This window comes from Rhizobium rosettiformans W3, from assembly GCF_004912135.1.
GTDB classification, from domain to species: domain Bacteria; phylum Pseudomonadota; class Alphaproteobacteria; order Rhizobiales; family Rhizobiaceae; genus Allorhizobium; species Allorhizobium rosettiformans.
On record NZ_STGU01000001.1, the window covers coordinates 56,965 to 113,867 of the forward strand.

General features: G+C 62.5%; 54 protein-coding genes and 1 pseudogene (2 of these 55 only partly in view). 22 read left to right on the plus strand and 33 right to left on the minus strand.

The window, feature by feature from the left end; translation table 11 throughout:
* Positions 1–376, plus strand: the 3' end of a protein-coding gene (locus tag FAA86_RS00250) for an ABC transporter ATP-binding protein (RefSeq protein ID WP_136537849.1). 701 nt of this gene lie to the left of the window's left edge; 376 of the gene's 1,077 nt are visible here — the last part of the coding sequence; the start codon falls outside the window, past its left edge; the stop codon is at positions 374–376.
* Positions 377–389: 13 nt separating this feature from the next.
* Here the strand turns inward: FAA86_RS00250 and glnT are convergent, their stop codons facing one another.
* From glnT to FAA86_RS00310, 12 genes are all read right to left on the minus strand, one after another.
* Positions 390–1,697: a type III glutamate--ammonia ligase gene (gene glnT / locus FAA86_RS00255; RefSeq protein WP_136537850.1), complete on the minus strand. Its 1,308-nt coding sequence runs from the start codon at positions 1,695–1,697 to the stop codon at positions 390–392.
* Positions 1,698–1,785: 88 nt separating this feature from the next.
* Complete coding sequence (locus tag FAA86_RS00260) at positions 1,786–3,114, minus strand: FMN-binding glutamate synthase family protein (RefSeq protein WP_136537851.1); 1,329 nt, start codon at positions 3,112–3,114, stop codon at positions 1,786–1,788.
* 14 nt (positions 3,115–3,128) lie between these two features.
* Positions 3,129–3,815, minus strand: coding sequence for a GltB/FmdC/FwdC-like GXGXG domain-containing protein (locus FAA86_RS00265; RefSeq protein WP_136537852.1), 687 nt, complete (start codon positions 3,813–3,815; stop codon positions 3,129–3,131).
* A 26-nt stretch (positions 3,816–3,841) separates the two neighbouring features.
* Complete coding sequence (locus tag FAA86_RS00270) at positions 3,842–4,747, minus strand: class II glutamine amidotransferase (RefSeq protein WP_136537853.1); 906 nt, start codon at positions 4,745–4,747, stop codon at positions 3,842–3,844.
* Positions 4,748–4,836: 89 nt separating this feature from the next.
* Positions 4,837–5,496 (minus strand): helix-turn-helix domain-containing protein, encoded by a 660-nt coding sequence (locus FAA86_RS00275; protein WP_136537854.1) that lies wholly within the window; start codon positions 5,494–5,496, stop codon positions 4,837–4,839.
* A gap of 81 nt (positions 5,497–5,577) precedes the next feature.
* Complete coding sequence (locus tag FAA86_RS00280) at positions 5,578–6,567, minus strand: YeiH family protein (RefSeq protein WP_377344432.1); 990 nt, start codon at positions 6,565–6,567, stop codon at positions 5,578–5,580.
* Positions 6,568–6,722: 155 nt separating this feature from the next.
* Positions 6,723–7,778 carry a TRAP transporter substrate-binding protein gene (locus FAA86_RS00285; RefSeq protein WP_136537856.1) on the minus strand — a complete coding sequence of 352 codons (1,056 nt, stop codon included), beginning with the start codon at positions 7,776–7,778 and terminating at the stop codon, positions 6,723–6,725.
* Positions 7,779–7,801: 23 nt separating this feature from the next.
* The gene (locus FAA86_RS00290) at positions 7,802–9,091 is read right to left on the minus strand and encodes a TRAP transporter large permease (RefSeq protein ID WP_113458859.1); all 1,290 of its coding nucleotides are present in this window, start codon (positions 9,089–9,091) and stop codon (positions 7,802–7,804) included.
* Positions 9,091–9,681 carry a TRAP transporter small permease gene (locus tag FAA86_RS00295; protein WP_136537857.1) on the minus strand — a complete coding sequence of 197 codons (591 nt, stop codon included), beginning with the start codon at positions 9,679–9,681 and terminating at the stop codon, positions 9,091–9,093. Before FAA86_RS00295 ends, FAA86_RS00290 begins: the two co-directional genes overlap by 1 nt.
* Positions 9,682–9,874: 193 nt before the next feature.
* Complete coding sequence (gene smoA, locus FAA86_RS00300; RefSeq protein WP_113458861.1) at positions 9,875–10,393, minus strand: NADH-dependent FMN reductase SmoA; 519 nt, start codon at positions 10,391–10,393, stop codon at positions 9,875–9,877.
* Positions 10,393–11,286 (minus strand): aldo/keto reductase, encoded by an 894-nt coding sequence (locus FAA86_RS00305; RefSeq protein ID WP_136537858.1) that lies wholly within the window; start codon positions 11,284–11,286, stop codon positions 10,393–10,395. Before FAA86_RS00305 ends, smoA begins: the two co-directional genes overlap by 1 nt.
* Positions 11,286–12,443: an LLM class flavin-dependent oxidoreductase gene (locus FAA86_RS00310; RefSeq protein ID WP_136537859.1), complete on the minus strand. Its 1,158-nt coding sequence runs from the start codon at positions 12,441–12,443 to the stop codon at positions 11,286–11,288. Before FAA86_RS00310 ends, FAA86_RS00305 begins: the two co-directional genes overlap by 1 nt.
* A 111-nt stretch (positions 12,444–12,554) precedes the next feature.
* On the opposite strand from FAA86_RS00310, the gene FAA86_RS00315 reads away from it, so the two are divergent.
* From FAA86_RS00315 to treZ, 3 genes are all read left to right on the plus strand, one after another.
* Positions 12,555–13,256 (plus strand): GntR family transcriptional regulator, encoded by a 702-nt coding sequence (locus FAA86_RS00315; RefSeq protein ID WP_136537860.1) that lies wholly within the window; start codon positions 12,555–12,557, stop codon positions 13,254–13,256.
* Between the two features lie 37 nt (positions 13,257–13,293).
* Positions 13,294–14,436 (plus strand): Gfo/Idh/MocA family protein, encoded by a 1,143-nt coding sequence (locus tag FAA86_RS00320; protein ID WP_136537861.1) that lies wholly within the window; start codon positions 13,294–13,296, stop codon positions 14,434–14,436.
* A 78-nt stretch (positions 14,437–14,514) separates the two neighbouring features.
* Positions 14,515–16,284, plus strand: coding sequence for a malto-oligosyltrehalose trehalohydrolase (gene treZ / locus FAA86_RS00325; RefSeq protein ID WP_136537862.1), 1,770 nt, complete (start codon positions 14,515–14,517; stop codon positions 16,282–16,284).
* Positions 16,285–16,302: 18 nt separating this feature from the next.
* On the opposite strand, the gene FAA86_RS00330 is transcribed toward treZ, so the two are convergent.
* The 3 genes from FAA86_RS00330 to FAA86_RS00340 form a co-directional block, all read right to left on the minus strand.
* Complete coding sequence (locus FAA86_RS00330; protein ID WP_246034963.1) at positions 16,303–17,214, minus strand: cobalamin B12-binding domain-containing protein; 912 nt, start codon at positions 17,212–17,214, stop codon at positions 16,303–16,305.
* A gap of 120 nt (positions 17,215–17,334) precedes the next feature.
* Entirely contained in the window at positions 17,335–19,251 is a 1,917-nt protein-coding gene (locus tag FAA86_RS00335) for a 1-deoxy-D-xylulose-5-phosphate synthase (RefSeq protein WP_136537863.1), read from the minus strand.
* A gap of 172 nt (positions 19,252–19,423) precedes the next feature.
* Complete coding sequence (locus tag FAA86_RS00340) at positions 19,424–19,810, minus strand: c-type cytochrome (RefSeq protein WP_136537864.1); 387 nt, start codon at positions 19,808–19,810, stop codon at positions 19,424–19,426.
* Between the two features lie 167 nt (positions 19,811–19,977).
* Here FAA86_RS00340 and FAA86_RS00345 point away from each other — a divergent pair, with 167 nt between their 5' ends.
* Positions 19,978–20,424, plus strand: a complete 447-nt coding sequence (locus FAA86_RS00345; protein WP_136537865.1) for a TspO/MBR family protein — start codon at positions 19,978–19,980, stop codon at positions 20,422–20,424.
* Here the strand turns inward: FAA86_RS00345 and FAA86_RS00350 are convergent.
* From FAA86_RS00350 to FAA86_RS00375, 6 genes are all read right to left on the minus strand, one after another.
* A complete protein-coding gene (locus FAA86_RS00350; protein ID WP_136537866.1) occupies positions 20,391–20,693 on the minus strand; it encodes a hypothetical protein in 303 nt (100 codons plus the stop codon). The two genes, FAA86_RS00345 and FAA86_RS00350, sit on opposite strands and share 34 nt — an antisense overlap.
* Positions 20,690–21,895, minus strand: a complete 1,206-nt coding sequence (locus tag FAA86_RS00355) for a geranylgeranyl diphosphate reductase (RefSeq protein WP_136537867.1) — start codon at positions 21,893–21,895, stop codon at positions 20,690–20,692. The genes FAA86_RS00350 and FAA86_RS00355 overlap by 4 nt, the downstream gene beginning before the upstream one ends.
* 35 nt (positions 21,896–21,930) lie before the next feature.
* On the minus strand, positions 21,931–23,295 hold the full coding sequence (locus tag FAA86_RS00360) for a BCD family MFS transporter (RefSeq protein ID WP_205910020.1): 1,365 nt from the start codon (positions 23,293–23,295) through the stop codon (positions 21,931–21,933).
* A gap of 12 nt (positions 23,296–23,307) precedes the next feature.
* On the minus strand, positions 23,308–24,231 hold the full coding sequence (chlG, locus tag FAA86_RS00365) for a chlorophyll synthase ChlG (RefSeq protein ID WP_136537868.1): 924 nt from the start codon (positions 24,229–24,231) through the stop codon (positions 23,308–23,310).
* Positions 24,232–24,292: 61 nt separating this feature from the next.
* Positions 24,293–25,744, minus strand: a complete 1,452-nt coding sequence (gene ppsR, locus FAA86_RS00370; RefSeq protein ID WP_136537869.1) for a transcriptional regulator PpsR — start codon at positions 25,742–25,744, stop codon at positions 24,293–24,295.
* Positions 25,741–26,613, minus strand: coding sequence for a cobalamin-binding protein (locus FAA86_RS00375; protein WP_246034964.1), 873 nt, complete (start codon positions 26,611–26,613; stop codon positions 25,741–25,743). The genes ppsR and FAA86_RS00375 overlap by 4 nt, the downstream gene beginning before the upstream one ends.
* 287 nt (positions 26,614–26,900) lie before the next feature.
* On the opposite strand from FAA86_RS00375, the gene bchF reads away from it, so the two are divergent.
* The 15 genes and pseudogenes from bchF to idi all read left to right on the plus strand — a co-directional run bounded on the left by bchF (position 26,901) and on the right by idi (position 43,251).
* A complete protein-coding gene (bchF, locus tag FAA86_RS00380; protein ID WP_136537870.1) occupies positions 26,901–27,446 on the plus strand; it encodes a 2-vinyl bacteriochlorophyllide hydratase in 546 nt (181 codons plus the stop codon).
* On the plus strand, positions 27,443–28,747 hold the full coding sequence (locus FAA86_RS00385; RefSeq protein WP_136537871.1) for a ferredoxin:protochlorophyllide reductase (ATP-dependent) subunit N: 1,305 nt from the start codon (positions 27,443–27,445) through the stop codon (positions 28,745–28,747). Before bchF ends, FAA86_RS00385 begins: the two co-directional genes overlap by 4 nt.
* Positions 28,744–30,306: a ferredoxin:protochlorophyllide reductase (ATP-dependent) subunit B gene (gene bchB, locus FAA86_RS00390; RefSeq protein WP_136537872.1), complete on the plus strand. Its 1,563-nt coding sequence runs from the start codon at positions 28,744–28,746 to the stop codon at positions 30,304–30,306. Before FAA86_RS00385 ends, bchB begins: the two co-directional genes overlap by 4 nt.
* Positions 30,278–34,051, plus strand: coding sequence for a magnesium chelatase subunit H (locus tag FAA86_RS00395; RefSeq protein WP_136537873.1), 3,774 nt, complete (start codon positions 30,278–30,280; stop codon positions 34,049–34,051). Before bchB ends, FAA86_RS00395 begins: the two co-directional genes overlap by 29 nt.
* On the plus strand, positions 34,048–34,977 hold the full coding sequence (bchL, locus tag FAA86_RS00400) for a ferredoxin:protochlorophyllide reductase (ATP-dependent) iron-sulfur ATP-binding protein (protein WP_136537874.1): 930 nt from the start codon (positions 34,048–34,050) through the stop codon (positions 34,975–34,977). Before FAA86_RS00395 ends, bchL begins: the two co-directional genes overlap by 4 nt.
* 7 nt (positions 34,978–34,984) lie before the next feature.
* Complete coding sequence (gene bchM, locus FAA86_RS00405; RefSeq protein ID WP_136537875.1) at positions 34,985–35,701, plus strand: magnesium protoporphyrin IX methyltransferase; 717 nt, start codon at positions 34,985–34,987, stop codon at positions 35,699–35,701.
* A gap of 2 nt (positions 35,702–35,703) precedes the next feature.
* Positions 35,704–37,137 (plus strand): BCD family MFS transporter, encoded by a 1,434-nt coding sequence (locus FAA86_RS00410; RefSeq protein WP_377344431.1) that lies wholly within the window; start codon positions 35,704–35,706, stop codon positions 37,135–37,137.
* A gap of 35 nt (positions 37,138–37,172) precedes the next feature.
* On the plus strand, positions 37,173–37,952 hold the full coding sequence (gene puhA, locus FAA86_RS00415) for a photosynthetic reaction center subunit H (RefSeq protein WP_136537877.1): 780 nt from the start codon (positions 37,173–37,175) through the stop codon (positions 37,950–37,952).
* The gene (gene puhB / locus FAA86_RS00420) at positions 37,949–38,623 is read left to right on the plus strand and encodes a photosynthetic complex putative assembly protein PuhB (RefSeq protein WP_136537878.1); all 675 of its coding nucleotides are present in this window, start codon (positions 37,949–37,951) and stop codon (positions 38,621–38,623) included. Before puhA ends, puhB begins: the two co-directional genes overlap by 4 nt.
* A gap of 10 nt (positions 38,624–38,633) precedes the next feature.
* A complete protein-coding gene (puhC, locus tag FAA86_RS00425) occupies positions 38,634–39,128 on the plus strand; it encodes a photosynthetic complex assembly protein PuhC (RefSeq protein ID WP_113376835.1) in 495 nt (164 codons plus the stop codon).
* Positions 39,125–39,430, plus strand: coding sequence for a hypothetical protein (locus FAA86_RS00430; RefSeq protein ID WP_113376834.1), 306 nt, complete (start codon positions 39,125–39,127; stop codon positions 39,428–39,430). The genes puhC and FAA86_RS00430 overlap by 4 nt, the downstream gene beginning before the upstream one ends.
* Before the next feature lie 56 nt (positions 39,431–39,486).
* Entirely contained in the window at positions 39,487–40,536 is a 1,050-nt protein-coding gene (gene acsF / locus FAA86_RS00435) for a magnesium-protoporphyrin IX monomethyl ester (oxidative) cyclase (protein ID WP_136538312.1), read from the plus strand.
* Between the two features lie 10 nt (positions 40,537–40,546).
* A complete protein-coding gene (gene puhE, locus FAA86_RS00440; RefSeq protein WP_136537879.1) occupies positions 40,547–41,446 on the plus strand; it encodes a putative photosynthetic complex assembly protein PuhE in 900 nt (299 codons plus the stop codon).
* Positions 41,446–42,662, plus strand: a pseudogene (gene hemA, locus FAA86_RS00445) (5-aminolevulinate synthase). The gene puhE and the pseudogene hemA overlap by 1 nt, the downstream one beginning before the upstream one ends.
* Before the next feature lie 55 nt (positions 42,663–42,717).
* On the plus strand, positions 42,718–43,251 hold the full coding sequence (idi, locus tag FAA86_RS00450) for an isopentenyl-diphosphate delta-isomerase (RefSeq protein ID WP_136537880.1): 534 nt from the start codon (positions 42,718–42,720) through the stop codon (positions 43,249–43,251).
* Between the two features lie 195 nt (positions 43,252–43,446).
* Here idi and pufC read toward each other — a convergent pair whose 3' ends face one another.
* The 12 genes from pufC to FAA86_RS00510 form a co-directional block, all read right to left on the minus strand.
* Positions 43,447–44,616, minus strand: coding sequence for a photosynthetic reaction center cytochrome PufC (pufC, locus tag FAA86_RS00455; RefSeq protein ID WP_136537881.1), 1,170 nt, complete (start codon positions 44,614–44,616; stop codon positions 43,447–43,449).
* A gap of 11 nt (positions 44,617–44,627) precedes the next feature.
* On the minus strand, positions 44,628–45,593 hold the full coding sequence (pufM, locus tag FAA86_RS00460; protein WP_136537882.1) for a photosynthetic reaction center subunit M: 966 nt from the start codon (positions 45,591–45,593) through the stop codon (positions 44,628–44,630).
* A gap of 13 nt (positions 45,594–45,606) precedes the next feature.
* Positions 45,607–46,452 carry a photosynthetic reaction center subunit L gene (pufL, locus tag FAA86_RS00465; protein ID WP_136537883.1) on the minus strand — a complete coding sequence of 282 codons (846 nt, stop codon included), beginning with the start codon at positions 46,450–46,452 and terminating at the stop codon, positions 45,607–45,609.
* Between the two features lie 102 nt (positions 46,453–46,554).
* Complete coding sequence (gene pufA, locus FAA86_RS00470; protein ID WP_136537884.1) at positions 46,555–46,752, minus strand: light-harvesting antenna LH1, alpha subunit; 198 nt, start codon at positions 46,750–46,752, stop codon at positions 46,555–46,557.
* Between the two features lie 11 nt (positions 46,753–46,763).
* Positions 46,764–46,985 carry a light-harvesting antenna LH1, beta subunit gene (gene pufB / locus FAA86_RS00475; RefSeq protein WP_136537885.1) on the minus strand — a complete coding sequence of 74 codons (222 nt, stop codon included), beginning with the start codon at positions 46,983–46,985 and terminating at the stop codon, positions 46,764–46,766.
* 115 nt (positions 46,986–47,100) lie between these two features.
* Positions 47,101–47,334, minus strand: a complete 234-nt coding sequence (locus FAA86_RS00480; RefSeq protein ID WP_136537886.1) for a hypothetical protein — start codon at positions 47,332–47,334, stop codon at positions 47,101–47,103.
* 44 nt (positions 47,335–47,378) lie between these two features.
* Positions 47,379–48,830 (minus strand): chlorophyllide a reductase subunit Z, encoded by a 1,452-nt coding sequence (gene bchZ, locus FAA86_RS00485; RefSeq protein WP_136537887.1) that lies wholly within the window; start codon positions 48,828–48,830, stop codon positions 47,379–47,381.
* Positions 48,824–50,407, minus strand: coding sequence for a chlorophyllide a reductase subunit Y (gene bchY / locus FAA86_RS00490; RefSeq protein ID WP_136537888.1), 1,584 nt, complete (start codon positions 50,405–50,407; stop codon positions 48,824–48,826). The genes bchZ and bchY overlap by 7 nt, the downstream gene beginning before the upstream one ends.
* A 15-nt stretch (positions 50,408–50,422) precedes the next feature.
* Positions 50,423–51,430 (minus strand): chlorophyllide a reductase iron protein subunit X, encoded by a 1,008-nt coding sequence (locus tag FAA86_RS00495; protein ID WP_136537889.1) that lies wholly within the window; start codon positions 51,428–51,430, stop codon positions 50,423–50,425.
* Positions 51,427–52,365: a chlorophyll synthesis pathway protein BchC gene (bchC, locus tag FAA86_RS00500; protein ID WP_136537890.1), complete on the minus strand. Its 939-nt coding sequence runs from the start codon at positions 52,363–52,365 to the stop codon at positions 51,427–51,429. The genes FAA86_RS00495 and bchC overlap by 4 nt, the downstream gene beginning before the upstream one ends.
* A gap of 113 nt (positions 52,366–52,478) precedes the next feature.
* The gene (locus FAA86_RS00505) at positions 52,479–53,651 is read right to left on the minus strand and encodes a methyltransferase (RefSeq protein WP_246034965.1); all 1,173 of its coding nucleotides are present in this window, start codon (positions 53,649–53,651) and stop codon (positions 52,479–52,481) included.
* A gap of 25 nt (positions 53,652–53,676) precedes the next feature.
* The gene (locus tag FAA86_RS00510; protein ID WP_136537892.1) at positions 53,677–54,543 is read right to left on the minus strand and encodes a polyprenyl synthetase family protein; all 867 of its coding nucleotides are present in this window, start codon (positions 54,541–54,543) and stop codon (positions 53,677–53,679) included.
* A 108-nt stretch (positions 54,544–54,651) separates the two neighbouring features.
* Here FAA86_RS00510 and crtD point away from each other — a divergent pair, with 108 nt between their 5' ends.
* Together crtD and FAA86_RS00520 are read left to right on the plus strand one after the other, a co-directional pair.
* Complete coding sequence (gene crtD, locus FAA86_RS00515) at positions 54,652–56,235, plus strand: 1-hydroxycarotenoid 3,4-desaturase CrtD (protein WP_136537893.1); 1,584 nt, start codon at positions 54,652–54,654, stop codon at positions 56,233–56,235.
* A 116-nt stretch (positions 56,236–56,351) separates the two neighbouring features.
* A protein-coding gene (locus tag FAA86_RS00520) for a carotenoid 1,2-hydratase (protein WP_210309857.1) crosses the window boundary here: on the plus strand, positions 56,352–56,903 show its 5' portion. 180 nt of this gene lie beyond the right edge of the window; the window shows 552 of its 732 coding nt (coding positions 1–552); it begins with the start codon at positions 56,352–56,354; its stop codon lies off the right edge, out of view.

The window sequence follows — 56,903 nt, forward strand, 5'->3', positions numbered from 1 at the left end:
CATCGGTTCGCCCGCCATGAATTTCATACCGGCGACCGTCGGCGCCGATGGCAAATCGCTGGCGCTTGACCTCGGCACGCCGCAGATGATCGCGCTTGATCGCCCGGTCCCGTCATCGTCACGGCTGCTTGTCGGATTGCGGCCCGAGCATCTGCGGCTGGTTCCGGACAGCGAGGCGCAAATCCGGCTGCCGGTTGGCATTGTCGAGAGCACGGGGTCGATGACCTACATTACCTCGGCCGGCCAACCGGAGATCAATGTGGTCGTTTCCGAACGCCAGTCGCTGCGTCATGGAGACACGATGGCGCTCGGCTTCGATCCGGCTCATCTGCATCTGTTCGATGCCGAGACCGAGCAGCGGATCGAGGTTGCCTGACTTGGATCAAGCGTCAGACATCGAGGGTTGTCTGGCGCTCCCAGGCGGTGAAATGACCGCAATAGCTGTTCCATTCGTCATGCTTGAGCTTCAGGTAGGCCTCGGAGAACTGAGAGCCGAGCGCTGACTTCAACTCATCGTCCTGCTCCAGAGCGCGCAGCGCGTCGAGCAGGTTCAGAGGCAGCCTCGGCGCATCCTTCACCGTATGGCCATCGCGGTACATGTCGATGTCATAGTGGGGGCCGGGATCGGCATTGCTCTTGAGGCCGCTCAGACCCGCCGCGATGATGATCGCCTGCAGCAGATATGGGTTCACTGCGCCGTCGGGCAGGCGGAGTTCGAAGCGACCGGGGCCGGGCACGCGGACCATATGGGTCCGGTTGTTGCCGGTCCAGGTGACGGTGTTGGGTGCCCAGGTGGCGCCTGAGACCGTGCGTGGCGCGTTTATGCGCTTGTAAGAATTGACCGTCGGATTGGTGATCGCAGCCAATGCCGAGGCGTGTTTCATGATGCCGCCGAGGAAGGTCTTGCCCTTGGCCGAGAGGCCGAAGGGCATGTCCCTGTCGGCGAAGACATTCACCTTGCCGTCGGGATCCCAGACCGAGATATGCGCATGGCAGCCATTGCCGGTTAGGCCCTTGAAGGGTTTCGGCATGAAGGTCGCGCGCAGCCCATGCTTCTCGGCGACGGATTTGACCATGAACTTGAAGAAGGAATGCTTGTCCGCCGTCTTCAGGGCATCGTCATATTCCCAGTTCATTTCGAACTGGCCGTTCGCGTCCTCATGGTCGTTCTGGTAAGGCTTCCAGCCAAGCGCCAGCATGTGGTCGCAGATCTCGGCGATGACGTCGTAGCGGCGCATCAGCGCCTGCTGGTCGTAGCATGGCTTGTCGGCGGTATCGTACTGATCCGAGATCATCTCGCCGTCAGCGGAGATCAGGAAGAATTCTGCCTCGACCCCGGTCTTGACGCGAAGCCCCATATCCGCGGCTTCTGCCACCAGCTTTTTCAACACCACGCGCGGCGCCTGGGCGACGGGCTGGTCGTCCATCATGCAGTCGGCAGCGACCCAGGCGACCTCAGGCTTCCACGGCAGCTGGATGACGGATGAGGCGTCAGGGATGGCGAAAAGATCGGGATGAGCCGGCGTCAGATCGAGCCAGGTGGCAAAGCCGGCAAAGCCTGCGCCTTCCTTCTGCATATCGGCGATGGCCTGAGCGGGGACCAGCTTGGCGCGCTGGGCGCCAAAGAGGTCGGTATAGCTGATCATGAAGTATTTGATGCCTCGCTCCTTGGCGAAGCCTGCCAGATCCTGTGTCACGTCGTTCCCCTGTTTTTATGGATTGAGACACATCGGTTGAAAGAAGAATGGCCGCATCCGTGGTATCAGGATGCGGCCATTCTGGTGGTTAGAAGCCTCCCTTTCCGGGATACCAGCTGGTGCCGGCAAGAGGCACCTGGGCCATGGCGGCGGCCTCCATCGTGAGCGCACAGAGGTCCTCCGGCTCCAGATTGTGGAGCTTGTTTTTGCCGCAGGCGCGGGCGATGGTCTGCGCCTCCAGCGTCATGACCTTCAGATAGTTGGCGAGCCGCCGTCCGGCCGCGACCGGGTCGAGGCGAGCGGCGAGCTCGGGATCCTGGGTGGTGATGCCGGCGGGGTCCTTGCCCTCGTGCCAGTCGTCATAGGCACCGGCGGTGGTGCCGAGCTTCTGGTATTCCTCTTCCCATTTCGGGTCGTTGTCGCCGATCGCGACGAGCGCTGCCGTGCCGATCGCCACCGCATCAGCGCCAAGGGCCAGGGCCTTCGCGACATCGGCGCCGGAGCGGATACCGCCCGAGATCACGAGCTGCACCTTGCGATGCATGCCGAGGTCCTGGAGTGCCTGGACGGCCGGGCGGATGCAGGCGAGGGTTGGCATGCCGACATTCTCAATGAAGACGTCCTGGGTCGCCGCTGTCCCGCCCTGCATGCCGTCGAGCACCACCACATCGGCGCCGGCCTTCACCGCAAGCGCCGTATCATAATAGGGGCGGGCGCCGCCAACCTTCACATAGATCGGCTTCTCCCAGTCGGTGATCTCCCGCAGTTCGAGGATCTTGATCTCGAGATCGTCGGGGCCGGTCCAGTCCGGATGGCGGCAGGCGGAACGCTGGTCGATGCCCATGGGCAGGTTGCGCATCTGGGCGACGCGATCGGAGATCTTCTGGCCAAGCAGCATGCCGCCGCCGCCAGGCTTTGCTCCCTGGCCAACCACCACTTCGATCGCGTCGGCGCGGCGCAGATCCCGAGGGTTCATGCCGTAGCGGGAGGGAAGATACTGGTAGACCAGCTTTTCGGAATGGCCGCGCTCCTCGTCGGTCATGCCGCCGTCGCCTGTTGTGGTCGAGGTGCCGGCAAGCGTCGCGCCGCGGCCCAGCGCTTCCTTGGCGTTGCCGGACAGCGCGCCGAAGCTCATGCCGGCAATGGTGATCGGGATCTTCAGTTCGATCGGCTTCTTCGCAAAGCGCGTGCCGAGAACCACCGAGGTATCGCATTTCTCGCGATAGCCTTCGAGCGGATAACGCGAGATCGAGGCACCGAGGAAAAGCAGGTCGTCGAAATGCGGGACCTTGCGTTTGGTGCCGCCGCCGCGAATGTCATAGATGCCGGTGGCGGCCGCACGGCGGATTTCGGCGAGCGTGTGGTCATCGAAGGTGGCGGACTTGCGCGGCGGGGTGAAGGGGTTGTGGTAGCTCATGGCCGGTCCTCGCCTCAATACGCGTCGGCATTGTCGATGTTGAAATTGTAGAGCTTGCGGGCCGAACCGTAGCGCTTGAACTCCTCGGGCTTGGCATGCGTCACGCCGGCTTTGGCCAGCAGTTCGGCGAGCTTTGCGAGATGCTCCGGGCGCATTTCCTTCTCAATGCAGTCGGCACCGAGGCTTCTCACCGAGCCGCGCACGAAGAGCTTTGCCTCGTAGATGCTGTCGCCAAGCGCTTCGCCGGCGTCGCCGCAGACGACGAGGTGGCCGGACTGGCCCATGAAGGCCGACATGTGGCCGATCGAGCCGTGCACGACAATGTCGATGCCCTTCATCGAAATACCGCAGCGGGAGGCGGCATTGCCCTTGATGACGAGTAGGCCGCCGCGACCGGTGGCACCGGCATATTGCGAAGCGTCGCCCTCAATGACCACCGTGCCGGACATCATGTTTTCGGCAACGCCCGGGCCGGCAGAGCCATGGATGGTGACGGTACCGCCGTCATTCATGCCGGCGCAGTAATAGCCGACCGAGCCCTTTACCTCGACCGTCACAGGCGCATCGATGCCGACGGCAACAGCATGGTGGCCCCGCGGGTTCACCACTTCGAACAGGGTGTCGTTCGAGCCTTCGCCGAGATTGTGGAGCGCGCTGTTCAGTTCTCGAAGCGGGGTATGGGAGAGGTCGAAGATTGGCACTGTGCAAGCTTTCTCGGTATCGCGGATCAGGCGGCCTTTTCGTGGTCCCAGAAATAGACGGTTGCGGGCTCCGGCTCCCAGACGCGGGCGGTCTCGATACCAGGCAGATTGACGAGCGCCCGGTATTCCGAGCCGAAAGCGACATACTGGTCGGTCTCGGCCATGACGGCGGGCTTGCAGGCGATCGGGTCGCGCACCACGCCGAAACCGGTCTTTGTGCCGACGACGAAGGTGAAGAAGCCGTCGAGATCATCGAGAGCGCCGGTGAGTGCCTGACCCAGGTCCTTGCCCTTGGCCATCTCGGCTGTGAGATAGGCAGCGGCGACTTCGCTATCGTTCTGGGTCTCGAAGGACATGCCTTCGCGGATGAGCTCGCGGCGCAGGTTGTTGTGGTTCGACAGCGAGCCATTGTGCACGAGGCATTGGTCGGCACCTGTCGAGAAGGGGTGCGCGCCGAGCGTCGTGACGGCGCTTTCGGTCGCCATGCGGGTATGGCCGATTCCGTGGGTGCCGCCCATGGCGCGGACGCCGAAACGCTGCACGACATCCTTGGGAAGGCCGACTTCCTTGAAGATCTCGACGCTTTCCCCGGAGCCCATGATGCGGACATTGGGGCGGATATCTCTGAGGATGTCCCGGATCTCGCTCAGCCGGCCGGCGTCGATAGAGATCACCGCGTGTGTGCTCTTGACCGCAACGTCTGTATCCATGCCGACCTTGGCCAGATCATCGGCGAGATCAGAAAAATCGCTCTCGGGCGCGGAAGACTGGATGGTCACCTTGGCCTTTTTCCCGTCAACGCCGCCATAGATCGCGATGCCGGCCGAATCCGGCCCGCGATCGGTCATGGTGATCAGCATGTCGGAGAGAAGATCGCCGAGCCGGGGCTCCAGCGCCTTGTCCTTGAGAAACAGACCTACAATGCCGCACATGGCCACGCCCTCCAAAGTCTCTGGAGAAAGGGCTAGCAGCGGCATCCGAAAAAATCAATCGAAAGGAATAAAGTTTTCCTGAAGGGCAACTAGCGTCGCTGCGGATAGGAGATGATCGAGAGATAGCGGGCCGGCAATTTCACCAGTTCTTCCGGCCCGTGTGGAGCGTCAGCGTCGAAGAAAAGGCTGTCGCCTGCCTGCATCCGGTAGAGGCTGTCACCGTGGCGATAGACCACTTCGCCCTCGAGCATGTAGAGAAACTCCATGCCCTCGTGCTGAAAGGTCGGGAAGATGTCCGATTCAGCGTTGAGCGTGATGAGGTAGGGCTCCACCACGACACCCGATGTGTTGTTCTCGATATGGCCGAGCAGGCTGTAGTGGTGACCGGCGCGGGTTCCGCGTCTCTCCAGATTGACCCCTTCACCCGCCTTCACGAAACTTGCCGATTTCGGCTCCTCGAAGCCACGGAAGAAGGCGGTGATCGGCATGCCCAGTGCCTTCGACAGCGCCTGAAGCGTGGTCAGCGAAGGCGAGATGTTGCCGTTCTCGATCTTCGAGAGCATGCCGACCGACATGCCAGTCGCAGCAGCGAGGTCTGCCACAGTGATACCGAGTTTCTTGCGATAGGTGCGCACCTCGTGGCCGATCGCCATTTCGAGATTGTTGGCGCGAGGCTCACGAACGGCATGAGGATCCTGCGTCAGTGCAGGCTTCGAAGCACCGGGCGCTGTCTTGGTCTTCTTGGCCATAAATCCTCCTCACACTCCGCCAACGTCACCCGATGCCTTAGCGGATTCTGCGCGTCAGCCCAATGCTCCGCTATCCGTTCGTCACAGGCCGACGAAGACCAGAACAGCCAGAACAAGTGCCGCCAGGAAGACGGTGTCGGCAACCAACAGGCCGATTGCGCGTCCGCCGATCTTGAACACTTCCGGCAGGGAGGTCTTGACGCCGACGGCTGCGATGGCGACGAGCAGCGCCCAGCGCGAGATCATGCCGGCCCATTCTCCGACTAGGGGCGGGATGCTGACCAGCGAGTTCAGGGCAGCGAGCAGAAGGAAGGCGACCACGAAGCCGGGCAAGAGGGGCGGACGCTTGACGTCGCCGGACACCGTGCGGCGGAAGGCGAGGGCGGCGACCAGCACGACGGGTGCCAGCATGGTGACGCGGATGAGCTTCACGAAAACAGCCGTTTCGCCTGCCGGTACCGAGACGGAGAAACCGGCACCGGCGACCTGAGCGACGTCATGAATGGTCGAGCCCAGGAAGATCCCTGTCTGGTGGTCGTCGAGTCCGGCGAGGCTTGCCAGGATCGGGTAGAAGATCATGGCGAGTGTCGACAGCATCGTCACGCCGATGACGGTGAAGACCATTTGCTGGTCGGCTTCTTTGCTCCGGTTGCCCAATGTCGCGGAGATCGCCAGTGCCGCCGAGGCGCCACAGATAGCGACCGCACCGCCGGTGAGCACGCCGAACTGCGTGCCCTGTCCTGAGAGGCGCGAGGCGAGAATGCCGAAGAGGATGGTGAGCAGAACCGCGCCGACGATCATGGCAATGACGGCAGCACCCAGTTCCGCAAACATCGCAACACTGACGCGCAACCCGAGCAGCGCGATGCCGAGCCTCAGCACCGTGCGCGAGGCGAAGTCGAGACCAGCAGCCGTCTTCGGGTCTTCTGCCAGAAAGTGCAGAGCGAGGCCAATCAGGATGGCGAGCAACATCGCTGGTGCGCCATAGTGTTCCGACAGAAAGGCCGACGCCAGAGCGATCAGGACGGTGACGGACAGGCCCGGAAACAAGGTCTGCCAGCGCTCACGCATGGTCATGGGGCGGCTGTCTCGCTCTAGCTCGGGCGAGGCAGTGGACGGATCTGGCATGGAACACCTCTGATGGGATCGCCCGGCGAATGATGGCATGGATGATGCCAAGGGCGGCGGGATGGGATGCGCGGGGTGACCGCGCATCCCCCTAATTATCAGTTCAAATCGGCTGCGCGCTCTGCGTCAACCTTCTTCTGCGCATCGGCAACTGCCGCCGTGAAGAGATCGAAGACTTCTGCGCCACCGGTCACGTTCGCCTTGAACCAGTCGAAGACAGGAGCGACGGCTGTCTTGAAGGCTTCCTTTTCTTCGGCGGTCGGCACATAGATCTCGCCGCCGGCCTTGGCGAAGTCCTGGTAGGCAGCGATTTCCTTGCGCTTCGGCGAGGCGAAGGTTGCCTGCTGGAGGGCGGCAAAGCCGTCAACCACGACCTGCTTCTGTTCCGGCGTCAGAGCCTGGAAACGATCGTTCGACATCCACCAGAAGGCGCCCATGTAGCTGTGACCATCGAGCGTCAGGTGCTTGAGGCCTGCATCCGGAAACTTCATCGACATGATGTCGGTGATGCCGTTGGCAGTGCCCTCGACCACGCCGGTCTGCAGCGAGGTGAAGAGTTCCGGCCACGGGATCGGGGTCGGTGCGGCACCAACGGCGGTTGCAACCTGCTGCGGCAGGTCGGCCGGCACGGTGCGCATCTTCAGACCCTTCAGATCGTCAGGCGACTTCACCGTCTTCTGCGTGTTGGCATAGTTGCGCCAGCCGCCGGTGTTGCCGATGGTCATCAGGCGGATCTTGTTGTCGCTGTCGGCCAGCGCCTTTTCACGCAGCTTGCGGGTAAAGTCACCCGTCAGCACCGTCTCGGCCACGCGGTCGTCGCTCATCAGGTAAGGCAGGTCGAGAACCTGGATGTAGGGGAAAAGGCCGGCAGCACCACCCGACGTGGAGATGTAGATGTCGATCGAGCCGTCGGCGACGCCCTGAAGGCATTCCTCGCCGGTGGCGCAAAGCTGGGTGCCGATGAAGAGTTCGACGGCGATCGCACCATTCGAGGCGTTCTCGACATAGTTCTTGAACACGACGAGGCCGTCATAGTCCTCGTCGTTCTCGTTGGAGTTTGCGGTGGCGCGAAGCGTGATGTCTGCCGCCTGTGCGACACCGGTGATGGTGAGCGCGCTGGCCAGCAGCAAGGTTTTCAACATGGACTTGAGCATTGTGGTTCCTCCCTGTTCTCAAGTTAGTCGACGAAGCCCGCGAGGCGCGGGAGCGTGAGGGTCAAGGCCGGGAAATAGGTGATCAGGAAGATCACGACGATTTCCGCCGCCAGGAATGGCAAGGTGGCCCTGGCAATCGTTTCAACCTTCAGACCTGAGACCGAAGACGAGACGAAGAGTACCAGGCCCATGGGTGGGGTTAGAAGACCGACGGTCAGATTGACCGCCATGATGATGGCGAAGTGGACGGAATCGACACCCATCTGGGTGAAGATTGGTCCAAGGATCGGGCCGAGGATGATGATCGCGGGACCCGCATCCAGGAACATGCCGACGACGAAGAGCAGAAGGTTGATCAGCAGCAACAGGACCAGCGGGTTTTCGCTGAGGCTCAGAATGATCGAAGCAAGCAGTTCCGGCGTGTGCGACAGGCTTGCGACCGTCTTGAAGGCCATGGCCGCGCCGACCAATAGAAGGACGACCGCCGAGGTCATGGCAGCCCGCATCAGGATCTTCGGCATATCGCCGATCTTCAGCGTGCGCAGAACGAAGAGGCCAATGAAGATCGCATAACCGACCGCTACGGCCGAGGCTTCCGTCGGCGTGAAGATGCCGCCGAGAATGCCGCCCATGATGATGACGGGGGTCATCAACGGCCAGAAGGCGTTGAGGCTGGCGCGTCCACGTTCCGGCCAGGTGGCCCGGGTCGTTGCCGCTGGCAGGTTCTCGCGATCGGCAAGCAGGTAGACGATCACCATCAGGCTGAGGCCGATCAGGATGCCGGGGACGATGCCGGCCAGGAACAGTGCCGCAACGCTCTCGCCCATCACATAGGCATAGATAATCATGATGCCGGATGGCGGGATGATCGGGCCGATGATCGATGAGGCGGCGGTGACGGCGGTGGCGAAACGTCTCGTGTAGCCCTGCTTCTCCATGGCCGGGATCAGCATGGATCCCAACGCTGACACGTCCGCCACCGCAGAACCTGAAAGACCGGCAAACAGCATCGAGGAGAGGATGTTGACGTGGGCAAGGCCGCCGCGCAGGTGGCCGATCAGCGCCTGGGCGAATTCCACCAGGCGCGTGGTGATGCCGGCCCGGTTCATCAGCTCACCCGCCAGCATGAAGAAGGGGATGGCCATCAGCGGGAAGCTGTCCATACCGTTATAGACATTGCGATAGAGAAGAACGATGTCGCGTTCCTGGCCGTTCAGCCAGAGGAGAATGCCGGGCGCTGCAATCAGGCCGAATACGATCGGGAAACCGAGCAGCAGGAGAACCATGAACAGGGGCAGGAAAAGGGTCAGCATCACTCGGCCCCCAGCCCGCCGAGGGAGGCCACCGGCTCTAGCGACTTCTTATGTCCGGAAAGCTCGATCAGGCTGCGCAGGATGAGCTCGATGTTGACCACGAACATCATGGTCACACCCGTCGCCAGCGATGCCATCATCCAGCCGCGCGGTACCTTCATCCAGGTGCTGAGGTCGAGAGAGGTGGGGACGGCAATTGCCGGCATGGCGAAACGCCCGCCGAGTCCGGTTACCTCCGCCCAGCCGATGCGCATGCCGACGTATAGCAGCACGATCGAGAGCACTAGGAACAGCAGGGCAATAAGGCTGCCCACCATGCGCGGGAAGATGTCGAGAACCATGGTGATGGCCACGAAGCCGCCCTGGCGGAACGCCGTCGGCACCATCAGACCGGTCATCCAGAGCATCAGGAAACGGGCAGCTTCCTCACTCCAGGGAAGGGCGTTGCCTAGGATGTAGCGGAAGAAGACCTGTATCAGGATGAAAACGAGCATGATGCCAAGGGCACTGGCCCCCAGCCATAGTCCGACCGTCAGCACGGCGGCATTCAGCCGGCCGAGCAGATTGGTCAGGTTCGAAAGTGCCTTCATGTCTCCACCCGTTACTTGTCATCGGTCAATTCGGCGCAACTATCGAAGACTCTTGCCCGCCGCGCAAACACGGCTGTTCCCCTTTCAGGTCCGCGGGGAGTAATTTCCTCCTTGCGGACTTGTTCCGGATCGTCCTCGATCGTTCCGCCGCAGCATGTGTTTCATGCCGCCGACGACCTCCTCCCATTGCGTCTCAGACGGCGAAGCGTCCGAACCGTCCCCCTGAGAAGCACAGCGGTTCTCCCTGCCGATGTGCAACCCTTAGCACCTTGCCGATGATGATCGTGTGATCACCGGCGTCATGTTGCGCCTGCTCGGCGCATTCGAAACGGGCCAGCGTGCCCGGCAGAACCGGCACGCCTTCGTCGTTGAACCTGACGTCGATCCCGTCAAAGCCGCTGCCGCCACGGGTGAAGGCAGCACTCAGATGGTCCTGATCTGCGCTCAGCACGTGGATCGCGAAATGCCGGGCGCCCGTGAAGGCACCGTACCTGGACGAGCTCTTGGCCGGCGACCAGAGGACCAGCGGCGGGTCCAGCGACACCGAGGCAAAGCTGTTGACCGTCATGCCGATGGGGCCGTCTGCGGTCATTGCCGTCACCACGGTCACACCGGTGGTGAAGCTTCCAAGCGCATTACGATAGGCGCGATGGTTGTCCGCCTCCGGAATAAAGACGGCTTCCAAGGCATGAATGTCATTGGCTGCCATCATCAGGCGACCTCCCGACCGATCGCGAGCGTGTAAAGTTCGAACCAGGTCTGGCGGTCCATCTCGACCTTGGTGGCGTCGGCAATCTTTGTAATGCGGTCGAGCGAATTGGTGCCCATGACCGGAAGGATCGTCGCCGGATGACGCAGCAGCCATGCTGTTGCGACCGCAGTCTCGTCTACGCCGTGCTCTGCGCCGATCCGCTTCAGGGCTGCGAGGAGTTCCGGCTTCGAGCCGTCCAGCAGACGCCCGCCACCGAGCGGCGACCATGCCATGGGCGGCACCATGCGCTCCTGCAGATAAGCAAGGTCGCCGTTCACAAAGCTATCGGTCGCGAGCAGGCTCATCTCGATCTGGTTGGTGACGAGGTTGTTCTCCATCGACGACTGCAGGAGCGAGAAGTCCCAGGGCCGGAAGTTGGAGACGCCGACGGCGCGCACCTTGCCGGAGGCGACCAGCGCGTCGAGAGCCGGGCCGGTTTCGTCGGGATCGATCAGCGGATCGGGGCGATGGATCAGCAGCAGGTCGACATGGTCGGTGCCCATGTCGGTGAGCGAGGCTTCGACCGAGGCGGTGATGTGAGCCGCCGACGTATCGTAGTACTTGACGCGGGCTGCCGAATGGCGACCGACCGGGGCGACGATATCGCATTTGGTGACGATCTCGAGCTTGTCGCGCAGGCCGGGCGCGGCCTTCAGGGCGTTGCCGAGGATCGCTTCGGCGGTATAGCCACCATAGATGTCGGCCTGATCCATGGTCGTGATGCCCTGAGCAAGGCAGGCCTCGATCTTGGCCTGCACATGCTTCGGCGAGGTGTCGGCATCGTCGCCGATGCGCCACATGCCGTAAACGAGGCGGCTGAAGGTGAGGTCAGGGGTAAGATTGACGCGCTGCATCAGCGACGAACTCCATTTCCGAGAGGTGTGGCGGGCATTTCCGCGGGAACGCGGCCATAGGCGTGGGGTAGCGAGACGGTCTTCAGTTGCGGCAGAATCTTGGTGCCGAAATGAACTGCCTCGTCGATATGCGGGTAACCCGACAGGATGAAGGCGCGAATGCCCATTTTCCGGTACTCTTCCAGCTCCGAGAGGATCTGGTCGGTCGAGCCGACAAGGGCCGCACCACAGCCGGAGCGGGCGCGGCCGATGCCGGTCCACATGTGCGGTTCGATATAGCCGAACTGGTCGGCGAGTTCGCGGGCCCGGGCCTGATGGGCGACACCCAGCGAAATCGAGTCATGCGCGCGATCACGGATGAGCTTGCCGTATTCGTCGTCGAGCTTCGAGACGATGTATTCGGCGTATTCGCGCGCTTCCTTTTCGGTGTCGCGAACGATCATGTGTACGCGCAGGCCGTAATCCAGTGTCCGGCCATGGGCTTCGGCGCGCGCATGCACGGCCTTCATCCGCTCGGCGAGCTGCTCCTTTTTCTCCGGCCACATCAGGTAGACGTCGCATTGCGCGCCGCAGAGCTCGAGAGCATCGGGTGAGTAGCCGCCGAAGTAGAGCAGAGGGCCGCCATTCTGCTGGTAGGGGCGGGCGGGTTCGGTTGAGACGCCCTTGAACTGGTAGACTTCGCCCTCGTGATCGATGGTGTCCCGCGTCCATGCCTGGCGCAGGATCTCGACCACCTCGTGGCTGCGCTTGTAGCGGAAGGCGCTATCGGCGACTTCGCCCGGAAAATCCGAGCTGATGACGTTCAGCGTCAGACGGCCCTTGAGCATGTGGTCGAGGGTCGCGACCGTGCGCGCCAGCATGATCGGCTGCATCTCGCCGCAGCGAATGGCGGCCAGCATGTTGATCTTGGATGTGATCGGGGCGCAACCGGCCACGAAGCTCAGCGTGTCCTGGCCAACCTGGTACGAGGACGGGCAGAGGATGTTACGGAAACCGAGCTGCTCGGCCTTTTGCACGATGTCGGAGCAGTGTTCCCAGCTCGAGCGGAGTGCGCCGTCAGGCACGCCGAGGAACTGATAATCGTCAGAGCAGAGTGCTGCAAACCACGACACTTCCGCGCCATCGAGATCGGCTGATGTGACGGGCACGACAGTCATTGAGGTCTCCTCCAAGGCTCCAACTTTCCTCTTGCCTAACACCCGATTTGATGTAGATCAATAGTGTATCAATTTTTTCTCAGCGATACCGAAGTGCCACAGAACCCCGCGATGCAGCCCCCCGGCAGCCTTCCGATCTATGTCCAGATCACCGAACTCCTGGTGCGCGACATCGCGGCAGGGCGGCTGATCGATGGCGAAAAGCTGCCGCCTGAGCGAGACATGGCGGAAGAGCTCGGGATTGCAGTCGGGACCCTGCGCAAGGCGCTCGCGGAGCTGCAGAACCGCGGGCTGCTGGAGCGGATCCAGGGCTCCGGCAATTACGTGCGGGCAATCTCCGATCCGAAGTCGGTCTATGCGATGTTCCGTCTGGAACTTCTCGGTGGCGGCGGACTTCCGACGGCGGAGATCCTCACCATCGATCGCTTGGCAAAGCCTGCAGACCTGCCGGCCTTCGGCACGTCCGGCGAAGCACACCGGATCCGCCGTCTGCGGCGTCTTTCGGGGAAGCCTGCGGCGCTTGAGGAGATCTGGCTCGACGGCTCCTATATCGAGACCATCGATCCCGAGGCCGTGTCGGAATCCCTCTATCTCTTCTACCGCACCAAGCTCTCGCTCTGGATCGCCCGCGCGGAGGACCAGATCGGTCTCGATGCCGTGCCCGACTGGGCGCCCGCAGTCTTTGGCCAGAAGGCCGGAGCACCGATCGTTCATATCCAGCGCATCAGCCAGGACCAGGAGGGTTTTCGCGCAGAAGTGTCGCGGACCTGGCTCGACCATACCGTCGCGCGCTACGTCGCGCGGCTGAAATGACAGGGACGCGAGAGGCGGCCCAACTCAGGAGGAAAGAGTGGCAGGACTAAAATACGGGATCATCGGTTGCGGTATGATGGGGCAGGAGCATCTGCGCAACATCGCCCTTCTGCCGGATGCGTCGGTGGTGGCGATCTTCGAACCTGACCCCGGCATGCGGGCGTTGTCTGCAGAGGCCGTGCCGACGGCAGAGATGGTGAGCTCGGTCGAGGAACTGCTCGCAGTCGAGGCGGTGAATTGCCTTCTGATTGCCAGCCCGAACTATCTGCATCTCGACCAGCTCGAGAAGATCGCAGCGATCCGGCCGCTGCCGGTGCTGGTCGAAAAACCGCTCTTTACCGACCCTGCCGATGCGCCCCGTCTTGCCGCACTTCGAGCCGCCTATCCGGCGCCGATCTGGGTTGCCATGGAGTACCGCTACATGCCGCCGGTGGCCCGTATGATCGACGAGGCTGAGGATGCGACGGGCGGCATCCGCATGCTGACCATCCGCGAGCATCGCTTCCCGTTCCTCGAAAAGGTCGGGGACTGGAACCGCTTCAACCGCAACACAGGCGGCACGCTGGTCGAGAAATGCTGCCACTTCTTCGACCTGATGCGGCATATCCTGAAGTCCGATCCCGTCCGCATTATGGCTTCGGGCGGGCAGTCGGTGAACCATGTCGACGAGGTCTATGACGGCAAGCGGTCCGACATCTGGGACAATGCCTATGTCATCGTCGACTTTGCCTCCGGTGCGCGCGCCATGCTGGAGCTTTGCATGTTTGCGGAGGGCGCACGCTATCAGGAAGAGATCTCGGCGGTGGGGCCGAAGGGCAAGATCGAATGCCTTGTGCCCGGTCCGGGGCGCTTCTGGCCCGAGCATCTCGGAGAGCCGCCGATCGCCCAAGTGATCGTTTCGCCGCGAGATCCTAAGGGCCCGCATGTTGTCGAGATCCCGGTCGATCCGCAATTGCTGGAGGCCGGCGACCACAATGGCTCGACCTTCTACCAGCATCAGCGCTTCCAGAAAGCGGTGCGGGGCGAGCATCCCGTTGAAGTTGCCCTCGATGACGGATGGTGGGCGGTCGCGATGGGACTTGCCGCGCAGCACTCGGCCGAAACGGGGCAGGCCGTGAGCTTCCCGCTCGCATTTTCGCCAGAAGCACGCGTCAAGCAGAAGTTGTCGTTGCAGGCCTGAATGGCGGCCTGATCAGCGCGCGAACAATTCGTTCGTTGCGGCGTTGGAGCCCTTGTGCGAGCGCAAGGAGAGCCAGTGGTGAGCGAGTATGTTTTTGGCCCCGTTATCAGGGATGACGGGGTTCTGTTTCGGCTATGGGCGCCACGATGTGACACGGTTTCCCTGGAACTAGAGGGAGCAGCAATAAGAGAGATGGAGAGGCAGCCCGACGGTCAGTTCCATCTCCTGGTACCCGAGGCAAAGCCCGGCATGCGGTACCGGTTCCATCTGCCGGACGGGCTGGTCGTTCCGGACCCCGCCAGCCGTCACCAGCCCGAGGACGTCTTCGGCCCGAGTGAATTGGTCGATCTCTCACACTACCGCAGACCAGATCCGATCTGGCAGGGCAGGCCCTGGGCCGACATGGTAATCTACGAGCTGCATGTCGGCACATTCACGGAAGAGGGGACGTTTCGAGCGGTGATCGAGAAGCTCGACCATCTCGCCGGACTGGGGATCACGGCGATCCAGCTCATGCCGATCGCGGACTTTCCGGGAAGCCGAAACTGGGGCTATGACGGCGTGCTGCCTTATGCGCCCGACAGCGTTTACGGGCGGCCGGACGATCTCGTCGCGCTCGTGGAGGCGGCGCATCAGAGGGGGATCTCCGTCTTTCTCGACGTGGTCTACAATCACTTCGGACCGTCCGGCAATTTCATGGCGGCCTATGCGCCACTTTTCTCGCCGCATCATCAGACACCCTGGGGTGACGGGGTCAATTTCGATGATGAACAGAGCGAGATGGTTCGCGCGTTTCTGATCGAGAATGCACTTCACTGGCTCGAGGAGTATCGGATTGACGGGCTGAGGCTCGATGCGGTGCATGCGATCCGTGACGACAGCAAGCCGCATTTTCTCGACGAGTTGGCGATGCGTGTCAGGCAGCGTCTTGGGGATCGACATGTTCATCTCATTGTCGAGAACGAGGAGAACAACCCGCGTCTACTAGAGCGATCAGGCTCAGACGCCCCTCTCTTCAACGCACAATGGAATGATGACATCCACCACGCGCTGCATGTGGCAACCAGTGGAGAGACCTTCGGGTATTATGGTGATTACGAAGAAGCGGGTCCGGCGCTGGCAAGGGCGCTTGCCGAAGGCTTCGTCTTCCAAGGCCAGGTGATGTCCTTCAGTGGCGAGACGCGGGGGCAGCCCAGCGGCCATATTTCGCCTGTCGCCTTCATCTCCTTCCTCCACAATCACGACCAGATCGGCAATCGCGCGAATGGCGACCGCATCATGGCGACCCTGCCGGAGCCAGCGCTCGCCTTCGCCGCCGCGATCGTTCTGCTGTCACCCCAGATCCCCATGCTCTTCATGGGCGAGGAATGGTCGTCGCAGCGGCCTTTTCCCTATTTTTGTGACTTCGACGAGGAACTGAACGCCGCCGTGCGAAAAGGCCGGCGGCAGGAATTGTCCAAGCTTCCGGGCTTTGACGGTGAACATGTTCTCGATCCCACGTCGGAGGACACATTCCGCTCGGGTATCCTCGATTGGGAGGCTGCGACATCCACGCCCGGCACGACCTGGATTGACCGCTATCGCCAGTTGATCACGCTGCGGCGGGAACGCGTCGCGCCTTTGCTTCCCCTTATGGATCAAGGCGGGCGCTACGTGCTTGATGGTGCGGCCATCCGGGTCGAGTGGCCGCTCAATGACGGGCGATCTTATATTCTCGTGGCCAACCCGACGGATGGTGCTGTCGAGACGCATATGGAAAGCGATCTGGTCGATGTCGTCTACGCGCAGGGGGAGCACAAGCCGGATGGTCTTGGTCCCTGGTCGCTGGTCTTTGGCATCAAGCAGTGAGGATCTTGTGCTGGGGGCTTAGCCCATGCGATCAGCAAGGTGCATGACTTCAAGGGCGGATCGGGCGACCATATCGGCGCCGATGCCTCCGAAGGCCTGCGGGTTTTTCATGACCGCCGGGCCGCCGACGGCGATCTTCATGGCGGACAGGCTGCGGTTCGACTGAATGCGGCGGATGGCAGACGCACATTCGTCGACTTCATCGATCTGGCCGACCGAGATGCCCAGCAGGCTGTAGGACGAGTTGGACAGGCGCATGTAGAGGCTGTCGTTGAGCTCGAGATCGGCACCGCCATCGACATCCCAGCCCATGTCGCGGAAACAGGAAGCAACGATCGAAACGCCGATCGTGTGCATGGCGCCTTGCGTTCGAGCGAGCAAAACACGGCGCGCCTTCTGGCGATCGCGGATCGTCTGGCTGCGGTTTTGCGATAGATGATTGACGATCATGCCGAGGCGTGTCGAAGCAATGGCGACCTGAATGAAATCCGTCTCGTCATTGCACCACAGCCGGCCGAGATGAGCCGCCACCGGCGAGAAGAGCTGGATCGCCAGAGTGTGCATCGGCAGTTCACTGCGCTGCAACTCTTCGATAATCTCCCGATGCGCCCGCGGATCGGGCTGGATCAGGGCCTGTGTCAGTGCGGCGCGGTAGGCGATCGCCTTGTCGGTTCCCGGCAGTTCGCGGGCCTTCGGATCCAGTTCAGGGTGAAGATGGAAATCGATCTCCGGCGGCATTTCGCCGTCGTGGAGATGCGTCGACAGGTCCGGATGGCTTGCCCCCACCAGCCGGGGTACGGCTCCGCGGATCGCGCTTTCGAGAATGCGCTGCTCGAGGCTTGTCAGCTTGTTGTCGGCTTTGGATAGTTCAGGCTTACCGTCCGTATACGGAGGGTCTCCCGACGATCCCCCCTTCTTATCACCCGCCATATCACCCTCCCGGTCATCGGCTTGGGCTTATCCGCTCATCCCGATGGGATAGTACTTCATTCTTTCATCTTCGCCAAACTTCTCGTGGTCGTATACGTCTTTTACCGCCTTAAGGTTTAGTCAGCGATCTTCGGCACGGTGCAGACGTGCAGGCAGTTCGGCCTGGCCGGCGATTGTCGACCGGCGTAGATCCGCATTGGGCCTTGCGATGCCAAGCCCACTGCGCGCAAGGGCCGCGATGTGACGGGCGGTCAGCTTCGCCTCTTCGTACATGTCATCGGGGCTTGCCTGTGCGATGAATGTATCGGGCAAGGTCATGGTGCGCAGGGCGCAGCGGCCGTCGAGCATGCCCCGGTTGGCGAGATGGTGGAGGACGAGGGCGCCAAATCCACCGGTGGCGCCCTCTTCGATCGTGATCAACATCGTATGATTGTCGACGAGGTCGGCGAGAAGTGCCGTATCCAGCGGCTTTGCAAAGCGCGCGTCCGCGACGGTTGCGGAGATGCCTTCCAAAGCCAGAAGCCGGCGCGCCTTCAGACAGTCCGCGAGCCTTGTGCCGAAAGACAGAAGGGCTACCTGGCTGCCTTGTTCGATGATCCTTCCCCGGCCAATGGGGAGAATTTCTCCTCTGGTCGGCAAGGTCACGCCGGTTCCTTCTCCGCGGGGATAACGGAAGGCGATCGGCCCATGATCATGGGCCGCGGCGGTCGCGACCATATGGACCAGTTCCGCCTCATCGCTGGCAGCCATCACGGTGAAGCCCGGCAGATTTGCGAGACAGAGAATGTCGAAGGATCCGGCATGGGTCGGTCCGTCAGCGCCGACAAGGCCGGCGCGGTCGATCGCAAAGCGGACGGGAAGGTGCTGCAGGGCGACATCGTGGACGATCTGGTCATAGGCCCTTTGCAAGAACGTTGAATAGATCGCGCAGAAGGGCTTCATGCCCGCCGCGGCAAGACCGGCGGCGAATGTGACTGCATGCTGTTCGGCGATCCCGACATCGAAGGTACGCTTGGGAAAACTCGCCTCGAAGCGATCGATGCCGGTGCCTGCCGCCATGGCCGCGGTGATCGCCACGATCCGGTCGTCATGCCCTGCTTCCTGGATCAGGGCATCGGCAAAGACCTTGGTGTAGCTCGGCGCCTTGGGCTGGCCCTTGGCCTGAACGCCCGTATAAACGTCGAACGGGTTTACCCCGTGATATTTGTCGCCGGACGTCTCGGCCGGTGCGTAGCCCGCCCCCTTGCGGGTGACCGCGTGCAGCAGGATCGGGCCATTCCGGGCGTCTCGCAGTCTGGCCAAAAGGGGCAAGAGCGTATCCAGATCATGACCGTCGACGGGACCGTGATAGTCGAAGCCGAAGTTCTCGAAGAGATTGCCGGAGTTTGCGCCCGAGCCCTCCCGCACGGCAGCAAGGTGCTGTTGCAGGGCCCCGGTCGATGCGGAAATCGACATGTCATTGTCATTCAGGATGACGATCATCGGCCGGCCTGACCTGCCCGCATTGTTCATGGCCTCGAATGCCATGCCGGCAGACATTGCTCCATCCCCGATAACGCAGACGACATGGCCCTGCTCATGCGTCAAATCCCGCGCGGTCGCAAAACCGAGGCCTGCGGAAATCGAGGTGGAGGAATGGGCGGCGCCGAAGGGGTCGTAGTCGCTTTCTGCGCGGCGGGTAAAGCCAGACAGGCCGTTCTTCTTGCGAAGGCTCAGCATCCGCGCGCGGCGGCCTGTCAGGATCTTGTGCGGATAACATTGGTGACTGACGTCCCAGATGATCGTATCGCGGGGCGCCTCAAAGACGGCATGGATTGCGATCGTCAATTCGATCACACCAAGGCTCGAGCCCAGATGCCCGCCCGTTTCCGATACGATGCGGATGGTTTCGCCCCGCAACTCCCCGGCCAATTGGACAAGGCTCCGGCTGTCCAGAGATTTCAGATCGTCAGGGCCTTGAACTCGATCGAGTAAGGGAGTGGCGATGTCATTTGCACGAGACAAGTCCACTGTGCTCTCCTCCCAAGCAGAGCCCATATCCCGCGGTGCCCTGCTTCATCGAGTGCCACATCGACACTGTCAGTCAGCGCTTACCTGGGTATGGTCCAATAACTGCATATTCGGAGAAGTCGGGCGGTATGTAAACTTTTTTTTACACTTTGCCGCGGAAATCCGCCGGGCGTGCTGCGCCCGGCGGATCTTGAAGTCATCAGGGAGCGGGATGCGCCTTCAGGAAGGCGATGACGTCCGCAATTTCCTTCGGATCTTTCAGCCCCGCAAACGCCATGCGGGTGCCTTTGACCACGCCGCGGGGATTGGCGAGATAGGCCGTCAGCTGAGCGTCATCCCAGACCTTGCCCGCGCCGAAGTCCGTCATGGCCTTGGAATACTTGAAACCTTCTGCGATGCCAGGCTGACGACCGACCACACCCTGCAGCGAGGGGCCGACCTTGTGTTTCGCGTCGGCCACGTTGTGACAGGCGGTGCACTTCTTGAAGACGGTCTCGCCGGCCGCCGCGTCCCCTTCCTGAGCGAAGGCGTTAGAAGACAGCAGGAGTGCTGCGGCGGTGCATGCGGCTGCAATTATCCTCGACATGTGTATCCTCCCATGGCATCGCGGATGAAATTGATATGTAATGCTGGCATGACGTTCGACCAGCCCGGTCGATTCCGGGGATGGTCTGCCTCACAAGGCGGTGCGCTCCATGGAACCGCAATGCTGGCTTCGATCTTCCTATACGAAACCAACCCCGGAGCCGGATCATGGCCGCAGCCGTCCTTCTTGTGATCGTTCTCGCCGCCGCCTCGAGCGGGGCGATGTTCAAGCCCGGCGAATGGTATGAAACGCTGCGCAAACCCAGCTGGACGCCGCCGAAGTGGGCCTTCCCCGTGGTCTGGACGATCCTCTATGTGATGATCGGCTATGCGGGCTGGCTTGTTTGGACGAATGGCGGCTGGTCTCTGCCCATGGCACTCTGGGCGCTTCAGATGGTGACCAATGCTCTGTGGTCCTACTTCTTTTTCGGGATACGGCGCATGGACATCGCGCTCGTCGATGTTGCCGTCCTCTGGCTTTCCGTGGCGCTCTTCATCGTGACGGCATGGTCCCTGGTGCCGCTCGCCTCTCTCCTGTTCGTACCCTATCTCGCCTGGGTTACCGCGGCGGCCGCGCTCAACTATTCGGTCCGGCGGCTCAATCCCGACGCCTGATCGGCGAGCCTCATCTTCAAGTCGACGAGGAAAGCAATCAGCGACGCGGCAAGCAGGGCTCCAAGCCAAAGAACGTGTGCCTGCCGCATCGCCAGTCCGAAGGCCGCAAGCAGACAGCTTCCCGAAATGGCGTTGGGCGCGAGTGTCTTGATCACGAGGTCGGGGCGAGGCGATCGCATGGCGACGGCGGCGATCACCGACCACAGCACGAGAACCGCAACCACACTGATCCAGCCCGAAATGAAGATCTGCGTCAGCCATGCCGTCATCTCTGCCCCGCGGGGATGCCGAAGAGCTGGGCAAGATCCTTGGCGAAGACGCGCAGGTGCGCCAGCGGATCCCGTCGCACCAGCTTCTTGTTCAGATAGGATTCCCAGGTCAGGCGCTGAACATCCGGGTCCGCACACATGGCGACAAACTTCTCGCGAAGCCGGTCGTTGCGATACCAGATCATCTGCATGATCCCGAGGATCAGGAAGACCCGGCCATGCGCCTGCATGAAGCTTCGTCGCGCCTGCGCCAGGGCTCGCCCGTTGCCGGCCAGCAGAGACGCGTGAACCGCCTCAGCCGAAAGGCGGCCACACAGCATGGCATAGTAGATGCCTTCACCGGAGGATGGTGCCACCGTGCCCGCGGCATCGCCGGCGAGCAGCACGTTGCGGCCATTGTCCCACCGCTTCATCGGTTTCAGCGGGAGGGGCGCACCCTCGCGGCGGATGACACGACAGTCCTGGAGACCGGCCGCGCGTTTCAGGGCTTTGGTGGCTTCGCGGATGTTGTGACCTTTGACGGCCGTGCCGGTGCCGATGCTCGTCTGTCCCCCATGGGGGAAGACCCAGCCATAGAAGTCGGGGGAGATGCGACCGTCATAGACGACATCGCAGCGGTCGGCCCTGAAGATTTCCGGCTCTGCATCCTGGGGGCTTTCGACGATTTCATGATAGGCGAAGACATAAGGTGGCTTTTTGGCTGCGGGGAACATCATCCGTCTGACAGCGGAATTTGCGCCGTCTGCGCCAATGACACGGCGTGCTCTGATCACGATCGACGCCCGTTCCGTCTCGCCATCGGTCTGGACGACGGTGAGATCGAGAGTTCCTTCATCACTCTCTTCCATGCCGTCCAGCTTTGCGGTCAGTCGATCAGCGCCTGCCTCTTCGGCGCGTTTGCGCAGGTAGGGATCGAAATGGGCACGGTCGACCATTCCGACATAGCCTATATCGCCGATGGCCATCTCGACGGTCTTGCCCGAGGGGGCAATGATGCGGGCGGCATTGGCCCGCGCGACGAGTTGGCTTTCGGGAATTGCAAAATCTTGAAGCGCCCTTGATGGAATGGCGCCCCCGCAAGGCTTTATCCTGTTGTCCGGATCGACCAGGACGACCGAATGGCCCTTCTGCGCCAGTTGTTCTGCCGCCATGGCGCCGCAAGGCCCTCCGCCGATAACGGCGACATCATAGATCTTCGGCATGCGTGTCTCCCTGCCGGATCGACCGGCGTTGGGGTTCATTCTCCAGGCATGATGGCTGCGTTTGACAGGGTGGCTGACCGTGTGGCGACGTGCTGGCCGATACGGGTCGCGACCACAGCGGAAATCAGGAAGAGGCTCGCCTCGATCGTAAACACGGCAGCAAAGGCCAGGGCGTCGCTTGCCGTCAGCCACCGCCCGATATCGAGCGCCACGGTTCCAAGCACGCCACCCAATCCGAAGGCGATGGCCTGTGCTGCGCCCCAGACTCCCATGCGCATCCCATAGTTCGATTTGTGCCCTTTTCCGGCGAGGATCATCATGGTGCCGACGGCTGCCACAGCAAAGGCACCATTGGTGGCACCCAGCAGAAAGATGTTGACCTCGAGAGGCCAGAGCGGTGCTGACTGCGTCGAGACGGCAAGCGCCGCAAGGGCAAACGCCGAGCCGAAGCAGCCTCCGACGATGAAGCTGCGCGGCAGGCCCAGGTATCGCTTGCCAAAGATTGCGGTCGAAACGCCAACGAGAACCATGCCCAGGAGAACGCCGGCATGCTGGGTGCCGGACAGGCTGGTCGTTTCTCCCGGCGTCATGCCGAAAAGAAGGCCGGCATAGGGTTCCAGGATCAAATCCTGCGTTGCGAAGGCCAGCATGGAGACGAAGATGAAGAGGGTGAAGAGGCGTGCTTCCTGGTCTTGCAGCACGTCCTGAAGGCTCTCCCGGAAGCTCGATGTCGGAGCGCCCTCGTCCTTCTGGTCGACCGATGGCTTGGCCTCCATGCCGGCCACGCCGATGAGGCCGATGCCGAACGCCACGATCCCGGCTGCTGCGGTCACGGCGATCAGACGCTCATGGGAATAGGGATCGAGCTGTGCGCCGACGATGATCGAGGTGACAATGATGCCGGTGATCATCAGCATCCAGGTGATGGTGGCGGCGGCCGCGCGTCTTTCGACGGCTGTCTTCATCGCGATCAGCGCGAGCAGTGAAGTGCCCGATGCTCCAATCCCGATGCCGATCAGGGCATAGGCGATGATGGCGGCCAAGATGCCGAGAAGGAAGGAATGCTCGAAGAGCAGCGTTGTGGCTGCGGCGCCGGTGCCTGCCAGTGCCAGAAGTGCAAGGCCACCGAGGATCCACTGCGTTCGGGAGCGGCCGGTGTCGGATTTGTGGCCCCAGACCGGTCTTGTGATCTGGACGCCGTAATGCAGCCCGACAAGCAGGCCGGGAATGACGGCGGCAAGACCGAGTTCGACGATCATTACGCGGTTCAAAGTCGAGGTTGTGAGCACGACGATGGCCCCTAAGGCCGCCTGGACGAGCCCCAGCCGAACGATTGACAACCAGCTCAAGCCTGACGTGACTGTGACGCTGTTTCCGCCTGTGATCGACATGTTGGGCATCGCCGTTGCCTCCTATCCGGCCGCGACTGAAGGGACGAGCTGGGAGCCCATCGAGACCGCGGCGGCCATCATGCCGCTCACATAAAGGCCGACCCCGATTGCCGAATACCAGACGGCTTTGCCTTCCGGATCTCGCAGAAAACTGATCATGCAGAGGATCTGCAGGGCGAGCACGGCGGTGACGAGGATGGCGCCGGTGATGAGATTGGCCTCTGCCAGAACAATGATGACCCCGATCTGCGACGCTGTCATAATCAGGCAGGCGATGCGGGCGGCATTTCCCGCACCGTGCAGAACCGGGAGCGTGCGCACACCCATCTGCCGGTCACCCTTGATGGACTTGAAGTCATTCAGCGTCAGGATCCCGTGCGCGCCCAATCCGTAGAACAGGGCGACCAGCAGGGTGCGCGAACTGGGGGTTGATCCAAGCGCTGCCGTCGCGGCCGTGATCCATGGCAGCGTTTCATAGCTCAGCCCGACCACTCCGTTGCCGATCCAGCCGTTCTGCTTGAAGCGAAACGGGGGCGCGCTGTAACCCCAGGCGAGTGCCAGACCGATGGACGCGGCGGCAAACACGAGGGGACCGAGCAGGGCCGCCACGAGCATGGACAGAATGGACATGATGATGGCGACCGCCAGCCCCCACTGGCCGGGCATACGTCCTGACGGGATGACCCGGTTCGGCTCGTTGATCGCGTCGACATGGCGATCAAACCAGTCATTGACCGCCTGGCTTGTGCCACAGAGCAGGGGGCCTGCGAGAAGAACGCCGAGGGCGACAGGAAGCCAGCGATCACCAAGCCCGGCGCCCGAGGCGATGGCGCCGCAGGCATAGGCCCACATCGGTGGGAACCAGGTGATGGGCTTCAAAAGCTGAACGACCGCCGCCGCGGACGGATAAGAGGCTGCCGGAACATGTGAAGGGATCTGGGCCATGACCCCGAGGCTATGCCTGGGGCCGGAGAGTGTCAACTAAAATTGACAGTCACTCTGTCGCTCAGTCCGACCGGCTGCTCCCCGGGCGATAGTCCTCCAGCCCGTGACGGCGCAGCTTGATGTAAAGGCTCTGACGCGACAGGCCGAGGATCTCGGCTGCATAAGCCCTGTTGTTGTTGGTCTGGTCGAGAGCCGCCTCGATGCAGATCTTCTCGATCACATCGAGTGATTCCCGAATGAGGTCCTTCAGCGGGACCTTGCCGACAAGGGCCGAGAAGCCTTCAGCCTGTTCCGGCACCCCTGGCGAGGGGATCGTCAGGCGCTCGCCGCCCGTTGCCTGCGGGATGACGATCAACTGGATCGTGTTGTTGGACGAATTGAGCCGTGCGGAAATGCTGACGGCACTCTCGCCGGAGAGATTGTCCGTAAGGGTTGAGCTGAAGCCGCGGATATAGGGTTCGTCCATCAGGCGGGCATAGAGAACCCTGATGTCGATGGCTGCACTGCTGAACCAGGCGCCGATATTGCGTCCCAGCACCTGCGTCAGCGAGGGGGCGTGGATCAGATCGAGAAAGAGCGTGTTGGCTGCGAGGATCTGGCCTTCGGCATCCGTCTGCACGACCGCTTCTGGAAGATCGGTGATCTCGAGGGTAGCGCCACCGATGGGCTTCTCGATCCGCTGCCGGTTGATCTCCTGGACCTGATCGGCCGGCCAAAGCGACAGCAGAACATTGGTGATGCCGTTTTCGCGGTAGGACCGGATCGTCAGAGACACCGGCTCGCCCTTGGCGATCGTGACGCCGTCCAGGTTCACCGGATTGGGGCTATGGCGCGCCTCGCTGATCGCATCGCCCACGCGGTCGCGATCCTGTTTGGCGAAGAGATCGCGGATCGATTTGCCGGAAAGAGGCGCCCCGGTCGAGGACAAAAGCGTGCTGGCTGCCGGGTTGGCGTCCAGAATGGTGCGCCGTTCGCCGTCGAGCATGACATAGGCTACCGTGGCGACTTTGAAGGCAGTGCGGTACCGGGTTTCGGCTTCCTTCAGTTCCCGATAGTCGGCTTCCAGCTCCATCTGAGTCTGGACCAGGCGCTGCTGGTCGATCATTTGCTGCCGCAACTCGCGGCCGACGACGATGGTGTAGGGGAAATCCTTCGCGCTATAGGCGGAATAGGCAACCGGCAGGTCCGGCTTGCCGCTGCATTTGTGGTTCACCTGGTATCCACGCACCGGATGGGTTCCCGTGCCTGTGGCCAGCATGGTGTCGATCTTGGGGACCGACTCGACCGTCACGCAGTCCTGCAACCGCTTGCCAACGGTTTTGGCAAGGCCGTAATCGGCGAGATCGCTGTTGGAAAAGTAGATCTGTGACACGATCGAGGCTCGGTCGACGAGCATCACCACATCTGCGCCTAGGCCCACGAGCGAACCGATCGAATCCAGATCGAGAGACTTCAGCGCGCTGCCTGCGACTGTAAAGCCATCCGTTCCGCTATGACCGTTCAGTGGCTTCATGGAGTGAGCCAATCGATTCCGCTGGGTGTAACCACTGCCGTTCGGCCTGCGGCGCGAGCCTGGCGGCTGATTCTTTCTAATTCATAGTAACTTTCGCAGATCCTGACGGCGGAGTAAACGCTGTCACAGATGCAGTCAATCCCCAAACCTACAAGAAAATCAACGGAATCCAGCGCGGCAACACCACCCACCAGAAGGGGCAGGCGGGCCTCGCCGCGCAATCGGCGAAGCTCCTGCACGAGTGACTTGAACTCGGCAGCGAGGCGAATGTTGCTCCAGCCGATACACGCAATGTCGGCGCTCTCCACGGCTTGAACGAAAACGGGCGTCTTGATCGTTGCCGGCTCGACGACACGGCTCGACCAACCCAGGCTTTCGAAGAGCAGCCCGATCAGATGGGGCATCAAGGTGTGCTGCTCGCCGGGAGGTGTCAGGATCAGCGCTGTCGGTGCATCGCGGTCGGGTGCGTTGTTGCGCAGGTCGAAGGACATCGAAGTCGCCAATTCCTGAAGACGCGCGGATCCGATCGTCACATCGACGAAGTCACAATCGTCGGAAACCCATTGCTGGCCCAGTTGTCGGGCGATGGTCTCAAGGAAAAGCACCTTGACGTAGTAGGGGCGCCCCTGGGGCAATTCATGGTCCAGGAAAGCGCGCAACGACGCCAGACGAGTCCGCGGGTTGAGGATGAGAAAACGAAATTCGTCGAGCGCCTTCTGATACAGACGATCGTGCTCCAAACCCCGGTCGTAACGCGTCGACAGCTTATCGGCGGTCATGGAAGCCACCGTTCCCTCGATCAGGCGCCGGAGTTTTTCTCCGTCGCTTTCGGTTAGGTATGCTCTCTTGGCTGCTGCGGCAAGCTTCATGAATGGCTTTAGGCCTTCATTGCTCGAAGGATTGGTGCCATTCGGCCTGTCATTTCTACCGTGAACGGATCCGTCCATCATCTCGCGCCGTTCCCCCCGTCCGCGAAAACGACCCAATGCGGCGTCGGGCGGAGACATCTTGGTCCGTCGGACGAGCCAGGGGAGAATGAACCCAGAATTCATTTCTGTAAATCAAAATATACGTCAATCTAAGTTGACACTTTGATTGTTCGAGGCGTAGTCTTTGCCTTAATCCCGATCAGCCTGGGGAGGGGATGGGAGAAGGGATGACTGCCATGCGCATATCCAAACCATTGGCATCAGGCCGCGCCCTCTACACTGCGGAGGAACGTCGCAGGCGCGACGAGAGTGTGTGGACGCTGGTGCAGGGTATCCTCGCTCCCGTACAATTCCTGGTCTTTCTCATCAGCCTCGGTCTCATCCTGCGCTTTCTCGTCACCGGAGAAGGGCTCGTCGCTGCCCAGGTCTCGATCGTCATCAAGACGCTGACGCTTTACGCCATCATGATCACCGGTTCGATCTGGGAGAAGGTGGTCTTCGGACGCTATCTGTTCGCCCGCCCGTTCTTCTGGGAAGACGTCTTCTCGATCCTGGTACTGGCGCTGCACACCTCCTATCTCGTGGCTCTCTTCACCGGCGCGCTCGATCCCGGTTCGCTGATGGCGCTCGCGCTCGCTGCCTATGTCACCTATGTCATCAATGCCGGACAGTTTCTCTGGAAGCTGCGTCTGGCCCGTCTCGACCAGGCTGCAAGAGCGGGATCGTCCCCGACGCTTGGTAGTGCATCCTCGCTTTCGGGGAGCGCGTCATGAACCAGCCGCTCGTCTCCTGCGATACACCATCAGCCACCATTCGCCAGCGTGGCCAGCACGAGGTCTTCTGTGGCTTGACCTCGATCATCTGGCTGCATCGCAAGGTGCAGGATGCCTTTTTCCTGGTGGTCGGTTCGCGCACCTGCGCGCATCTCATCCAGTCTGCCGCCGGCGTGATGATCTTCTCCGAGCCGCGTTTTGCCACAGCGATCATGGAGGAGCGCGATCTTGCCGGCATGGTCGACATGCATGACGAGCTCGACCGTGAAGTCGCCCGTCTGCTCGAACGTCGCCCTGACATCCGGATGCTGGTGCTGGTGGGCTCCTGTCCGTCCGAGGTCATCAAATTCGACCTCAACCGCGCCGCCGAACGGCTCGACCGCAAATATGGCTCCATACCACGGGTGCTCTGCTATTCCGGCAGCGGGATCGAAACGACCTTTACCCAAGGCGAGGACAATTTCCTGGCGGCCCTTGTGCGCGATCAATCGACCCATGGGGCGAGCGACAAGGTCGCCAAGCTCGTCGTTGCCGGCTCCATCGCCGATGTGGTCGAAGACCAGTTTGCCCGCCTGTTCGACGAGATGGGCCTCGAGGATGTCGTCTTCCTGCCCGGCCGCAGCAGCGAGCGTCTGCCGAAGATCGGTCCGAACACGCGCTTCATCCTGGCCCAGCCCTATCTGGGCGCCACGGCGGCCGCGCTGGAAAGCTTGGGTGCCGCCCGCATCAATGCGCTCTTCCCGCTTGGCGAAGAAGGCACGACCGCCTGGCTGAAGGCAATTGCCGACACGTTTGGCGTTTCTCCGGCCCGGTTTGCCACCTTGACCGAGGCGCCGCGCCGGCGCGCCCGCGAGGCAACCGCCCATTATCGGCCCATGCTTGAAGGCAAGCGGATCTTCCTTTTCCCCGACAGCCAGATGGAGCCATCGCTCGCCCGCTATCTCAGCCGCGAACTCGATGCCGAGATCATCGAAGTCGGCAGCCCCTATCTGCACCGCGAACACGTCGCCGGCGAGCTCGCCATGCTGCCACCGGGCGTCTCGATCTCGGAAGGTCAGGATGTCGAAATCCAGATCGACCGCTGTCGTGCGGCCAAGCCCGATCTCGTCGTCTGCGGCATGGGCCTTGCCAATCCCTTCGAGGCCGAGGGGATCGTCACCAAGTGGTCGATCGAATTCGCCTTCACCCCGATCCAGGGCTACGAACAGGCCGGTGATCTCGCCGAGCTCTTCGCCCGTCCGCTGACGCGCAAGGCAATGATCGCGGGCGAGCGCTCCGGCAGCCGGAGGGCCGCATCATGAAACTCACCATGTGGACCTATGAAGGACCGCCGCATGTGGGTGCCATGCGGATCGCCGCATCGATGCAGGGCGTGCATTATGTGCTGCATGCACCGCAGGGCGACACCTATGCCGACCTGCTCTTCACCATGATCGAGCGGCGCCCCTCGCGTCCGCCGGTCACCTACACGACCTTCCAGGCACGTGACCTCGCCGGTTCGACGGCCGATGTGTTCAAGACCGCCTGCCGCGATGCCATCGAGCGTTTCCAGCCGGATGCGCTTCTGGTCGGCGCTTCCTGCACAGCTGAACTGCTGCAGGACGATCCGGCGGGTCTGGCGCGGACGCTTGATGTACGGGTCCCCGTTGTGCCTCTGGAGCTGCCTTCCTACCAGAAGAAGGAGCACTGGGGTGCAGCCGAGACATTATATCGGCTCGTCCGTGGCTTCACCGCCGGGCGCGAACGTCCGGTGCAGGTGGCCCCGAACAGCTGCAACATCCTCGGTCCTTCTGCCCTCGGTTTCCGCAACCGCGACGACGTGACGGAAATCTGCCGGCTGCTCGCCGCAAACGGTATCGAAGTCCGGGTCGTGGCGCCGCTCGGAGCGACGGTCGATGATCTCGGCCGTCTGCCGGAGGCTGCCTTCAACATCGTGCTCTATCCCGAGATCGGCGAGAGCGCCGCACGCTACCTGAAGAAGCAGTTTGGCATGCCGTTCGTCTCGACCGTACCGATCGGTATTGGTGCAACACGGACCTTCCTCGCGGAAGTGCGCGCACTGGCAGGCCTTTCGAATGACGAACCAGTCGGCGAGGCGGAGGATCGCGCCACCTGGTATGCGCGCTCTGTCGACAGCAATTACCTCACCAACAAGCGTGTCTTCGTCTTCGGTGACGCGACCCACGCCATTGCCGCCGCGCGCATCGCTGCCCGGGAACTGGGCTTCAAGGTCTGCGGCCTTGGCACCTATATGCGCGAGTTCGCCCGCGAAGTGCGCGAGGCCGCTGAAGAATTCGGTATCGAGGCCCTGATCACCGACGACCATCTCGATGTCGAGCAGGCGATCATCGATGCCCGTCCGGAGCTGGTTCTGGGTACGCAGATGGAGCGGCACATTGCCAAGCGGCTGCGTGTTCCCTGCGCCGTGATCTCAGCGCCCGTGCATGTCCAGGATTTCCCGGCCCGCTATTCGCCGCAGATGGGCTTCGAGGGTGCGAATGTCATCTTCGACAGCTGGGTCCACCCGCTGATGATGGGCCTTGAGGAGCATCTCCTGCAGATGTTCCGGGACGATTTCGAATTCAACGATCAGGCTCAGGCCTCGCATCTGCATGCCCATGCGCCTTCGGCAAAGCCGGCGGCTGCGGATGACGAGGCCGATGGCGAGACGCTTGTCATGGCCGAGGCGCCCTCTGCAGAGGCTGTCTGGACGCTGGAAGCCGAGCGCGAGCTCAAGAAAATTCCCTTCTTCGTGCGTGGCAAGGCCCGCCGCAACACCGAACTTTTCGCCGCCCGCAAGGGTATCCGCCCGATCACCGTGGAGACGCTGTATGACGCGAAAGCCCATTTCGCCCGCTGACAGCACCCCGGTCCGGGTGGTGTTCGTGACGCTCGACAATCACATTGTCGCAGCCGTCGATGATGCGCGCCGCAGCCTCGCCCAGGACCTGCCCGGTCTGACGCTTTCCGTTCATGCTGCGACCGACTGGAACGACAATCCAGCCAGCCTCGAAGCCTGCCGTGCGGCCATCCTTGCCGGCGACATCATCATCGTTTCGATGATCTTCGTCGAAGAGCATGTGCGCGCCATCGCAGACGTGCTCGAATCGCGGCATCGCGAGTGTGATGCCATGGTCTGCTGCATGTCGGCCGGCACGGTCATGAAATACACGACCATGGGTCGTTTCAAGATGAGCGAAGAGCAGAAGGGCCCGCTGGCTCTTCTGAAGAAGCTGCGCGGCAAAAGCTCGCGTGGCGGCAAGGATAGTGGCCGCACCGCCGGCGAGCGTCAGCTCGCGATGCTGCGCCGCCTGCCGCAGCTCCTTCGTTTCATCCCCGGCACCGCGCAGGATGTGCGCAACTATTTCCTGACGCTGCAATATCGGATCGCCGCCTCGGACGAAAACATCGCCAACATGGTGCGCCTGCTGGTCGGCAAATATGCCCGGGGGGAGCGCAAGGGGCTTCAGGGCCGGGTGACCGTGGGCGATCCCGTCGAATATCCCGACATGGGTCTCTATCATCCGCGCCTGAAGCCAAGGGTGGCAACGCAGCTTTCGGCCCTGCCGTTCAAGCCCGGCGCCCGTGGGACCATCGGCCTGCTCCTGATGCGGACCTATATCCTCTCCGGCGATACCGGCCATTACGACCGTGTCATCCGCGAGCTGGAAACCCGCGGCTTCAACGTCGTCCCGGTCTTCTGCAGCGGGCTCGACATGCGTGGCGCAATCGAGCGCTACATGATGGGCGGCGCAACCGGCGTTAAGATCGATGCGCTCTGCTCGCTCACCGGCTTCTCGCTTGTCGGAGGCCCGGCCTATAGCGATGCGAGCGCGGCGGCGGCTCTGTTGCAGACGCTCGACGTTCCCTATTTCTCGGCCTTCGTCACCGAATTCCAGACGCGCGAGGCCTGGGCGCAGTCGGGCCAGGGCCTGACGCCGATCGAAACCACGCTGATGGTCGCGATCCCGGAACTCGATGGTGCGATCGGCTCCATGGTCTTCGGCGGACGCTCCGATGGTGGAGCCCAAGCCAAGGCCTGCATCTGCTCGCGCCAGCTCGACGCCTGCCCCTCGGGGCGCGCCTGCATGCAGCCGGACGAGGAGCGCGTGACGCTGCTTGCCGACCGCCTGGCGGCGATGGTGGATCTGCGCCGTGCGGCCCGTGCCGAACGCCGCCTTGCGGTGACGATCTTCAACTTCCCGCCGAACAGCGGCAGCATCGGCACCGCCGCCTTCCTTTCGGTTTTCGAAAGCCTGTTCGAGACGATGACGCGGCGGAAAGCCGAGGGTTACGATGTCGACGTGCCCGAGGATTCCGAGGCGCTCAGGCTTGCGATTCTCGAAGGCAATGCTGCCCTTTATGGTGCCGAGGCCAATGTGCATGCGGTGGTTTCGGTCGATGATCACGTGCGTGGCGAGCGGCATCTCGCCGACATCGAAGCGCAATGGGGACCGGCGCCTGGCCGCGTCCTGAGCAATGGCCGTGGCCTCTTCGTTCTCGGTCGCCAGTTCGGCAAGCTGCTTGTCGCGATCCAGCCGCCCTTCGGCTATGAGGGCGATCCGATGCGGCTGCTCTTCGAGGGCGGCTTTGCCCCGAACCATGCCTTCGCGACCTTCTACCGTTATCTGCGCGAAACCTTTAAGGCCGATGCCGTCCTGCATTTCGGCACGCATGGCGCGCTCGAATTCATGCCAGGCAAGCAGGTCGGCCTGTCGGCAAGCTGCTGGCCGGATCGTCTTCTCGGCGCTCTGCCGAATTTCTATCTCTATGCGGCCAACAATCCGTCCGAGGGATCGATTGCCAAGCGCCGTTCGGCCGCGACACTCATCTCCTATCTCACGCCGCCGATCACCCATGCCGGGCTCTACAAGGGCCTGAGCGAACTGAAGGCGAGCCTCGACCGTTACCGGCAGGCCGCACCTGATGCGCTTGTCGAGCGCGAACGCCTGTTCGAGCTGATCCAGGTGCAGGCGGCGCAACTTGAGCTGGGTCGGGACAGTCTGGCCCAAACCCAGGCGGAGGTCATCCAGTCGCTCGTGGCTGAAATGACCGAGCTTGAATATGCGCTGATCCCGCATGGTCTGCATGTTGCCGGTCGTGGCATGCAGCGCGACGAGCGGCTGGACATGCTGGAGCATGTCGGCGCCGGCATGCCATCAGTCGTCAGCCATGCCGATCGACAGGCACTGGTTCTTGCGATTGCCGATGGCGATGATCTCGCCGTCGCGCAGGCGGAAAAGGCCGCTTCGCCGGACCTGAAGGAGAGCATCGCACGCCTGAAGGCGATGAACAGCGAGCTTGTCACCAATCGCGAACTCGATGGCCTCGTCGTGGCGCTTGATGCGCGCTACGTGCCGCCGTCACCGTCGGGTGACCTGCTGCGCACACCCGAATTACTGCCCACCGGCCGCAACATTCACGGCTTCGATCCCTTCGGTATCCCGAGCGCCTTTGCCGTTCAGGATGGCGAACGGCAGGCTGCGCGAGTGCTGGAACGCTACATGCAGGCGGATGGCCGCCTGCCGGAAACGGTCGCCGTCGTGCTGTGGGGCACGGACAATCTGAAGACGGGCGGGGCGCCGCTTGCTCAGGCCATGGCGCTGATGGGGGCAAGGCCAAGGCTCGATGCCTATAACCGCGTCTGCGGTGCCGTGCTGATCCCGCTCGAGGAGCTGAAGCGTCCGCGGATCGATGCGGTCATGACGCTGTCGGGGATCTTCCGGGATCTTCTGCCGATCCAGGCGAGCATGCTGGCCGAGGCGAGCTATCTGGCCGCGACGGCGGACGAGCCGGTCGAGATGAACTTCATCCGTAAGCACGCGCTTTCCTATTGCGAGAGCCATGGCTGCGATCTCGAGGCTGCCGCCTACCGGGTATTCTCCAATGCCGACGGTGCCTATGGCGCGAACGTCAACATGCTGATCTCGTCCTCTGCCTGGGACGATGACGCCGAGATCGCCCAGACCTACAGCAATCGCAAGAGCTTCGCGATCAACCACAAGGGCAAGACGAGCCATCAGGCCGATGTGCTCGACAGTATGCTCGAACATGTCGACATGGCCTATCAGAACCTCGATTCGGTCGAGATCGGCATCACCACGATCGAGCATTACTTCGACACGCTCGGCGGCCTGACCAAGGCGGTCTCGAAAGCCAAGGGCGGCGCGACGCTGCCGGTTTTCATTTCCGACCAGACGCAGGGCGAGGGGCGTGTGCGCACGCTTGGCGAACAGGTGGCGCTCGAAACCCGCACCCGCACGCTGAACCCGAAATGGTTCGAAGGCATGCTGAAGCATGGCTATGAGGGCGTGCGCCATATCGAGGCGCAGGTCACCAATACGCTCGGCTGGTCGGCAACGACCGGCGGCGTTGATCCCTGGGTCTACCAGCAGATCACTGAAACCTTCGTGCTCGATGACGCCATGCGCCAGCGGCTCGCGACGCTCAATCCGGCTGCCACCGCACGGGTCGCCAACCGGCTGATCGAAGCGCATGAGCGCAATTACTGGCAGCCGGATGCAGAAACGCTCGCCGCCCTGAAACAGGCCGGGGAAGAATTGGAAGACCGTCTCGAGGGGCTGGTCAGGGAGGCTGCCCAATGAACATCTACACCCATGGCAAGATCGCCGAACGCGAAGCGCGCATCGCCGAGAAGCTCCGGGAGAGGGCCGATGGCGAGGGCAGCCTGCAGGTTCATCTCGACCCGACCATGGAAATCGACGGCGCCAAGGTCTTCGCCATCTATGGCAAGGGCGGGATCGGCAAGTCGACGACCTCGTCGAACCTGTCTGTCGCCTTCTCGATGCTCGGCAAGCGCGTGCTGCAGATCGGCTGCGACCCCAAGCACGATTCGACCTTTACGCTGACGAAGAGCCTGATCCCGACCGTTATCGACGTTCTGGAAAAGGTCGATTTTCATTCCGAGGAACTTCGCCCTGAGGACTATATGGTCGAGGGATACAACGGCGTGCAGTGCATCGAGGCGGGCGGTCCGCCGGCGGGTACAGGCTGCGGCGGTTATGTCGTCGGCCAGACAGTGAAGTTGCTCAAGGAGCATCACCTGCTTGACGACACCGATGTCGTGATCTTCGACGTTCTCGGCGATGTGGTCTGCGGCGGCTTTGCCTCGCCGCTGCAACATGCCGAACGCGCGGTCATCGTCGCTGCCAATGACTTCGATTCCATCTTCGCAATGAACCGGATCGTTGCCGCCATCAAGGCGAAGTCGAAGAACTACGACGTCAGGCTCGGTGGCGTGATCGCCAACCGCTCGCGCGAGACGGACCAGATCGACCGCTACAATGATGCGATCGGCCTCAAGCGCCTCGCCCATGTGCCGGACAGTGACCATGTGCGGCTTAGCCGGTTGAAGAAGAGCACGCTGTTCGAAATGGGTGACAGCCCGGAGATTTTGGGCATCCAGAAGGAATACATGCAGCTTGCCGAGCGGCTCTGGGCGGGCACGCCGGCGCTCGAAGCCGAACCGATGAAGGACCGGGAAATCTTCGAATTTCTCGGCTTCGAGTGAGGTTGCCATGAGCCAGGCCGACTACATCAGACGCACCGGGGAAATCGAACACTACTTCGATCGCACCGCGCTCGATGCGTGGAAGCGTCTGACCGGTGACCAGCCGGTGAGCGGTATCCGCGCCACCGTCCGCAAGGGCCGTGAAGAAATGCGCGGCACGCTTGCGTCGTGGCTGCCGCAGGACCTCACAGGCTGGCGCATCCTCGATGCAGGCTGCGGCTCGGGCGTTCTCTCCTTCGAGCTCATTGCACGCGGCGCAGACGTCGTCGGCATCGATCTCTCGGCCCAGATGATTGCCCATGCCCGACAGCGGGCGCATGACCTCGAAGCCTCCCATGGTCGCTTCAAGGGTTCGGTTTCCTTCCACAGCGGCGACATGCTCGATCCGCGCCATGGTCGCTTCGATGCGGTTGTCGCGATGGATGTGCTGATCCATTACCGCCCGGCAGACGCAGTTCGCGTTCTTCACTCTCTGGCTGAACGCACCTCACGGCAGATGATCTTTACCCTGGCGCCTGGATCGCGCCTGCTCAGGGCCATGCTGGCAGCCGGCAAGGTTTTCCCGCGCGGCAATCGCGCACCGGCGATCTATCCGGTCGATCCGTCACGGCTGGTCGCCGAAATGCTGCATCATCCAGAGTTTTCCCATTGGCAGGCCGGTCGCAGCCACAAGGTTGCCGTCGGCTTCTACACGTCGCAGGCCATGGAGGTGATCCGGTCATGACGATCGCTGCCGCCAACGCCAAGATGATCGCGTTCTGGCAAAGGGTCGGAACACGCTTCATGCCGTTTGCGGATGCAGCAACGGCGGAGATGCCCTTGTCGAGGCTATTGCGGCTGGCGCTGTTTCAGGTCTCAGCCGGCTGTGTGCTCGTTCTCCTGACCGGGACACTGAACCGTGTCCTGATCGTCGAACTCGGCGTCTCCGTCGCGCTTGTTTCAGCCGTGGTCGCCATTCCGGTTCTAGCCGCGCCTTTGCGTCTTCTCTTCGGCTTCCGGTCGGACACCTATAAGTCTGTGCTCGGCTGGCGGCGCGTGCCCTATGTCTGGCTCGGAAGCCTGCTGCAGTTCGGCGGGCTTGCCATCATGCCCTTTGCCCTGCTTCTCCTGCAGTCGCAGACCGTCGGGCCCGAATGGGCGGGGGCTGCGGGTGCAAGCCTTGCCTTCATCCTCACCGGTTTCGGCATGCATATGTCGCAGACGGCGGGTCTTGCGCTCGCCAGCGATCTTGTGCCTGAGGAAAAGCGTCCGCGGGTCGTGGCGCTTCTCTATTTCATGCTGCTGACAGGCATGATCGGCGCCTCCACCTTCTATAGTTTCTTCCTCGTCGATTTCTCGCCGAAGCTCCTGATCCAGGTCATCCAGGGCACGGCGCTCCTGACCATCGTGATCAATGTCATCGCGATCTGGAAGCAGGAGCCGCGCGACGTGCGTCGGACGGCCGTTGACCGTGACCTTTCGAGCTTCTTCGATGCGCTTGAAGATTACCGCAGTGCCCCCGGCGTAATGCGGCTGTTGCTTGCCGTCGCCACCGGTTCTGCCGCCTTCTCGATGCAGGACATCCTGCTTGAGCCCTATGGCGGCGAGATCCTGGGGCTCTCGGTCGGTGAGACCACGCGCCTGACCGGGCTTTGGGCCTTCGGCACAATGATCGGCTTTGCATGGGCAGCCCATAGCCTGCAGCATGGTGCGCAGATGTACCGGATCGCCGCGCGTGGCCTGCTAATCGGGATATCAGCCTTCTCCGCCGTCATCTTTGCGGAGCCCCTTCAAATCAATGCGCTCTTCCATCTCGGCGCCTTCGGCATCGGTCTCGGGGGCGGGCTCTTTGCCGTCGGGACGATGCTGGCGGCGATGGGCATTGCCGAGCGTTCCGACAGCGGCCTCGTCGTCGGTGCCTGGGGTGCCGTGCAGGCGACCGCCATCGGGGCGGCCATGCTGGCGGGCGGCGTGATCAAGAACACGATCAACGCCCTGGCACTGAACGGCTCGCTGGGCGAGGCCATGATGACGCCGGCTGCCGGGTATCTCGTCGTCTACAGCTTTGAAATCATTCTTCTCTTCCTGTGCCTGGCGGTTCTAGGTCCGCTGACCGGCCGGCGCTACCAGAGGGATTATCTGCAGGACATGCGTTTTGGATTGGCGGAACTGCCCGGCTGAGGCCGGCGGAAACGCTCTACACTGGAGGGTCTGATATGACCGGGTCGCTGGTTGGAAATATCGATGTCGCACAGGTGGTGCTTTATGCGTTCTGGATCTTCTTCGCGGGTCTGATCTGGTATCTGCGTCAGGAAGACCGCCGCGAGGGTTATCCGCTCGAAGAGGATGTCACGGGTCGCTACAACAAGAGCCCCTGGCTCTTCGTGCCGCCGAAGAAGACCTTCGTGCTGCCGCATGGTCAGGGGATCAAGCAGGTTCCGGATCTGAAGCGCGACACCCGCACCTTTTCCAGCCGCCGCATTGCCCCGGCTCCCGGCTATCCGTCGGAGCCCGTCGGCAATCCGCTGCTCGCCGGCATCGGCCCCGGGTCCTGGGCCGAGCGCGCCGACAAGCCTGACGTCACTGCCCATGGCGACGCGCGCATCGTGCCGATGCGGGTTGCTGAGGGCTTTGGACTGGCAGATGGTGCCAATGATCCGCGCGGCCTTGCCGTCGTCGGTTGCGACAAGCAGGTCGCCGGCACTGTCAGGGATATCTGGGTCGACCGGGCCGAGCACCTCATTCGCTATTACGAGGTCGAACTTGCTGGCGGCGCACGCTCCGTGCTTCTGCCGAACAACTTCGTGGTCTTCCAGACCGGCCGTGGCAATGTCCGGCATCTCTATGTGCATGCCGTCACCGCCTCCCAGTTTGCCGATGTCCCGGCAACGGCCCGTCCCGAACTCGTGACCCTGCTCGAGGAAGACAAGATCGCTGCCTATTTCGGCGCCGGTCTCCTTTATGCGGATCGCCTGCGTCAGGAGCCGCTGCTGTGAGCCAGTTCGTCATCAGAGAACATGAAATCGAACCGCTGCCGGGGCTTCCCGGCGTGCCGCCGGCTGGCGAGGTTGTCCTCTGGCAGGGGCGACCGTCTTCGGCTCTCGTCGCCCGCCATCTTCTGAAGATCCGCTGGATCGTCGGCTATTTCCTGATCCTGGCGAGCTGGGCTGTGGTGGCCGGCTGGAGTGACGGTCAGCCGGCGGGCGGCATCCTCTTTTCGGTTGCGGTGCTTACGGCACTTGCCGGTGTGCTCATCGGCATGATCGAGCTCTTCGCCTGGGCCGTCGAGAAGACGACGCTTTACACGATCACCACGGAGCGCGTCGTGATGCGCTTCGGTGTCGCGATCTCAATGACGCTCAACCTTCCGTTCCGCCAGATCGACAGCGTTGCGCTTGCCAAGATCGGTGAGAAGGCCGGCGTCATCGCGATTGCGCTTCTGCCGGGCCAACGTCTGTCCTGGCTCATCCAGTGGCCGCATGTGCGCGGTTTCCGCTTCTCGAAGCCCGAGCCCAGCCTGATCTGCCTGGCCGACGCGGAGAAAGTCGCAGGCGTGCTGTCGGCTGCAGTTGGTCAGTATCGCGGTGCGCGTGCCGACCAGCCGCGGATCATCGTTGAGGAAACGACGGGACGCGCCATGCCGCCCTCCGTCGTCGCCGCGGAATAGGAAGCGCGTCATGGGATCGGCCTCGCATCTCGGCTACTGGGCGGACCGCAAGGGCAAGACGCCGAACCGGCTGCCGCGCGGCCTGTTCTTCGGTCTGGTCGGTCTGCTCGCCTTTACGGCAGGTGCGATCGTCTTCGGCCAGACGACGGGGCTCGGGCTCGTCAAGCAGCAGCTTGGTGCGCCGGTCGCCATTCGTGACCTGATGATTACACGCAGCACCTCGGACTTTGTCGTCGTCACGGACGTCGCGACGCGCCGGGAGATCGCAAGCTACGGGCCCCAGGCCGGCGGCTTCGTTCGAGGATCGCTGCGCGCATTCGAACGCATGCGTCAGGTGGCCAAGGTGCCGTTTGAGACGCCTTACCGCCTGATCAAATGGGAGGCCGGTGCCGTCAGCCTGTCGGATATCGGTACCGGTGAACGGATCTATCTGGATGCCTTTGGCCCCGACAACGTGGCCGCATTCGAAGCCCTTCTGGGCTCACAGGGAGGAGAAAGCCAATGAACCCGGTCTTTGCCTTGATGCGACGGAAGGAAACAGTCGATTGTACCGTCGAGATCAACAACACCTTCGAGGCGCTTGGCGCGCATCTTAGGTTCGACAATGGCGTGGTGGTGCATCCCGGTGACGAGGTGCAAGTGCATGGCGCGCCGGTCCAGATCCCCTATGGCTCCAGCCAGAACTTTCGCCGCAAGGCGACGATCACCCGGGCCGGTGCGCTGGAACGGGCCTGGATCCGCGCGACCGGCGATCTCGACATGATGGAATTGTGCGAATTCAGCTTCACCGAGAGGGCATTGTCATGAACAATCACGTTTCGCCTGCTGATCTTTCCGATCACGAGCCGACGGTCGAGGAGCGCATGGCCGGGGTCAACGACACGACCCGCAGCGCGCTCGTCTCGACCATGCTGACACCGCGTTTTTACACCACCGATTTCGACGAGATGGACAAGATCAATGTCGAGCCGGTCCGGGCCGAATGGGATGTGTTGATCGCCCAGATGAAGAGCGATCCGAACCGCGGACACTTCAAGCGCAATGAGGAATGGGAAGACATCGACATCGATGCCCTGCCGGACGATCTGCGCGAGGAGTTCATTGACTTTCTCGTCTCGTCGCTGACGTCGGAATTCTCAGGCTGCGTGCTCTACAAGGAGATGAAGCGGCGCGGCAAGAACCAGGAGATCTGCGAGCTCTTCGGCTATATGAGCCGCGACGAGTCCCGCCATGCCGGCTTCATCAACGATGCGCTGAAGGATTTCGGGATCGGCGTGAACATGGGGTTTCTCGCCAAGGCGAAGAAGTACACCTTCTTCAAGCCAAAGTTCATCTACTACGCCACCTATCTCTCCGAGAAGATCGGCTACGCCCGCTACATCACCATCTTCCGGCATCTCGAAAAGCATCCGGAGCAGCGCTTCCACCCGATCTTCAAGTGGTTCCGCCAGTGGTGCAATGACGAGTTCTCCCATGGCGAGGCCTTCTCGCTGATCATCCGTTCTGACAAGCGGCTGATGGAGGGCGTGAACAAATACTGGATCAAGTTCTTTCTGCTTGCTGTCTTTGCAACGATGTATGTCCGCGACCACATGCGGCCGGCTTTCCACAAGGGGCTCGGCGTCGACATCGACGACTACGACATGAAGGTCTTCCGGCTGACCAGCGAGATCTCGCGCCAGTGCTTCCCGCTCGTGCTCGATCTCGACAATCCGGCTCTGCATGAAGGCTTTCGCCGGATGGAGCGGATCAACCGCAAAGTCATGGCGGCCGACGCGAAGGGTGGCCTCACAGGCAAGATCGCCAAAGGCTTCTGGTCGGCCGCTGCTGCCGTCAATTTTGTCCGGATGTACGCGATCCCGACGAAGTCGAACACGATCCCGGCCACATCGCGCCTGCAACCGGTCTGGTGAGGAGATTGCCATGACCCTGACCCACCCGCTCGCCGTCGTTGTCGTCGCCATCTCGGTATGGTGGCTTTCGACCGGGCTGGTGCTGGCCATGGTCAACCGATCCGACGGACCGCGGGGGAGCGGGCTCACATTGATGGCGCTGATGACGCTGGTCGGCGCCTTCGGCTTTATCCTGATGCTCTGGGGCGCGCAGGAACCGACTGTGCTCGGTTCCTATGTCGGCTTCTTCGGTGCACTGCTCGTCTGGGCCTGGCATGAGGCCGCTTTCCTGACAGGGATACTGACAGGCCGTCGAACCGGCGAATGCCCACCCGGACTGACCGGCTTCCGCCGCTTCCGGGCCGCCTGGGAGGCGGTCAGCGATCACGAGATCGCCATTCTGGTGACGGCGATCGCGCTCTGGCTTGCGCTCGATGGATCCGCCAATCTCTTTGGGCTTGCCGCCTTCGGGCTTCTCTCGGGCATGCGGATTTCCGCCAAGCTGGTGATCTTTCTCGGTGCACCGCATGCCGTCAGCGAGTTGATGCCGAAGGGCATCCGGCATCTGAAGAGCTATTTCAAGACCGATCGGATGACGCCGCTGTTTCCGATCTTCCTGGCGATCGCAGCCGGCCTCTTTGCGGTCCTGGTGGTCGGGGCCAGCAGGGCGACCCAGGCCCATTCGGTCGTCGGCCATACGCTGCTCGCCACCTTCATGGCGCTCGCCATCGTCGAACATCTCGTTCTCGTTCTTCCCGTTTCCGACACGGCGCTGTGGCGCTGGGCCATGGCGCGGCAGGACCGGGGCAATCTTGCCATCCGCCCTGTGGCGGATGGCGTCTCCGCACTCAAGGAGGGTGGGCCAGTGTCCGGGCCGCACTCTTCCTGGACAACACTTGGACAAGATACGATCGGGAAGAGGAAAGACTGATGGATGTTTTCCAGCACATGGAAGAGGCGCTCGCCGGCCTCCACACCGCCGGCAATTACCGCGTTTTCGCGGACCTGGAGCGTCACTGCTCGGCCTTTCCGAAAGCCGCGTTTCACAACGCCGACGGCACCGTCCGTGACGTCACCGTCTGGTGCTCGAACGACTATCTCGGCATGGGGCAGAACCCTCTCGTCACCGATCGGATGATCGAGGTCGTACGCAAGTGCGGTGCAGGTGCCGGCGGCACGCGCAACATTTCCGGCACGAACCACTATCACGTCTTGCTCGAGCGTGAGCTCGCCGATCTGCATGGCAAGGAAGGCGCGCTGATCTTCACCTCTGGCTATGTCTCCAATTGGGCGGCACTCGGCACGCTGCTTGCCAAAATCCCGGGCATCATCTGCTATTCGGATTCACTCAATCACGCCTCGATGATCGAAGGCATCCGCCATTCGCGCTGCATCAAGCGGCAGTTCCGCCATAACGACTACAAGCATCTGCGCGAGCTGATGGCGGCAGACGATCCGGCAGCGCCGAAGCTCGTTGCCTTCGAAAGTGTCTATTCGATGGATGGCGACATCTCGCCGATCAAGGAGATCTGCGATGTGGCCGACCAGTTCGGCGCCATGACCTATCTCGACGAGGTTCATGCGGTCGGCATGTACGGCCCGCGCGGTGGCGGGGTTGCCGAACGTGAAGGCCTGATGGACCGGCTGACCGTCATCGAAGGCACGCTCGGCAAGGCTTTCGGCGTCATGGGTGGCTACATCACTGGGCCGGCCGTTCTGGTGGATTTCGTCCGGTCCTTTGCCTCCGGCTTCATCTTCACCACGGCGATCCCGCCGGCGCTTCGGCAGGTGCCACTGCGTCGATCCGCCATCTGAAAGAGAGCCCCTTCGAGCGCCATATGCATCAGGCAACGGTGGCCAAGGTCCGGCGCGCGCTCGATGTGCGTGGGATCCCGCATATGCAGAACCCGAGCCATATCGTGCCGGTCATGGTCGGCAATGCGGCGAAGTGCAAATGGATCTCGGACGTGTTGCTCGAGGATTTCGGCATCTATGTGCAGCCGATCAACTATCCGACGGTCGCGGTCGGCAAGGAACGGCTCAGGATCACGCCGACGCCGCTTCATACGGACGCGGATATCGAGCATCTCGCAGAGGCACTCTGTTCGCTGTGGTCGAAGTGCGCTTTGGCAAGGGCGGTTGCCTAAGCCGGGTAAAGGCCGTATCGGCAGGCCGCAAGGAACTCGTTTGGACGCTGACAGGATGACGGACAGCATTTACATCCCGGCGATCGCCGGTGACGGATCGCTTTATCCGATCGAAAAGATGCAGGCGCATCTCGACGGACAACTGCATCTTGCCGTCTCGGTTTTCGTTTTTGACGGTGACCTGCTGCTGATCCAGAAGCGCGCATCGACCAAGTATCATTGCGCCGGTCTCTGGGCCAATACCTGCTGTACGCATCCGCACTGGGACGAAACGGTCGAGGATTGCGCTGAGCGTCGCCTCACCGAGGAGCTCGGCTTCACCCTGCCGCTCACTCGCCATCAGACCGTCGAATACGCGGCCGATGTCGGCGAAGGTCTGAAAGAGCACGAACGCGTGACCCTGTTCAGCGCCCAGGTGGATAGTCGCACCTTGCAGGTTACGCCCGTCGAGGGGGAGGTCGAGGCCGTTCGCTGGATCGCGCCTCGCGATCTGATGCGGGAGGTGCGCGAGCGCCCGCAGGACTTCACGCCGTGGTTCCGCATCTATCTGCAGCGCTTCCCGGGCCTGAGCTTCGCTGAAGCGGCCTGATTTTTCCTTCCTCCCGCCTCTTCTCGAACGAGCCCGGTGGCTGTGTCGCAGCCGTCGGGCTTGGCCTGTGAGGAAGGGGTTTTCCGACCACCGGCAACCGGCAGGTATGCTTTCGCTTGAACCAGTCGGCCACGGCAAAAAAAGAAGGGGAGCCCGTGAGCTCCCCTTCCCATTGCGGCCTGCCTTGGGAGGCCGTCAGTCGTTGGCGGTCTGGCTCGCCTCCGGCAGGACGACGGCTGCCGTCTCGGAGGTCAGCTTGGTCTGCAGCGCACTGCTCTGGCCGGCCGGAGCCATGCGCTGCGTCGTGCCGGGCTGGTAGGTCGTGAAGTCCGGGACGTCGGTCGGCCCCTTCTTCGCGAGCGAGTCGACGTAATCCTGCAGCATCGAGACGCCGTAGAGCGGCTTCTGAACGCCGGCGTGGCAGGTTGCGCAGCCAACCTTGAAGACATCGCCTTCCGGTCCCTTGCGGGTGTCCGGGAAGACCGGCGTGAGGCCAACCATATAGTTGGCGTTTATATCACGCACCATGCGGATGCCGTGCCAGGCAGTCACGCGCTGCGGCGGGCTTTCATCCCAGGCGTTGAAGGCTCTGGAGTTGTGGCAGGTGGTGCAGTTCACGCCGAGCGATTCCGACATGTGCATCATCAGAGACCATGTAGCTTCGGTCTCCTTGGTGCCGTTCAGGTTTGTCCCTGTCGGTAGCGCGGTCGTTGAGTGGACGCGGATCTGCTTGGCGTCGAGCAGGTAGTCCTTCAGCACGTTCTGCGGCAGCGAGGAATTGCCGCCAAACTTGGCAACAACATTCTGGCCCGCGCGGTTCTGGGTCATGCCGCCGGCCGGCTTCGGTTCGAGATCCTCGTACCAGTAGTTGACGGGGATCGCCTGTCCGCGGTGACAGGTGTAGCAGGTCGCGCCGACCTGACCCACATGGCTCTGCCAGTCGACGTTGATCGCCTGGGTCATCTGGATCATCCGGCGGGCGACAACCTTCTGATAGACCTCGTCGGAGGCAAGGTTTTCCGGGTTGTGGCAGTAGTTGCAGCCGGCTTCCGGCGAGATCCATTCGGTGATCGAAGCCATGAACTGGTTGAACTGATCGTCCGAAAGATCGCCGAGAACCTGGACATTTTCATAGATGTCGCGAGCGCGATCGCCGGCGGGGTCGGCTTCCCAGGGCGCGGCCGGGACGACGTTGGCCGCCTTCAGCGCTTCCTGGTTCTCGACATCCCGATGGATATACATGCCCGTACCGCGATAGCCGATCTGCGTCGTCTCGACCGGCGGTGCATCCCAGCCAGCGCCGACGAAGCTTGCGATCGTCAGCAGGGAGCCGGCGGAGACAGCGAAGGGAATCCAGAGTTTCATCGTCCTTCTCCTTAAAGCGCCGGATCGACGACACCGGGATAACCCGGCAGCGGGGAGACGATCCCGTGATTGATGCCCCAGAGGTACCAGTTGTCGACCACGGTGCCCGTGAGCAGGATGCCGATGCCGCCGGTGATGGGCGTGAGGATGGCGAACCACCAGGCCCAGCGGTGGACGGATTCCATGGTGGCGTTGAAGCCCATGGTCCAGCGCCAGAAGAGGGCTGCGCGTTCAGAGGCCGTGCCGCGATCGGTGATCTGTTCCAGCTCGCGCTCACCGCCATATTTGCCGACGGCGAGGATCGTTGCGCCATGCATGGCAAAGAGCAGCACCGAGCCGTAGAGGAAGACGATCGAGAGGCAGTGGAACGGATTATAGTAGAGATTGCCGTAGCGGATCGAGAAAGCGGCGGTCCAGTCGAGATGCGGGAAGATGCCGAATGGCACGGCTTCCGCGAAATTTCCCATCAGCAGCGGGCGGATGAAGCCGAGCGACAGGAACAGGAAAATCGCTGCGGCAAAGGCCCAGGCGACATGGGTGCCCATCTCCAGTTGCCGGGCCCGGCGATAGACGCGCACCCACCATAGAAGGATCGATGTCGTCAGGAAGAAGCCGGCGATCAGCCACCAGCCACCCTCTGCGAGCGGCGGCAGCACCTTCAGCCCATATTGGGCCGGTGGCGGTTCGAGCCCGAGCCAAAAGAGTTGGCGGACGAACTGGATCGGATCCCAGCCGACGGAGGCCAGCATGTTGAGGCCGATGATCTCGAAGGCGATGAAGCCGAAGACCAGCGAGAGTGTGCCAAGCCAGCCGAGATAGATCGGGCCGATCTGGGCATTGCCGATCATGCCGAACAGGCGGACCAGGAATGGCTTTCCGGTTCGCGGGCTGTCGCCGGCGGGCAGAGGCATGCCCTCTTCCAGCGGCCCGCTCACCTGAACGGGCGTGATGATGTTTTGATACTGCGCTAAGAACATGGTCCGGTCCCCCTCAGTTCCAGATCGGCAGCGTCAGCCACCAGTTCCACCATTGCGGCCAGCCCTGGTTCCAGAACGGTCCGCTGATGACGATGCAGACGGCGCTCCAGAAGCCCGCATTCAGCGCCAGGATCAGGCCGAGGCGGTGGATGCCGAGCGTGCCGATCGAGTAGCCGATGATGTCGCGGAAGAAAGTGTCTTCATATTCGGGCGTCTTCACCTCGGCCTGCTTGCCGGCCTCTGTGATCGATGCACCCGGATTGGCGGCCGACAGGATGAGGCCGCCATGCAGGGAGAGCGCCAGTGTCGTGGTGAAGAAGAAGGTCACCGCGATCATATGCGCCGGATTGTAATGGAAATGCAGATATTGGTAGCCGACGTTCGAGACCCAATCCAAGTGGCTGAAGATGCCATAGGGGAAGCCATGGCCCCAGGCGCCGAGCAGCAGCGGACGGAACACGACGAGCGTCGCATAGGCGAAGATCGCGAAGGAAAAGGCGAAGGGCACGTGATAGCCCATGCCGAGCTTGCGGCAGATTTCCACCTCGCGCAGCGCCCAGGATATGAAGGCGCCGAGCGCACAGACGGTGACGATCTGCCAAAGCCCGCCTTCCTTCAGCGGTGCCAGCGCCAGGCCGTAAGAGAGGTCGGGGGGCGCAATCGAGATGCGCCAGATGTTCCAGGTCGGGCCGATCGCTGCCCCGTAAACTAGGAGCGCGGTCCCAAGGATCGCGAAAAAGGCCGTGGTGACACCGAAGAAGCCGACATAGAAGGGGCCGACCCAGAAATCGAAGAGATCGCCTCCGAGCAGCGTACCGCCTCGTACGCGATATTTGCGTTCAAAACTCAGCAGCGCCATGTTCGTTTCCTCCAGAGGTAATCAGCCGGGTGGCGATGTCGGGTCGTGCAGGATTGGCGGCGGGCGAAACAATGAAGCTGCGCCCGCTGCCGTCTTGGGTTTTCAGCCGATCAGCCTGAGATCCACGCCTTCAGAGATGGAATGCTCGATGGAACTGGTGGTGAGGGGCTTGCCCTCCAGCCAGTTGAAGCGTTCCGTGCTCAGCAGGATGAAGTGGATCAGGATGGCGAGGGTGAACAGGAATACGGAGAGTGCGACCAGCGCCTTGCGCGGATCGAACATAAGCCAGATTCTCCACATATCACGCCTCCTCAGGCCAACATCGGCAGAAGCGTGAGAGCCGTCTGGTTAATGCCCTCGAGAGAGCTGTAACCTTCCGGACCCGGGATCCAGGGACGCCACATCCAGACCAAGATATGCGCGACGATGGCAATCGCCGTGAATATCATGAAGCCTTGGATGAAGAATCCATGGACCTCGCGCGCTTCGCTTTCGGTCAGACCCGAAAGTGAAACATTTGATGTCTCAGCCATCAAATTCACCTCCTAGTCTCGAACACCGCGGCGCCCCCGCGGCGGGGTTTCGGAAGGTCTTGTGACGGACCTGCCGGTTTCTGCCGGTGTCGAGAACACCAGCAAACGGATCGGGTCACGCGTGGAACGCGTAACCGGCAGCTGCATAGGCCGCGGAACGGGCCTCGGCGAAAACGGATTGCTCCGGCCGCTGGCCTGCATCTTCTGCATGGCCCGAGAGCCGAGAGGTGACGGCTGCGAACAGGCAGAGCGGATAGAGAAGCAGGTACAGGCGCCGCATGTTCTGGCGCTCAGACTGGCGGTCGCGGGTTCGACGCATGTCCTGATCGGATCGGGTTGCAATGATCATGGCTTCACCTCCAGTTATCCCCTTAAGGGGTCTCGTTCCGGCATTCATGCGTAGGCTCCCTCAAGGCGGGCAGCCGTCTCGACATGCTGTCGGGTAACTTCGTGGTCTTCGGCCCGGCGCGCCTCGCGTTCCGCCGCTTCCCTGAGCCGCTTGGCGGCGGAGATGCGCACTAGCACGGGCTCGTTGCCGATGAATGTTTCGAGCGATGCCTGGGCATCGGACTGCCAGGCCATTTCGCTGCGCGGACGGGCTGTCGTCGCTTCAATCGCGTCAAGCTCGCCGGCACGCGGCAGGATGTCGAACAGCATGTCGAAGAGTGCGTTGCAGACTTCCTGGATCAGCCAGGCCGCGCCCGAATAGCCCATGACCGGCGTGCCGGGATGGCGGCGGACGATGGCGCCGGGATAGGAGAGCTGCACGAACTTGCCGCGGGCGCCGCGCTCGGCCATGTACATGCGCTCGTTGAACGAGCCGAACATGATCATCGGCGGCTTCTTCGCAGTGAGGTCCGCAACCTCGATATTGTCCGTCTTCGCTCCTGCCTTGCGCGGGATCGCGAAGTTGCAGGGCAGCCCCATTTCTTCCTCGAGGAAGTTGCGGATGCCGCGCACATAGGTCTCGTTGGCGACGATCGCGAAGCTTGCTGTGGCGAAGAAATCCTGGGTGACCGAGCGCCAGAGATCCCAAAGCGGTTTCAGCGTTGTGTGCTTTTCCTTCTGGATAAAAGGCTCCGGATCGAGACCCAGCATGCCGCCGAGTTCACGCAGGAAGGCGGTGGTCGAATGGATGCCGATCGGGGCCTGCAGATAGGGGCGGTCCAGCGCCTCGCAGAGCAGGCGGCCGAATTCGCGGTAGAGACAGACATTGGCATCGGCATCGGCGAGCTTGCGCACGTCTTCAAGGTGGCTGCCCAGCGGGAAGACCATGTTGATCTCGGCGCCCAGTCCTTCAACGAGACGGCGGATCTCGGCAAGATCCGAGGGCATGTTGTAGGTGCCGTAGATCGGACCGATGATGTTGACACGGGGCTTGGCGCCTTCCGGTCGGCGACGCGGTGCCGGCACCTTGCCGCCCTTCGGACCGAATTCGGTCCAGAGCCATTTCAGCGCGCGGTCAGCGCTCTGCCACTGGTCTTCGTCGATCGTGCGCGGCAGGAAGCGGACGATATTGGATCCCTCCGGCGTCACGCCACCACCGATCATCTCGGCGATCGAGCCGGTGACGACGACGGCCGGCAGGTCCGGATCGAGCGCGAGACGGGCCCGCTTCATCGCGCCCTCCGTGCCGTGCTGGCCCAGTTCGTCTTCCGAAAGGCCGGAGACGACGATCGGCAGTTCGTGCGGGGGCAGGGCGTCGGTGTAGTGCAGGACCGAAGTGACGGGCAGGTTCTCGCAGCCAACGGGGCCGTCGATGATGACCTGGAGGCCCTTGATCGCGGTGAAGGCATAGACGCTGCCCCAGTAACCGCCAGCTCTGTCGTGGTCGAGGATCAGCATCCGACGCTCTCCCCATTGTCGACGGCGTTGCGGGACTGCTTGACCTTGGCCGCGAACTTCTTGCGATACGCGCTGCGGTCTTCCGGGACGGTTTCCCAGATGCCGGCACTGTCGCCGGAGCCGACACCGTCGAAGAAGGCGTTCATGGCGAGGAAGCGTTCCTTGTTGCCGATCGCTGCATTGATGACGGCTGGCAGCGAGGCGACGCCAGCCGGACCCATCAGGGGGCGGGCGGAGATCAGATTGGTGAAATAGAGGGCGGGGGTGGCGCTCTCCTTCGCCTTTTGCACGATAGGGGTCGTGCCGATGGCGAGGTCCGGCTTGAACTCATGGAAGGCGGCAAGATCCTGCTCCAGCGAGGCGCGGAAGCGGAGTTCCACGCCATGGGCGGACAGCCAGTCGGCATCCTCGCTGTTGTAAGGCGTCTTCGGACAGGCGGTGCCGACGTAACGCAGGTCTGCGCCGAGTTCGACCAGAAGGCGAGCGACCAGGAGTTCGGAACCCTCATAGCCCGAGAGCGTGATGCGACCCTTGATCTTGTGATCGACGAGGGCCGCCTTGATTGCGCCGCGCATGGCGTTGCGGCTGATATTGGTCTTCTCTGCTGCCACGCCGCAGCTGTCGCCGATCGCTTTCAGCCAGGCATCGGTACCGTCGACACCGACGGGGGCGGATCCGACGATCGGGCGCCCGGCGGCCTGAAATTCGCGTATGCTGGCGGTGTAAAACGGATGGATCGCGGCCACAGCGGCGCAGTCGAGAGCGAAATAGAGTTCGCGCCATTCCCGGACAGGGACGGTGGGGCCGGCCGCAAGGCCCATGGGCTCCAGCATGCCGCCGATGACGACCGGGTCGACCGGGAACATTTCGCCCAGCAGGGTGACCGTCGGCCTGTCCTTCAGGCCACCGCGCGGACGCTGGACCGGGCCTTCGCCGATTTCCTGGCGGGCATAGGCGAGCATGGCGCCCGAAAGCACATCCTTGGCTTCCGCGTGGGTCGGGACCCCGAAGCCGGGGACGTCGATGCCGACGATGCGCACGCCGTCGATCTCACGCGGCAACATCTTGAGTGGCACGCCCGAGGCGGTGGGGACACAGAGGTTGGTGACCACGACGGCATCGAATTTTTCGGGATCGGCCATCTGATGCACGGCCTCGACGATGTCCTCGTAAAGTTTGCCAGTGACCAGCGTTTCCGAACTGAAGGGCACATAGCCGACCGAGCGCTTGGCGCCGTAGAAATGCGAAGTGAAGGTCAGGCCGTAGACGCAGCAGGCCGAGCCCGAGAGGATCGTGCCGACACGACGCATGCGAAGGCCAACGCGCAGCGAGCCGAAGGCGGGGCACATGGATTGCGGCTGATCGTGCGGACCCTTGGGGTAGTCCGCCTCAAAGCGGTCCATCAATTCGCCTTGACCGGCGGCGCGGGCCGCAGCCTTGGAAAGCTCGACGCCGCCATGGCAGCCGACGCCGTTTGTGTCTCCGGCCACGCCGTCTGCAAGGACGGCGGTATCGCTGCCAACGGGTGAAGTCCCGCTGGCGTCGTCCGGCTCGAATTCCTTGCGCAGGTCATCCATTGTCTTCACCCGATCTCACACGTTGTCGTAGACGACTTCCAGCGATGGCCGTTTCAGCGCACCCGAGGCGCACATGTCTTCCGGCAAGGCTGGCTGGAGTTTGTAATCGGCACCTGTTTCGCTCGCGTCGAAGAGGCCAAGCAGGCCATCCTGGTCGAGCGGTCGGGGGAGGACCGGGGGCGCTTCGGCAAGATTGATCGAGAGCGCTTCGAAGAGCGGACCCCACTGGCTGTCAGGGGTGCCGATGATCTGGTAATTCGCACTCTTGCGGCGGATATCCTCGTGCTGCGGGATCGAGGCCAGAACGGGGATGCCGACGGCCTCGGCAAAGGCCTGGGCTTCGCCGGTGCCGTCGTCCTTGTTGATGACGAGGCCGGCCACGCCGACATTGCCGCCGAGATTGCGGAAGTATTTTACCGCCGAGCAGACATTGTTGGCGACATAGAGCGACTGCAAGTCGTTGGAACCGACGACAACGACCTTTTGACACATGTCGCGGGCGATCGGCAGGCCGAAGCCACCGCAGACCACGTCGCCGAGGAAGTCGAGGAGGACATAGTCGAAATCCCAGTCGTGGAAGCCGAGCTTCTCCAGGGTTTCGAAGCCGTGGATGATGCCGCGCCCGCCGCAACCGCGGCCGACTTCCGGTCCGCCGAGCTCCATGGCGAAGACGCCGTCACGCTTGAAGCAGACATCGGAAATTGACACTTCCTGGCCGGCTTCCTTGCGGCGCGAGGCCGTCTGGATGATGGTCGGGCAGGCGCGGCCGCCGAAGAGCAACGAGGTCGTATCGCTCTTCGGATCGCAGCCGATCAGAAGCACTTTCTTGCCGAGCTGGGCCAGCATGTAGGAGAGGTTGGCGAGCGTGAAGCTCTTGCCGATGCCGCCCTTGCCGTAGATCGCGATGATCTGCGTTTCCTTGGTGACCTTGCCGGTCGCCGGCGCATCGGGTTCGATGGCGGCTTCATCGCGGAGGTTTTCCTGCAGGCGCTCCAGTCCGTCTTGTGCGAGGTCGAGGCTCATGCGGCATTCCTCCAGTCGATGATCATCTTCAGGCAGTCTGGGTCGTTGAAGGCCGTCCGGTAGGCAGATGCTGCGTCGGCCGGGGCGGCAAAGTGCGTAATCAGACCGTGGAGCGAGAGGCGGCCCTGATCGACGAGGTTTAGGACCGCCTGGACGTCGGTCGGCGTGAACTCCGCGGCAATCGCGATCGAGGCTTCCTTCATGAAGGCGGCCGGGAAGGCAAAATGGACGCGCTCGCCGTAGAAACCCGCAAGCACGAGTTCGCCGCCGCGATTGAGCCTTCCGATAGCCTGGTCGATGACCCCGGCGTCGCCGCTGGCATCGATGATCACGTCGTGGCGCAGATCGCGGTCAGCCTCTGGCGCGGTAACCGTGTAACCTTGTGCACCGGCGCGGCGGACGTCCCGGGTTTCCCAGACTGTCGGTGGCGGATTGCCGGTGGCGAGAATGATGCGGGCGATCAGGCGCCCAAGGACGCCGTGGCCGATGACCAGCGATGCAGCCCGGGGCGAGCGACAAACGGCGTGATGCGCGGTTGCGGCCAGAGCGAGGAGGGCCGCCTCTTCTTCCCGTTCGAACCGGGTCTTGACCGTGCGGGCGCCGGGGACGACGAGCGTGGCAGCGCTCGCGCCGAAGAGGCCTGCGGCATCCGCATAACAATTTGCGCCGGGCACGAAGACCTGATCGCCGACCGAGCGGCCGGAGGTGGCACCGGCTTCGACGACGGTGCCGACGGTCTCGTAACCAGGTACCAGAGGATAACGCATGCCCGGGAAGGTGGGCATGGTGCCTTCATAGAGCATCTTCTCGGTTCCGCTAGAGACCCCGCTGAAATGCGAAGCGACAACCACGTCCGCGGTATCGGGCGCATTCAGCGCCAGACGCCTGACGGCGAGCGCTCCCGGTTTTTCAAAGACGATGGCTGCACTGCGCATTGTCGTGCCCTCCCCGGACACGGGATGCCTGCTGCTCCCTAATGTCATCTTAAGATTACGTTACAAAGTGTCAATCTATATTTACACAGATGGCTGTTGAGATCACTGCTCATTCATCGCGTCGCGACGATCATGCCGGCCAATAGCGGGTTGGTCGTGGTGATTATCCGCGCTTGCAGGAAACCGCTGCGGCTGAGCAGGCCTTCGATTTCGGAAGCTGTCCGGCAGCGTCCGGAGCCCATGGCGGCGAAGTAGGTGTCGAAGTAGATCGCCGCGAGGTTTGCCCCCTCGCTGTCGCCTGCCATGGCCTCTGCAACGACAAGATCCGTGCCCGGGCGCAGATGGCGGTGGAGATTGGACAAGAGTTTCAGAACTCGATCGTCGTCGTGATCGCAGAGGATGCGGATCAGGGTCACGCAATCGTTGTCGGCCGGGATTGGGTCGGCGGTGAAGTCCCCGGACCATAGGGTAGAGCTCTCGGACAAGCCGCGGTCACGAAGATGGCGCGCCGCGAGCTCGACCACGGCAGGCAGATCGAAGAGCGCGAGCCGCGGCTCTGGATACTGCTCTCCGAGCGCGCCGAGGAAAGCGCCTTCTCCTCCGCCGATATCGAGAACTGAGCGGTATCGGCCGAAATCATGCGAGGCAAGGATGCAGTCCGCGAGCATTGCCTGGCTCTCACGCATCAAGGCAGAGTAGGGGGCTGCCTCCTCGTTTGCGATCTCGGTTGGATTGCCGCCCCGGACATAGGCCCAATATCGGCGAAGCTCGGTCTCGCCCGTCTTGCCGCCGAAGAAGGCTTCGGCGTCGGCGAGGTCGCGATAGAGCATGTCGTGATGCCTGATCATCTCGCGCAGACCGCGATCCACGGCAAGCACGGTTCCAGTGTCGGAGAGCATCCAAGTGTCAGGGCCGGCGCGCACCAGAAGATCCAGTCGCAGCGCGAGAGAGAGCAGGCGCCGCATGGATTCCACCGGCATCCCGCATCTTGCGGCAAGGTCGGCCGTGGAGAGGGCGCGAGCATCAAGAGCCCCGAAGAGGCCGGCGCGAACACAGGCCGAGAGGATCTGGGTGTGGACGAAGCCGGTCGTCAGACGAAAAAGCTCGTTGGCCTTGCCGTTTGCGACCCGGCGGAGCAACGGCAGGCTTGCGACGAGGGCCCTGAAGCGGGATGAAGCGATCTGTCGGTTGCGCCAGAGCCGAAATCTGATCGCGATGTTACCGAAGAAACCGGGCGCCGGTTGCAGCGGCTCCGCGGCGGCGAGCAGGGGCGGTCTTGCGCCCAAGCCTCGGCCGCCGGTATCCATGGCCTCAGGCCGCGCTGGTTGCGAGCGTCTTCGGCATCAGCCGCGTCGCTTCGTTGCGGATCATGGCGCGAAAGCCTTCAGCACCTGGGCAGTCGGGAACGCTGTCGACCGCCTCAGCTACGAGACGTTTCAGCCGGGCGAGGGCCGCCTCCAGCCCAATGCTGGCGACGATGTTGGGTTTGCCGTTGCGGCTGTCCTGCCCGGCAGGCTTGCCGGCGTCGGATTGCCCGACGGCGTCATAGAGGTCGTCAGCCACCTGATACGCGGCTCCCAGTGCGTCGGCCAGAACCAGCCATTCGCGCGGGTTGCCACCCGAGGCGATGGCGCCGGTCGAGACGGCGCCACTGAAGAGCGATGCGGTCTTTGCCCGATGATAGGCGGCGATGTTGATTTCGGGCTCGCTCTCCCATGCCTGTCCGGCAACGAGGCCGTAGGGGCTTCCGACGGCCTTGGCGATCGTTGTGATCATGGGGGCGGTCAGGAGCGGGGTCTGCTGCGTTTCCCGCGCAATCGTCTCGAAGGCTGCGATGATCAGGCCGTCTCCGACCAGGAGGGCGATTTCTTCGCCGAACTGGGCGTGCACGCTGGGTGCACCGCGTCTCGTCATGGCATTGTCGAAGCAGGGCATGTCGTCATGCACGAGCGAGGCGCAATGCAGAAGTTCGATCGCGACCGCAGCGCTGTCTGCTGCAAGAGGTTCGCGGTCGCCGCAGGCTGCGGCGACCGCGAGACAGAGGCGAGGCCTTATGCGCGCACCACCGGGAAACACTGCATGCCGCAGGGCTTTGGCCAGGATGGGCGGACATCCATTGGCGGTCGCGTAACGCAGGGCACGCTGCATGCCGGCTTCTATGCGCTCGGGGAAATCCATAAGGCTCACCTCCAGAGAATGCGCAGTTGTAAATTCCAGACAACTGAATAATGTGTAAACTCAGATTGACACAAGTCGCGGTTAAGTCAACCGGCACAGGAGAGGAAGTTGGCCGTCACGAGCGATGATAGCGTTGCGGTGATCGGCGCCGGCATGGCAGGGCTTGCGGCCGCCGTGCGGCTCGCAGCTGCGGGTTATTGTGTGGTCGTTCTGGAGGCGCAGGCCGAGGCCGGCGGAAAAATGCGGCGTGTGGAGGTCGGCGGGCAAAGCTTCGATGCCGGTCCCACGGTTCTCACGATGAAATGGGTCTTCGACGCGCTGTTTGCTGCTGGGGGTCGTTCGATCGATCAGGAACTCGCGCTCACACCATCATCTGTGATCGCCAGACACTATTGGCGCGGCGGTGCAGCGCTCGATCTCCATGCAGATCAGCAGGAAACGCTGCGCGCGATCAGCGACTTTGCCGGTCAGCGAGAGGCTGAAGGTTACCGGCGCTTTGCAGCCGACAGTCGCCGAACCTACGAGGTCTTGAAGGACAGCTTCATCGATGCGTCCCGCCCTAATCCCGTCTCGCTCTCCCGCCGGATCGGACTTGCCCGTCCTGGCGCGCTTCTTTCGATCAAGCCGTTTGCCACGCTCTGGTCGGCGCTCGGCAGTTACTTTGCCGATGTCCGGCTGCGGCAGCTCTTTGCGCGATACGCGACCTATTGCGGCTCTTCTCCCTACCTCTCTCCCGCGACGCTGATGCTTGTCGCCCACGTGGAGCAGGAGGGTGTCTGGACCGTGGAAGGTGGCATACGGGCGCTTGCGCAGAGGCTCGAAGGTCTAGCAGTCGAGCTCGGCGTCGAATTTCGCTACGGCGATGCCGTCAACGAAATAACCATCGATCCCTACCGGCGGGGTGTCTGTGGGGTTGTGACGCGCAGCGGCCGCCGGCTCGATACGCGGCAGATCATCTACAATGGGGACGTTGCAGCGCTTCCGCGGCTGATCGGTGCTCCCCCGCCCGATTTGGCGCGTGTGCAGGCACAGCGATCGCTTTCGGCTCTGGTCTCGTGCAGCCTGTCGGAACCTGCTGGCGTCCCTATCGCCCACCACACGGTCTTCTTTTCCGAGGATTACGAGCGCGAGTTTGATGCCATCTTCAAGCGGCGCGAGGCGCCCGCCGACCCGACCGTCTATCTCTGCGCGCAGGATCGCGATAGCGCCGGTCGCTTGCCAGTAGGCCATGCGGGGGCCGAGCGCATCTATGCCTTGATGAACCTTCCGGCAGACGGCGATCGCCGTCGTTTCCATGAAAGCGAGGTCAGCGCATGTCTGAAGAGCATGGAACACCGGTTGGACCTGAACGGTCTCGAGCTTTCGCTCAACCCGACTTCTGCGGACATCACGACACCGGACCGGTTCGCGAGCCTTTATCCGGGGACGGGCGGCGCCCTTTACGGGATGGCGTCGCACGGGTGGATGGCGTCCTTCGCCCGGCCGGGATCGCAGGGGCCGGTGCCGGGACTTTATCTCGCGGGGGGCAGCGTACATCCGGGGCCGGGCCTGCCGATGGCAGCGCTCTCGGGCAAACTCGCAGCCGAACAGTTGATGGCGGACCGGCCTTCGACCAGACGGTCGCGGCCGGTGGCTATCACTGGTGGTACATCGACGGGACGAGCGACTGCGGGCGCTTCGCCTTCACGGTAATCGCCTTCGTCGGCTCTGTCTTCTCCCCCTATTATCACTGGGCGGGTCGAACAAACCCCGAAAACCACGTGGCTTTCAATGTCGCGCTTTATGGGCCCGATGGACATGCCTGGGCCATGACGGAGCGTTCGGCTCGACGTCTCCATCGAAACCCTTCGCAGTTGCGGATCGGCGAGAGTTCCCTGCGCTATGACGATGCGGGATTGGTCGTCACCTTCGACGAAGTCTTCCTGCCATGGCCAGGGCAGCGATGGGTGCCGAAGCGCATGCGCGGCGAGATCCACTTGACGCCAGACTTTGTGGGCGAACAGGCGTTCGAACTCGACAAAGACGGGGCTCATCTCTGGCAGCCCGTCGCTCCCTCCGGTCGCGTGAAGCTGACCTGCGATTCACTGCCGGGAGGCGGATGGTCGGGTGAGGGCTATCACGACATGAACTCAGGTAGCCGGCCGTTGGAAGAGGACTTCAGGGGCTGGGACTGGACGCGGGGCAAGACCGCGGACGGGCGGACCGTCGTGGTCTACGATTCCGTCCTCGCGAGCGGGGAGAACCCCCGCTTCGGTTTGCGCTACGATGGCCAAGGCGCGTTTTCGCTCTTCGAGCCGCCCGTCCGGCGGGCACTGAAGCGCGGGTTCTGGGGGGTGGGCGGCGGTATTGCCTGCGACGAG

Bases quoted from the DNA above. Each gene is read 5' to 3' on its own strand.
- FAA86_RS00315 (WP_136537860.1), top strand. From the start codon at position 12,555: ATGCAGCCCCCCGGCAGCCTTCCGATCTATGTCCAGATCACCGAACTC.
- puhC (WP_113376835.1), top strand. From the start codon at position 38,634: ATGGGATCGGCCTCGCATCTCGGCTACTGGGCGGACCGCAAGGGCAAG.
- FAA86_RS00270 (WP_136537853.1), bottom strand. From the start codon at position 4,747: ATGTGCGGCATTGTAGGTCTGTTTCTCAAGGACAAGGCGCTGGAGCCC.
- bchZ (WP_136537887.1), bottom strand. From the start codon at position 48,830: ATGCTGATCCTCGACCACGACAGAGCTGGCGGTTACTGGGGCAGCGTC.
- bchB (WP_136537872.1), top strand. From the start codon at position 28,744: ATGAAACTCACCATGTGGACCTATGAAGGACCGCCGCATGTGGGTGCC.
- FAA86_RS00285 (WP_136537856.1), bottom strand. From the start codon at position 7,778: ATGCTCAAGTCCATGTTGAAAACCTTGCTGCTGGCCAGCGCGCTCACC.
- FAA86_RS00350 (WP_136537866.1), bottom strand. From the start codon at position 20,693: ATGACGGCATGGCTGACGCAGATCTTCATTTCGGGCTGGATCAGTGTG.
- FAA86_RS00480 (WP_136537886.1), bottom strand. From the start codon at position 47,334: ATGATCATTGCAACCCGATCCGATCAGGACATGCGTCGAACCCGCGAC.
- FAA86_RS00430 (WP_113376834.1), top strand. From the start codon at position 39,125: ATGAACCCGGTCTTTGCCTTGATGCGACGGAAGGAAACAGTCGATTGT.
- bchY (WP_136537888.1), bottom strand. From the start codon at position 50,407: ATGGATGACCTGCGCAAGGAATTCGAGCCGGACGACGCCAGCGGGACT.
- FAA86_RS00330 (WP_246034963.1), bottom strand. From the start codon at position 17,214: ATGGCGGGTGATAAGAAGGGGGGATCGTCGGGAGACCCTCCGTATACG.
- smoA (WP_113458861.1), bottom strand. From the start codon at position 10,393: ATGATGGCAGCCAATGACATTCATGCCTTGGAAGCCGTCTTTATTCCG.
- pufM (WP_136537882.1), bottom strand. From the start codon at position 45,593: ATGTTCTTAGCGCAGTATCAAAACATCATCACGCCCGTTCAGGTGAGC.
- puhE (WP_136537879.1), top strand. From the start codon at position 40,547: ATGACCCTGACCCACCCGCTCGCCGTCGTTGTCGTCGCCATCTCGGTA.
- ppsR (WP_136537869.1), bottom strand. From the start codon at position 25,744: ATGAAGCCACTGAACGGTCATAGCGGAACGGATGGCTTTACAGTCGCA.
- bchM (WP_136537875.1), top strand. From the start codon at position 34,985: ATGAGCCAGGCCGACTACATCAGACGCACCGGGGAAATCGAACACTAC.
- FAA86_RS00310 (WP_136537859.1), bottom strand. From the start codon at position 12,443: ATGACTGTCGTGCCCGTCACATCAGCCGATCTCGATGGCGCGGAAGTG.
- bchL (WP_136537874.1), top strand. From the start codon at position 34,048: ATGAACATCTACACCCATGGCAAGATCGCCGAACGCGAAGCGCGCATC.
- FAA86_RS00335 (WP_136537863.1), bottom strand. From the start codon at position 19,251: ATGGGCTCTGCTTGGGAGGAGAGCACAGTGGACTTGTCTCGTGCAAAT.
- pufB (WP_136537885.1), bottom strand. From the start codon at position 46,985: ATGGCTGAGACATCAAATGTTTCACTTTCGGGTCTGACCGAAAGCGAA.
- FAA86_RS00275 (WP_136537854.1), bottom strand. From the start codon at position 5,496: ATGGCCAAGAAGACCAAGACAGCGCCCGGTGCTTCGAAGCCTGCACTG.
- FAA86_RS00280 (WP_377344432.1), bottom strand. From the start codon at position 6,567: ATGCGTGAGCGCTGGCAGACCTTGTTTCCGGGCCTGTCCGTCACCGTC.
- FAA86_RS00385 (WP_136537871.1), top strand. From the start codon at position 27,443: ATGAACCAGCCGCTCGTCTCCTGCGATACACCATCAGCCACCATTCGC.
- FAA86_RS00355 (WP_136537867.1), bottom strand. From the start codon at position 21,895: ATGCCGAAGATCTATGATGTCGCCGTTATCGGCGGAGGGCCTTGCGGC.
- FAA86_RS00260 (WP_136537851.1), bottom strand. From the start codon at position 3,114: ATGAGCTACCACAACCCCTTCACCCCGCCGCGCAAGTCCGCCACCTTC.
- FAA86_RS00375 (WP_246034964.1), bottom strand. From the start codon at position 26,613: ATGAAGCTTGCCGCAGCAGCCAAGAGAGCATACCTAACCGAAAGCGAC.
- FAA86_RS00360 (WP_205910020.1), bottom strand. From the start codon at position 23,295: ATGCCCAACATGTCGATCACAGGCGGAAACAGCGTCACAGTCACGTCA.
- idi (WP_136537880.1), top strand. From the start codon at position 42,718: ATGACGGACAGCATTTACATCCCGGCGATCGCCGGTGACGGATCGCTT.
- FAA86_RS00395 (WP_136537873.1), top strand. From the start codon at position 30,278: ATGACGCGAAAGCCCATTTCGCCCGCTGACAGCACCCCGGTCCGGGTG.
- bchC (WP_136537890.1), bottom strand. From the start codon at position 52,365: ATGCGCAGTGCAGCCATCGTCTTTGAAAAACCGGGAGCGCTCGCCGTC.
- puhA (WP_136537877.1), top strand. From the start codon at position 37,173: ATGACCGGGTCGCTGGTTGGAAATATCGATGTCGCACAGGTGGTGCTT.
- FAA86_RS00495 (WP_136537889.1), bottom strand. From the start codon at position 51,430: ATGAGCCTCGACCTCGCACAAGACGGACTGGAGCGCCTGCAGGAAAAC.
- bchF (WP_136537870.1), top strand. From the start codon at position 26,901: ATGACTGCCATGCGCATATCCAAACCATTGGCATCAGGCCGCGCCCTC.
- chlG (WP_136537868.1), bottom strand. From the start codon at position 24,231: ATGGCCCAGATCCCTTCACATGTTCCGGCAGCCTCTTATCCGTCCGCG.
- FAA86_RS00345 (WP_136537865.1), top strand. From the start codon at position 19,978: ATGGCCGCAGCCGTCCTTCTTGTGATCGTTCTCGCCGCCGCCTCGAGC.
- pufL (WP_136537883.1), bottom strand. From the start codon at position 46,452: ATGGCGCTGCTGAGTTTTGAACGCAAATATCGCGTACGAGGCGGTACG.
- pufC (WP_136537881.1), bottom strand. From the start codon at position 44,616: ATGAAACTCTGGATTCCCTTCGCTGTCTCCGCCGGCTCCCTGCTGACG.
- acsF (WP_136538312.1), top strand. From the start codon at position 39,487: ATGGCCGGGGTCAACGACACGACCCGCAGCGCGCTCGTCTCGACCATG.
- FAA86_RS00290 (WP_113458859.1), bottom strand. From the start codon at position 9,091: ATGCTGACCCTTTTCCTGCCCCTGTTCATGGTTCTCCTGCTGCTCGGT.
- FAA86_RS00510 (WP_136537892.1), bottom strand. From the start codon at position 54,543: ATGGATTTCCCCGAGCGCATAGAAGCCGGCATGCAGCGTGCCCTGCGT.
- FAA86_RS00305 (WP_136537858.1), bottom strand. From the start codon at position 11,286: ATGCAGCGCGTCAATCTTACCCCTGACCTCACCTTCAGCCGCCTCGTT.
- pufA (WP_136537884.1), bottom strand. From the start codon at position 46,752: ATGTGGAGAATCTGGCTTATGTTCGATCCGCGCAAGGCGCTGGTCGCA.
- FAA86_RS00340 (WP_136537864.1), bottom strand. From the start codon at position 19,810: ATGTCGAGGATAATTGCAGCCGCATGCACCGCCGCAGCACTCCTGCTG.
- FAA86_RS00295 (WP_136537857.1), bottom strand. From the start codon at position 9,681: ATGAAGGCACTTTCGAACCTGACCAATCTGCTCGGCCGGCTGAATGCC.